Here is a 57,671-nt window from a genome sequence, read left to right as displayed (position 1 = left end):
CCGATTGTTTCGCGAGCTACTCACCCGCGAAGATGCGATCGTCGATGTGGGTGCCAGCAACATCGAGGATTTTCTGACGCACATGATGCGCTACGAAGGCGCACACGAGGAAATGAATTATTTCGTCCTGCCTGTGATCAATACCGGCAAGGCCCAGCGCGAAACCATCAAGACGGTGGCTGCCCTGGCAGAACTGGGTGTTGACCCAGAGCGGGTACGGATACTTTTCAATCGTGTCGATAGCAGCGTGCACGAAGAGTTTCCCTCGATCCTGGCCTATGCCGCCAAAACTGGTGAGGTGCAGGCCAACCCCCAGGCCGCCATTTACGAAAACGAAGTCTTTGAGCTGCTGGCCGACCAACGCACTACGATTGCTGATGTGCTGGCTGACCAGACCGACTACCGCGCCTTGCTTCGCGCTGCCGAAACTGACGACCACGTCCGAATTTCACAGCTAAGCAACCGGCACGCCCTGCGCGCCCTGGCCAAACCGGTGGACCGGCAAATGAACGCGGCATTCACCGCGCTGTTTTCCTGAGATGGCCGCGATGGAATCACACTCGAATTCCAGTGGCGCTCGTACCAAGCTGGACTTGCTCTACCACGAGGTACTGGGTGAGGTCGCTGGCCTCGTAGCTAGGCTGGAAAGCGCCACCCAAAGCCTGGATGCGGTGCAAAAGCAGATGCAGTCCATGGGCGAAGCGCAGCAAGTCCTGCCTGACCAGCTCGGCCGCCAGCTAACCGCCACGATGGAAGCGGCAGCCAAACCCATTAACCAGCAGGCTCAACACGCCATCCAGGCCATGTTGGGTGGCACCAGCAACCAGCTGAATCAGTTGTCCCGAGATGCCGCCCAGTACGCCAGCATCGCCCACCGATCCGCACGACGCATGGCCATCATCGCCCTGGCCGTAGGCGGCACGGCAGGCATTCTGGGTGGCTTGCTGGCAGGCCTGGCCCTAGGTCAGGTTTTGATCTCTTGAGGACCGGCGCTTATGTCCACCTTGATCTCACCCATTACCCGGCGGCGCATTGCCGCCTTTTCTCTAGCCCTCTTCCCGGCTGGTGCCTGGATGGCTGCCGCCACCTGGGGCAGCCATATGCACTGGCGAGACTGGAACGCCAAAACGTTCTGGCATTTTGTGATGCTGACGCCGCAGTACCCAGTGCTCTACGGCTCACTGGGCATCGGTCTGGTTCTCGCATTGGTACTTATCCTGCTTATCGGGCGCACCGCCAGAACCGAAGGGTTTGAGGGCGCTGCCTACAAACGCTTTGTGCGCGGCACACGCACCACCTCGGCAAAAAGCCTGGCTCGCCAATGCGAAGAAAGAGGCAAACAGCAAATTGACGTGGGTGGTATCCCTATGCCGACTGCCAATGAGAATCTACATTTGCTCATCAGCGGCGCTACAGGCGCCGGTAAATCGGTGTTGTTGCGCAACATGGCCGCTTCGGTACTCAAGCGCTCACAGAACGACATGAACAACCGTTGTCTCGGCCAAACGCCAGAGCGCAACGACCGGATGATCGTGATCGACCCCAATGGCGATCTGCTCAGCAAATTCTGGCAACCCAGCGATGTAATCCTGAATCCCTACGATGCCCGCAGCCAAGGCTGGTCGTTCTTCAATGAGGTTCGTGCCGATTACGACTGGAAGCGGCTGGCCCACTCTATGGTTCCCATGAGCCAAGACAAGAACGCAGAAGAGTGGAATGATTTCGGCCGCCTGCTGCTGCGCGAGACGGCCAAGAAACTGCATCAGCTGCAAGGCGAAGAAGCCAGCATCATGGACTTGTTTCGTCTATGCACCATCGAAGACCCCAAGGTCTTGAAGCAATTCCTGGAAGGCACCCTGGCAGAATCCCTTTTTGTTGGTTCCAGCGAAGCCAGCAAGGCACTTTCTTCCGCCCGCTTCGTGCTATCCAACAAGCTGTCCGAGCACACCGGCATGAAGCCGGGAAGGTTCTCCATCCGAGACTGGCTGGCCAAGCCCGATGGTGGAAACCTGTATATCAACTGGCGCGAAGACATGATGAGCTCCATGAAGCCACTGGTATCGTCATGGGCTGACGTGTTCATCACGTCCATCTTATCCATGCCTGAAGGCACCCACCGACGCTGGTGGTTGTTCATTGATGAGCTGGCTAGCCTGGAAGCCCTGCCATCACTGGAAGCAGGCCTGACCAAGGGCCGAAAAAATGGTCTGCGCATCGTGGCGGGATTGCAGAGCACATCCCAGCTGGAACACATTTATGGGCGCACCATGGCCACTACCATTCGAGCGAGTTTTCGCAACCTGGCTGTCCTGGGCGGCTCCCGCACCGACCCGCAAACGGCAAAGGACATGAGTGAAAGTTTGGGCAAGCATGAGGTTGAACGGCCCAAGTACAGCATCAGCCGCAGTGTGGATCACCGGAATACGTCGGACAACACGGATCGGACGACGGAAGACGTGGTGACGGCTGCGCAGATACAGTCGTTGCCTGCACTGGGCGGGTATGTAGCCCTGGCGGGGGATTTTCCGATTGCGAGAGTGAGCTTGCCGCTTAGAGAGTTCGCTGTGTCTACGGCGGCATTTCAGGAAAGCGCTTAATACAGCTGAAGCCACGATGACACTATCTGACCAATAGAATATTCAGATGGCCCATTGACTAGCTCCCTTAGATCGCATCACTAAAGCGCATTGATAGCTTTGATTAGCTCTCTGCCCAAAACTTGGGTGTTGTGCGGATTGCCCTGCTTGTTTGCCGTGGGGACGTTAAGCTCGCCTGCCAGGCGTCGGAGTTCGGGCGAGACAGGTTCTATGGGGAGGCCATCACGCTCTAGCTTGATAGTACCCGTGCTAAGCCGCGTGATTACATAGTCCTTGTAGGAAGCCTCTGTAGTGCCTTTGATCGCAGGTTCAAAGTCGATTTGTCGCCCGTTGGGGTTCAAGCTAGTGATGGCTTCGATTGCCTCTATGGTTCGGTCGCCCCACATTTTCGTAAGGGCGAAAGTCTTTTCATTAAGATGAAAAAGATCCTTATCGTCCGTATAGCATCGGTCAATTTGGTATTTCGGGAGCAGCTTAATAAAGCTCGACTTATCAAGCGTGCCATCAGCTTGAGCGAACATCGAGCTACTTTTCCACGGTACGACGGTCGCCATCTGTTCAGGTGTGACGCCACGGCTAATCACTTCAGCGGTGATTTCATACATCAACCGGCGCTTAGGCAAGTTGGTAAATACTTGGTCGCCTATTGTTAAGTCGTAGCGTGTCATGTCCCGATTGTTGGACCTGGCAACCACGCGTTCATTCGTCTTCTCGCGCAAGGCCACTTGGTAGCTGGTGGCCTCCGGTAACGGGATGATCTGCTGGATGTCTACAAGCACGCGCCCATCTACATCATGGGGGCGTAGCTGTACGCATCGAATATCTAGACCCTGCTCGTTAAGCCAAAGTACCGTGGTGGTGACTTCAGAGTTGAACTCTGAAGCTGCTAGGACAATTCTTACTTTTTCAGAAAAGGCTACGGGTTCGTCATCGACGCCTAGAAACTCGCGGATGGACTGCTCTGCATCATCCTCTGAGCCGATAGACTCTAAATACTTAGCATGGGCCTGGACGGCTTGATCAAAGCGCATGGTGGAAATCATGGCTGCATAGCGCAGCGCCTGGAGTTCCATGTGTGTGGCACTTTCTCGTTTAAGCTCGACCACCACCAAGTTGGCGTTTTCATCCAAACATAACAGATCAATGCGTCGGTTGGCACCTACCCAATCCCCGAATTCTTCGGCCAGAACCATAGTTTTAACGTCTGGGTCGGGCGTAATGGCATCGATTGAGGCGCGTATCGCCCGCTGTAGGTTCTGGCGTTCAGTCAGGCCAAAATCGGTGAAGGTACGGCCATTTACCGGGGACAGGTTCTCACCGGTCATTTCATAAAGAGGCATGATTTAACTTGTTTGAGTTGTGTGTCGAGAGTGTCATCAGCGTGAATGTCTTATGTCGAAGACATCTATAAGAAGGCGAGCTTCACCCGTCGGCTTAATTTCGGCATTATCCAACTGGCTGCTTTGGCTGTGACGGTGAGCCTTTGCGACTGACTGATTGATCCTTGTCGCTAAAAGTTGAGCTTCTTTCATAAAGCTTTGTATCTTCTCCCAGTTCGCCCAGTGCTCCTCCCAAACGAGCAGGCCAACTACTTCTTCAAAATCTATCTTCGTTGGCTGGCCCCATTTCTCATAGTTCCGTATTTTTTCGATCCTATATTCGAGGTCGGAAATTTTTCTTGATGCCGGTGATAAGAGCGCTGAACTCCTCATCCAAGCTTCCCACTCTTTATTCCCCTTGGACTGATTGCATTTACCGCATGAGGGAATCAAATTGTGTATTTCCGAAATATTGCCCGTCGGCCTCTTATCCTTCACTAGCGGCCTTAGATGATCCCACTCCGTTGCCTTGTCGCCACAATAGGCACAACAATAACTCTCATGATCCATACCTAAAACTTCTAGTGCTTCTTTGATTTCCTCATCGGTGGGAGGCACGACGGGGATTATCGAATTAATAAATGCATTGGTAATACTTGAAGACCTACCGGTGATCTTCATCGGAGTGGGCATTCTAAAGAGTGCTTTATATGGCATGCGTTGTTGCTCTAGCAGGTATCAGGCCGCAGGTTATGTATTGGACGGCGCCCGCGCGTTCAACAATGATATACCGCGCATCGTCCAGCCGCTAACCCGTTGAAATACCGCAATGTTAAGCTCTTTTCAGAAGAGTAGCGGTAATCACAGTGTATACAGCATGGCCCTGCTGATTGAGTATGTTGCCTTTGCCGGCCTATATCGGTTTCGGGTCGAAACCGTACGCAAACAACAAAGAACGTGGAGGACTGAAAAGTCGACAGTTCAGATCAATCGCTATTCAGCTTTCTCATACTCATGAATGGTGGATCACCCGTGAACTTGAAATATATAAGCGTCTTCACACAGCCTCGGTCCTTAGCTGCGGCACAGGTATCCACAGAACCTGTGGATAAACGTGTGTAAATCCACTCCCCCTTCCGCTCAACGCTAGCATTGGCGCGCCCAAGCGCTCACTGGCTAACCCCTCGCCATCCCATCTTCCGGAGCCACCATGATCTCGCACAGCCAGATATACCGCGCCCGTGCGGCCCTCGCTACCCATTACTATGCAGACCAGGCCGATGACTACTACCGCCGTGACGGTGGTGCCGCCACCTGGCAAGGCGAAGGCGCCCAGCGCCTTGGTGCTGTCGGCGACATCAACCCCGCACGCTTAAAAGCCATGCTGCATGGCGATTTTGGTCGTGGCATCGCAGCGGGCCGGTCAATCCGCAAGGATGCGAAAGCTCGCGCCGCCCTCGATCTCACCTTCGGTGCACCCAAAAGCATCACTTTGCAGGCCCTGATCGGTGGCGACGAACGCCTGATTCACGCCAATGATAAAGCGGTGGCTGCTGCCCTTGCTTATGTCGAGCAGCATCTGGCCATGGGCCGCCACAAGGAAAACGGCAAGTCACGGCTAGAACACACAGGCAACCTCATCATTGCCAAATTCCGCCACGAGACAGCACGCCCTACCGAAGGCGCTGCCCCGGACCCCCACCTACACGTCCACGCCCTGCTGATGAATCTGACGCAACGGGCCGATGGCAGTTGGGTGGCCTTGTCCAATGAGCAAATCTTCAAACTGCTGCGCGTGACGGATTCGATCTACCAGGCGGAGCTGGAACGCAATGTCCGGGCGCTTGGGTACGCGGTTCGCCATGAAAAGAACCATATCGAACTAGCCCACATTAGCCGCGAGCAGATTGAGTTTTTCAGTAAACGCAGCGCCGGTATCACTGCTGAACTATCTGCACGCGGCACCAGTCGTGAAGAGGCCCCTCACGCCCTGCGCCAAGGCATCACCCTGGCACACCGCCAGGCGAAGACTCAGGAACTCAGCCGCACAGAGCTGCATCGCCAATGGCGTGACGCCGCTACCGCCATCGGAATGCAGTTTGATCAAGCCAGGGAGCAAGCAAACATCCAACCGGCACGGATATTAGGGCAGCCATCTGACCTGGTCGCACAAGCCTCACTGAACTGGGCGATCCAACATCTGGCCGAAAGAGAATCCGTCATGCCTTTGGCGGATTTACTGCAAAACGCCGTTCGCCATGCCGGTGGCCATACGGACATCACAGCCATTCAAGCGGCGATCCGGAGCCGCGTGGAGTCCGGCGCACTGATCCGAGAAGCACCGCACTACCGCAGCACCCAGGACAGGCTGGCTCTTCCCATGACGCGCGAAGGCTGGGCCACAGAGGTCATACGCCTGCGCGGCCTACCCCAGGGCACAGCCCTGCAACTGGTTGACCAAGCCATTGCAGAAGGACGCCTGCTGATGGAAAGCCCACGCTATGCAACCCGAAAGGCCTATGAAGCCGAGTCCAGGATACTATCCGCTGAGCAAACAGGCCGCAGTGCCTGGCAAGCCACGATTGCCGCTACCTGTGCCGAAAGCAGCTTGGACACACGCCTGAGACCAGGCCAGCGCGAAGCTGTCATGCTAATCACGACCGGCCCCGATCAAGTCGCCGGTATCCAAGGTCTAGCTGGCACTGGCAAATCTTTCGCTCTGCAAAACGCCCAAGCCATACTGCAACAGCAGGGGTACACCATGGCGGCCCTGGCCCCTTACGGCGGAATGGTTCGCAACCTGCGCAAAGATGGAATACCGGCCAACACGATTGCATCAGTGCTTGCAGCTTCCGACAAACGCCCCTTCACCAACACCCTGGGGCCGAAAACCGTCGTAGTGATTGACGAAGCCGGAGTCGTGCCGGTGCGACAGATGGATAAGCTGCTGGCCCTCATTCAGCCGACAGGCGCAAAAGTCGTGTTGCTGGGTGACACCGCCCAGACCAAAGCCATTGAGGCAGGCCGTGCGTTTGCCATGCTGCAGGAAAACGGGATGAAAACCGTACTGATGGCAGACATCCAGCGCCAACGCTCTGAACGGCTGCGTCAGGCGGTGCAGTTGGCCGCCGAAGGCCAAGCCAGCCGATCCCTGCCGCTCCTGGATCAGGTGCTCACCGTCCCAGATCAGTTCACTGCCGACGAGCATGGCCACAAAAGCCGGAACAGTTCCGCCCGTTATGAGGCCATTGCTCAAGCCTTTGTACGGCTCCCGGCGGCAGACCAGGCAGGCACCATCGTGGTGACAGGCACCAACGCTTCTCGCGAAGCCATTAATGCACGGATCCATACCCTGCTCGGCCTTAGAGATAAAGGACGTCAATGCCAGCTACTGGCTCGCCACGACACCACCCGCGCAGAACGCAGCGTAGCGCGGTATTACACCGTGGGCGACATCGTCGTTCCCGAGCGGGACTACCAGTGCGGTTTAAAGCGCGGTGAGCTGTACCGCGTGACCGCCAGCACACGCCATGACCGCATCACCGTCGAACCCTTCCTGCCCGGTCCGTCACCCACGCAACCAGTGGAAATCATCCCGAAAACCATGAGCAAGCTATCGGTCTACCACCTGAACCGGGCAGAGCTGTCTGTAGGTGACCATGTCCGTATCACACGCAACGATGCCCATAATGACTTGGTCAACGGACAACTGGCGAAGGTCGCGGCGATTGATGCAACCAGCGTCACCATCGAATCCAATGGTCGCCACGTACAGCTGCCTACAGATCGACCGCTAAACATGGACTATGCGTACACGACCACTGCACATAGCGCCCAAGGGCTGACCTGCGACCGAGTTCTTTACAACGCCGAAAGCTTCAGCCGCACAACCGCCCAGGACACCTACTATGTCAGCATCTCGCGCGAACGACACGAGGTCGTTGTATTCACAGACGATGCGAAAAAACTGCCTGAGCGGGTGGATCGGCTGACGTACAAGGGGCTGGCACATGACCTGCAGCCGGTGGCGGCCAAAGACCCAATCCTGGTTCAGCATGGCCAGGACGTCGGCACGCCACGGGCGGAATCAGAGCTGGAGATAGGATAACTAGCCGCCCCTTGCTCTCTATTCCACATACAGTCTGGTTAACCTAACAAGCAACTGCAGCTGCGTCAAAGTCGATCTGTTGTCATGCCCGGCAGATATCGGCCAGGAGCGGACGGTCGGGTTCCAGCCCACTCAGAATGTCCTAATCTGAATGCAGACATTCCATGCCGAAACCTTGAGCCCCCACTTCCGTCAAATTTCAGAAACCCAGCCTTGTTTGACTGCGAATCCTGCAGGCAAGTGGCCGGTAGCCAAGCCAAATACGTCGAACATATGCTTTCACATCAATCACGTTGGTCCATATGCGTGGGCCAGGAATCACCAGCACGGTTCTTTCCTCGCAAGTTTAGCCGTGCTTAACCATGCGGCGGTGCCCCGTCGATGTGCACTCTCATACCTGGATAATAGGTCGTGATTGGATTGTCCACGGCGTCGGGGTCTTCCAATGCACGACGCACTTGACTAGCGATCTCGGACCTATAAGTATCAATCTTAGGCACGAATGCATGGATCCCGCTTGTGTCTATACGGACCGTTCGAATCTGATTGAGATCAAAAGGAATGCGGTCAGAAGCACGCACGAGTTGCACAACTGGCAGACGTATAGCATGGCGTAAGGCCAGCTCGTAGAAAACGTTCGGATTGTGAAATGACAGGTCTGCAATGACGAGCCGAGAGCGCAATAGGTATTCAATAATCTGGCGAGTTATTGTTCCCGGCTTATCGATCATGTCTGCACGAACAACGGTGAGACTAAATTGCTCAAGTGCCGGTTCGACTAGTGAGCCGAGGAACAAATCGGCATGTTGCCGCTGCTCGCTACCGTCCTCACCGATAGGCGTGACATAGAAGCATGTCGTGTCAAAATGCGCATGCTCAGTTGTAATGACTGCATGGCTTCGACCCTCAGATCGGGAAATCTCGCGTTCTGTCTGAATCCCTCGCCCTGTTTCATTGACTGATTTGCGCGCTGTACCTTGCGTACTCGGGAGCGAATCAAGCAAATGGTCAACCGTCACGATGCGCTCAGCTCCTGATAGAGTCTGTAAGAGCCCGATAAAACGGAGATTGACGATGAACGTATCGACGCACTCTTCGTGCATTCCATCAGGCACACCTACTTCCTTGGCGGCATCGATAAGTGCGGCCCTCGCGGGAAGCTTATTCGAGACGAAACGGCCATAAAGCGCTGCAAACGGAGGAATACTGTCAATTGCCAGCTTAGCGCGAGCCTTCGTCTGCTCACGCGGCTGTATATCCGCGTCAATTGCCTTAAGGCCGTCAGCTGTCACTTTGAGATGTTCAGCTGCGTAGCTTCCTTCGATTAGGCCGTATTTGTTAGCGTTAACGATAAGCTGTCGGCTGGGCCCGCTTTCAGGTGACTTTTGCAGATGATCGAAGATACTCAGCCTGCGAACGGGTTGGCCACTGCCGAACGTATAGATCGCTCTAGCGAACTCCAAGGTCTCTTCGAAAGGTGCCGCCGGGAAAGGGCGTTGGCTTCGCTTGCGCTTCTCTGCGACAGCTTCCTCAACCCGCTTATTTGCGGCCGCTGCCGGGTCAGCAATCGTTGCTGGGACAGCTCTCTTTCCACGCGACATAACGTTCCTTTTTCTGCAATTGCCGAGTCTATGCAAATCAGCACAGATCAGCCCTGTGACGACCCCAGGCTAACCTTCCTCGTACCGTTTGAATGCAAACGGCCACTAAATGTTACCTTGGATAGGCCGATTTGGGTCGGATCGAGACTCTGATGATAGGCCCAAAACGGCGAGGAGCAGACGTGAAGTGGTCATCGCAGCTTCAAGAAACGCATAGACACATTAAATCTCTTTTTGTGTTACTTAGAGGCATATTCACTTTTCGAGAAGGAGTAGACGATGGCGAGTCCATTTATCTGTCTTTACTGCGGCCAAGAGAAACAACAAAGCGAATCCAGTCTTGAACATGCCATTCCCCAGTTCATGGGGGGCAACTGCGCGCCAAAGATTTTTCAGCTTACTAACGTCTGCACCACCTGCAACAACAGGTTGGGCTTGTGGGTTGATGCCGCTTACGCCAAGTCCTGGTTTATCACCAACTCTCTGGCAGAAGCCGCGCGCTTGCTTTGCACTAAACCCGATGATCCAGGCCTACCACTTCGTTGTATAGGTCCGGCACAAATTCCAAACCTTGTAGTTCCCGAAGGCCACGTCGCTGAACACTGGATCGGCCCTTCGGGCGAAACTGTTACCTGGATTCGCCCGCATGACGAAAGGATGGATGGTTATACGGGCGGCAATCCCATTGATACGAAGAAAAAATCATCGGTAGCGTATATCTTTCCTGTATCGGAAAACCCTGGGAAATGGGAACTCGGGTTCCGCAGCTTTCATCGTGCTTTGGAGAAGCGAAAGGCACGCAAGATTCTGGCCGCAGCGATTCGAGAGCACAATGGTAATGAAGTGGATCCGACGATTTTGGGCTTCAATTCGCCTACGACCGAGGAGGCTGGCAATCGCGAAGCCATCCGAGCAGCCATTTACGCCGGAAATATTCCTGTCCGAGTTGCTGTGGATACAAAATTCGATTTGCGGTTCATGTGCAAGCTTGCGCTCGGCGTTGGCTATTCGCTTTTCGGCGATGTCTTTTTGACACAGCCTACGACAGCCGAAGCACGCAAAGGCGTCTGGCCTCCTGGTGATGGAACAACGTCGGCAATACGAGGAATGTCAACCTTTTCCGCAGTAGATGCTTCCTTTGCGTACTTGGCAGGCTACCCTGGAGCAGTGACTATTTTCGTTATGCGAACTGGTCCCTCATGGATGATGTCCGTATCTATTAACGAGAAACTCCCCCTCGTCATTGAGCTTGGGCCAAGTTCAATGACGAGTCACCATGTGAACGTGGAGGAGGGGTATGCACTGCTATTGTTTCCGTATCGGGATAGCTTTGTAGCGCTTACGGTGGCTGAGCTTATCGCCCACAAGTCTGGCGTCATGAGGAATGCCGCGTTAGAAAAGATTGATGCCATTCGCGCCGCTGCGAGCCAATTCGACGTCCAGCTAGCGAACGACGTCTAGGTCCGCTTTGGGTCGAGGTTGTGTGAAAACGCGGCCATAGCTCACTTTCAAGGGTGCTCTTACCAATCCCGAGTGCGAGAAAATTGAATGTCGGACGTTCTGGCGGGTCTATTTTTTCAGATCCAGTTTATTTCTGCGTTTTCACACAACCTCGGTCGTTTCCTGCCTTACAGATCTGACAATACCCGTCTGCTCAAGTATGAATCAGTACCTCTGACATCTTCCCGTACGCTTGGTGCCACAACATTGTAAGGCCCCTGCCGCCCATAGGTAATCATCACGCAGCACTCATGTTGTCGCCTTGCAATCAAAATGCAGATGGAAGGCAGTCGGCGTGTAGTCGGTACGTTGCTAGCGGCAGGTGTCCGCGCCGTCTACCAGAAACAAGGCTACAACTGTAGCCGGATATCCGTTCGATAAATCAAGGTCTTACACTGTTCTTTCGCTCTTTATGTCCTACAGCGCAGCTGACCGCTGTTCGTTTTCAACCTATTGAAAAGCAAGCGCTTTTTCTACCCCGTCAGGGGTGCGTCTTGTGTGGCACTTTTAAGGCCACAAATGAGCGACAGCGAATTTGGGGATTTGACGGTGCCTGCTAGGCCGAAGGACTAGCAACGTCACATATCAGGGACCCATCGAAGATGGGACACCAACCCTACTCAGTTGAAATCCGAGACATGGGTTCTACCGCAATAAAGCATATGCAATTGCTATGTGACACCGACCCGAGCTGAAGTTGAGAGGTTTTGGCATATTGGCAACCGGAACCAGCCTCGATGGTGGGAGGCGACCGTTCACCCTCGTGCCATAGGCCCATTTGCCCATTTACCCATTTACCCATTTACCCGAGCACACGATATCGGGTGTGGACCGGTTACGCAAGGTAGTCTTAATTTAAACCTTTAGCAATGTTATGATTCTTTAAGAAACAGTTGTGAGGACATGGGCTCTGCGCGCGTTCAGGAAATCGAAATATCAACCGCAGTGTGTTCAACAAACATTTGCAAGTCATCCGCTTTGGGTTGCCGCCTATATTAAGAAAGGCGAAAGGTAAGTTTCGACCAAAAGCGGAAGTTAGTGCAATGAAGCCGGATCACCACTCCACAGCGGGTGCAGCAATTCATTCGCTGTCTGCGAGTAGGACTTCCCGGCCAATGATGGTTAGTCGGTAAAGTCGATTTTCGGGCAGATCGACAATCATAAGGTGCCATCCAGCGCCTCCACGGGGAGATAGTAGATGGCATATTTTCAGGAAAATGCAGGCCGACTTGTCATCCGTGAAGGGCAGGCACCGAACACTGGACTGAGGAGAGGGCAAGTCGGTGCCCTTTATGCGCTCACCGCCCATTTCATTGAACGACAAGAGCCGGCCATCGTGTCTCTGCCCACCGGGTACGGCAAAACGGCGGTATTAACGGCGGCGTGTTTTCTAGCGAGGGCTCGGCGCGTGTTGGTCATCACTCCGACTAGCCCCCTTAGAACACAAGCTAGTCGAGCCTTTCGAACTTTGGAGACACTCAGGCGGCTGCAAGCACTTCCGAGCGAAGCCGATATGGCCGGTCCAAAAGTATTTGCCGTGAACGAGAGAATCGGCTCGGTGGCAGCTTGGCAGGCACTTGAAGAGTTCGATGTAGTGGTCTGTACCCCTCATTCAGCCAGCCCCGAAATAGAAGGCACACCGCCGCCGCCTGATGGGCTCTTTGACCTGATACTTGTTGATGAGGGACATCACTCACCGGCACGGACCTGGGCGGCATTCATCCGCTCCACTCCTAACGCTAAACATGTCTTGCTGTCCGCCACGCCGTTTCGTAGAGATCGGCGGCAACTTCCAGGCCGGCTTATTTTCTACTACTCATTGCGCCGTGCGGTTGACGAAAGCGCATTTGGGAAGGTGATTTTTTGCCCAGTCGTCGTTGACGCTGACGCCTTGCAAGAAACACGAAATACGGCCCTGATTACCCGTGCGGTAGAAGTCTATCGCCAGGATGCCGCAGCAGGATTGCAGCATCGTCTACTCGCACGCACTGCACGGGTGACCGATGCTGAACATTTGGCCGGACTGTATGTGGCCGCCGGCTTGCGAGTCGAAGCTGTCTCAAGCCGGAAATCGACTCTGCAGGTCGAAGACATTGAGCGTCGCCTGATTGCTGGTGAACTCGATGGTGTCGTGTGCGTCGATATGTTCGGAGAAGGTTACGACTTTCCGAAGTTCAAAATCGCCGTTCTCCACAGCGCTCATAAATCGCTGGTGCCCACGCTTCAATTCATTGGCCGCTTTGCCCGTACAAACGATGAGCAAACTGGCACAGCTACATTTCTGGCCGTACCGCGTGACATTGACTCGGAGAGTGCAGAGCTCTATCGCGATGGCGTTGATTGGGATATTTTGCTGGCCGATGTCGTTGAGGCCCGTCAGCAACTGGCCCTGCGGGAGCGAGAAACGCTGCAGTCATTTGCACTCACGGGTAATCCATCAGCTGACTACGAAGCTGTCAATCCAGGGGCGTTCCGCCTGTCGCAGCACATCGCAGCGTATAGAGTGCACCAGGCACCAGACTTCTCGGAAGCTCCTGAGACGCTTAAGTCCTTGCATGTGACCAACGCATGGCTCAGCGATGATAGTACAACGTATCTCCTGCTGGCCAAGTCTGTGCGCTCACCGGTCTGGTATCGCGATGATCACCTTATCGATGCCACGCATCAGTGCTTCTTGCTTCGATACTTCCCCACATCGCAACTACTGTTCATAACGGCCACAGATCGTTCCGAGCGGTACTACGCCGAATTGCTGGAGTTCTTCGTCGAGGGGAATGCGACACCGCTCGCGTTCGAGCAGATTCGAAAGGTGCTTAATGGCATGACCGAGCAAGAGTTCTATAGCGTCGGAATCAGAAGCAACTCGCCGACAGCCACTGCGGAGTCCTATCGAATAGTCGCAGGCAGCAATGCCGATAGAGGCGTTCGTGACACCGATGCGGCAAATTTTTCGCAGGGCCACTTCATGGGGCGGGGCCAAGTAAATGGGCAGGCTGAAATCATCGGTGCGAGCGCTGGAGGGCGGGTCTGGTCAAACGGAAAACAGTCTATTCCTGATATCATGGACTGGATGGCAGCATTGCACGGACGCGTTACTGCGGACCTGATCAACATTGGTCGTTCTGGTTTGGACTTGCTACCTTTCGGCGAAGCGCTTCAGCGCATTCCGGCATCGACATGTATGACGGACTGGCCGAAGACTGCGTATCGCGACAATCCCCAAGTGCTCATCGGCGAAGGCCACGACGCAATCCGAACTTGCGTACTTGACCTCGAAATTGCCGATATTGTAGTTAATGCTGACGGATCCTCTCTGTCATTTAGAATCGGTCAGGAAGACCATGCACTGCGTGTGCACTACCGGCTTAATCAAAGCCCCCAGTTTTATCTTTTAACGGAGGAGCCGCGAATACGCGTCGCTGCCTCAGAGGGAAATTTAATCGCTATTGACGAGTGGCTGGAGGACTGCGGCTTGGTGTTCTTCACTAAAGAATTGGACTCCTTCACACGCGGTACGCTGCAGCGGCGTAGAGCGAGCGCAGGAATTCGCCCTGACAGTCTGGTCGAACATGATTGGAGAGGATGCGAGATTGGTATTGAGTTTGACGCGACTGACCCCGCACGGTTAACGGTTCAACGTTTCCTGCAAAACCATTTGATGGACCTGCCAAATATCAGCTTCATCATCTATGACCACCGATCTGGTGAAGCCGCCGATTTCATCGTTGGACAGACCGTGCCTGGCGATCGCTTGGCGATTTCGCTTTATCACTGCAAGGGTGCTGGCGGACCGGTGTCGGGCGAGCGAGTTGACGATGTGTATGAGCTGGCAGGGCAATCCGTGAAGTCGGCAAGATTCCAAAGGAAAGATGACCTCTTGCGTCATGTTGACCGCCGCACACAAGTTCGGGCCAACCGGGGCCATTCGCCACTCCTGGTCGGCGAGCGCGACGACACGCTGAATTTGATTCGGACCTATGACCCAATATCCATCACCTTGACTGTCTACGCGGTTCAGCCCGGACTTTCGGCCAGAGGGTTGGTTGAAAACGTGCGAGCCGTGATGGCGGCGGCGAACGATAGTCTCACGTCTCAAGGCGTCGACCTTCGATGGCTTATCAGCGCCTAGAAATGCGATACTGAGCGAGCATCAGCGACCAGTCTTGATACGCTCAACCGATCATCGTCGATGAGCGCTTCATGTAGCTTTCTTTCCCGTAGCTGTGCCAATGCCTGTCAAACCAAGTCTTAATCAGTACAGATTAAGCTGACGATACAGCATTCCAAGCGATTTGGCCTAGGCAATTCTGCTTGAGTTCAGCATGAGAACGATTCCTCATAAACCATACTTTAAAAGTATGACTTTCAGTTGCTGAACAGCCTCTGGCGCCAGCCTGATGCTTTGGCTCTTTTTTCCCCGTATCTGCCTAGATGACGAGCCGTAGGTATCAAGTTGAAGGTACTTATGACCCTCAGCATCCGTAACCACATCAAACGTGCATTCCGCTTCTGTATGTTTTGAGTCCCGATCCAACGCCTGATGTGCGATATTTTTGACTATTGCCATGTGAGTCCTATCTTTGTCTAACTGAAAATAGACGACAAGCCCGACGTAGTCGCCTAAACCAATCCAACGCTTCCATTCTCACCGAGTAGTAGTTACCAATGTGTATTCTGGTAAACCTAAAGAGCTTTGGATTGGCTGGCACTCCTCTTCTGGCCGAAAGCAGCTGTTACCAGCCTCACTTTAACGTATCTAATCATATCTGCCTGGCTGTGTACTACATGCAGCTTCTTCGCTTTGCACCCGGCTCAGTAAGCGATAATGGGTCCAATGCAATTCAGAACGCACTGCGTTCCAGATTGAGATTGGAAAAGCCAAGAAGAAAGTGCGCATGTGGCGCAGGTTGCCTCGCCGGGCGGTGCCAACGTCATCACCCAGCAGGCGCTGTGGTAGCTACTCTGACATTTTTAACAATAGCTTTACGGTCTGAGACAATGTCAGCCCGTCGTTCCAGGCTGACGCCAACACGTCATTACCCTGTAATTCCTGTGCTTCTATCATCGCCTGAGCATCTGACCATGTCATGTCGCCCTGCTCACTCAACAAGTCATATACAGCGCTTTCCCAATCGTTTCGTGGTTCGGATGCCATTCTGTCTCCCGTCTTAATTGATGCCCCAGCAAAAGCTGGGGCAGACCTTCTTACATGCACAGCCAGCTGCGTCCCGCTCCTGCCAGATTGAACGGTATATCATCCGCCACGACAGCACCGCCACTCGTGGGGGCAGGAGCAGAAGCAGCCTTACGCGCTGCAGGCTTAGCTGACGACGCCTGGCCATCTGCACCACGGCCCCCGAGCATCTGCATCTGCTCTGCGACGATCTCGGTGCTGTAACGGTCAGCACCCGATTCTTTATCCTGCCATTTTCTAGTCTTCAAGCGCCCTTCTACATAGACCGCACTTCCCTGGCGCAGGTACTCGCCGGCGATTTCTGCCAAGCGGTTGTAGAACACAATCCGATGCCATTCGGTTTCTTCTCGCTTCTCGCCTGTCGCCTTGTCTTTCCAGCTTGTTGATGTGGCCACGGAAATAGTGCAGATCCCGACTCCATCCGCGCTATAGCGGATCTCTGGATCGCGGCCCAAGTTACCGATAATAATGACTTTGTTGACTGATGCCATGTTGTTGCTCCTGATAGTGGTTCGGCGTAATCTCGCCGACAAATTTCCCAGGCCGATAAAGCGGCCTGGGCTTCGGTTTAGTTATCGGTCGAGCCGTTCAAAAGCTGCATGACGGCTTTCGCCTGCCTGATAGCGGCGTTGTTCAATTGACGCACCCACGCGCCACGGGTTGGGCTCCACCGAAAACCATGGCGTTTTAGAATTTCGCGAGTGGCCTTTTCCGGTTTACCTTCGAACATAAACATCACACGGTTCTCTTCCACGTCCTCAGCGTATGCATACCCCGTCCCCTGTATGCGGATTGGCTCGCGCTCCTGGTTTGCCTGTAGTTGTTTGATCCGTTGCTGAATACGGCGAATGTTCGCGTTATTGTTGGTCAAGGCATAAGGCGGGAAGCCTACACGCCCGGCATAGTCCGGCGTGATCAGCTTCTGTGCGCTTTCTTCCGAGTACCCAAGCTCAAGCAAAGCACGCCGTTGGCCCTCTGAATCTCCCTTATGCTTACGGATCACCTGGTTGATCTTCTTCTTATGCTCCTGATTCGATGTGAGTTGCTCTACCTGGCGCATGAGTTTTGCTATTGCATCCGGGTCATCGCTGGATACTCCCCCATCGCCTACAGCAGCCGCCTTCTTCACATAATGGTCAGCCTTCTTTTGCAGATCAAAGGCTTTGCCGTACGTGTTATGGATCCGCTGCCGGTAATTGCGGTCTCGGCCTTCGCTATGGTGGCCAACTAGGATCGGCTGTCCGAACGGAATCGCTTCACCCATTTGCTTTGCGCGGTCATAGGTGGTTGCCGCCTGTGTCTCGGCCTGCACTGCCCTGGCCTCTAGCCTGGCCTTACGATCCGCCTGCTTTGCTTCGTAGTGGTTCATGTCGCTTTCCTTCAAAAAGTGCGCAGTGGCGCGGTTGTGATGTCATTGCTGACCGGGCCTGAAGATTCTTGAGCCCGTTTGTAGGTTTTTGCTGCCGGGTTGTATGTTGGTCCCATCGCGTTTTACCGCCAGTCCTGTGAGTTCCATCGCCCTTGCCGTGCTGAATCAGGCAGTGACTAGCGGAAAGGGGGAAGATTTGTAAAAGTCGCGTAGCGGGTTTTATGAACACTCCCTTGAAGCGCCGGAACGTAGTGATACAGTCGGCGTTTTAGGGCGATGGAACTCTTAGGACCAGGCATGCTGTGTCACGACGCACAACCCGGCAGCAGCCCGCGCGGCGAGCGCCACCATCACCGAGCCGGTGATCTAAATTGAAGGTAGTTACTCAAGATGTATCCAGCTTGCGCCAGCAAGCCGCTATGCCCGTCCTGGTACACCGGGACGGGCTGCTTTTGTCGAGAAGGAAGAAAACGGATAACACTTGTGCGGCAGCACAAGTCCAACTTGCGCCGCAACGCGCAGCGTCTACCTGTGCAGGCGGGCTCTCACCCGCCTTGCTCCAGGTTTACACCTGGCCTCGTTCCGCTAACGAAGTAGTGTTCTGCCCGGTCACGATGATGTGATCCAGCAAACGAACATCAATCAACGCCAAAGCATGTTTTAAGTGCCGCGTCAGTGCCAGATCGGCCTCGCTGGGCTCAGGTATGCCGCTGGGGTGGTTATGCGACATGATGATGGCCGCAGCATCTAGGCGAAGCGCCGTTTTAACGATTTCGCGGGGATATACGCTGGCCTGCGTCAGCGTGCCGTGGCTCATTTCCATGTAACGGATCACCTTAAACTGGCTGTTCAAGTACAGTACAGCGGCGACCTCGTGTCCCATGCCCGACAATTTGGCCTGAAAATACCGTTTGACGGCGTTTGGGTTCCCCATGTCAGCCCGATCACCGATCAAGCTTTCGGCTGCGATCCGCGCGGCGGCCAGTACGTGCGAGTCAGTCGCGGCACGATACCGGCCTGATGGGCTGCGCACATAAAGCGTCTGCCCTGCGTTCATGTTGTCATAGCCCAAAGCTGCATTGTGGTTAACGTGTTCCATAGTCCTGTCCCTTCAAAAGCCAGTTGGTTTTCCTGCTGACCGGGGCCGAAGATTCCGAGCCTGATCGTAGGTTTTCGGCGTTCGCAGTAATACGGTTCCTGCGGGGTTGCCGCCGTTGCCGTGAGTTCGTCGCCTTGCCGTGCTGAACTGCTGGCCGGGGCTGATGAACAGGACCGTGGAATATATGGAGGGGACCCGCCTAGCGGGGAGGACGCCGTTTATGCCGCGAAAGCCAGGGCAGCGGACACGGTTGGCGGTACAGTCGGCGTTTTGGGCGGCGCACTCATGGCAATGGAAACAACAGCCCGATATGCACTGATTGCGAATGCTGGCCCGCGCGGCGAGCGCCACCATCGCCCAGCGGGCGGTCTGACTACAAGTGAGCTTGAGGATTATCGACCAGCGCGAGCGCCTGCTTCGGATGCTTGGTCCACGCAATATCGGCTTGGCAGGCTTCAGCCAGTCCCAACAAGGGATGAGCGAGAAGCGAAACCTGGAGCAACGCAGTCTGCGGAAGCAGAGGCGCAATGGGTGAGGCGAGCATTGAATTTGGTCACAGCAACACCAATCTGTTTATTTTTGATACATTCAAAAAGGCTCAGCAGTGATCGAGGTTGGCAAGAATGCCATTTTTCAATTAGTGGAGGTGTCAGTGGAAACAGTTGACGACGGATACTTACAGCAGCTTGATGAGTTTTTGAGCAGACCAAACCAAATATGGCTGCTCGGTGCTGGAGTGAGTCATAGCGCCGGCATCCCTCTGATGAATCCACTAACCGATCGAGTCATGGAGCTGTCCGCCGCCTCCACGCATAAACCACTATTAGATGCATTATTAGCAGAACTTCCCGACAACACCCATATTGAACATCTTTTAAGCCATGTTGGTGACTACGCCACGCTAGCCAATAGAAATCGTTCTCAAAAAGTCACTATTGCCGGTATCGAATACACCATAGCGGCTCTTGAAGAAGCACATTTCGAAATTCTAAAACACATATCTGAAACAGTGCGTTGGGGTTACCGCGCTGCGTCTGCGGATAATAACGATGCTGTCATCGGTTCATACAAAGACCCCATGGTCTCCGTAAAATATCATCTGGATTTTTTGAACGCGCTTATCGGCAAACGACAGGCGGGACTAGACAGTAGACGACCACCGATTCGTTTCTTCACCACAAACTACGACACACTTCTGGAAGATGCACTGGCTCTTGGATGTTTCCCGTACTGGGATGGGTTCTCGGGCGGATCAGTTGCGTTTAGAAACCACAGGTACGGCGACAAAGAGCCAACAACAGGTTTCCGCGGGCATGTCATCAAACTGCACGGATCGATTGATTGGCATTTGGGCGATGACGGTAAAGTATGGAGGGTTCGTGACCGGGATCTCTACCCTGAGCGCGCTGGCCGGGTTTTGATTTATCCTCAGGCAACAAAATACATTGCTACGCAAAGAGATCCTTTTGCTGCCCAATTTGATATTTTCCGGCGCGCACTATCTAACGGCAGCGACAATATTCTCGCGATATGCGGATACAGCTTCGGCGACGACCATATCAATCAAGAAATTGAATTTGCATTATCAACGCCAAGCAGCAAAACAACCATTCTCGCCTTTTGCCTTGAATCTGACGCACTTCCACCTGTGCTTGAAGCATGGCGCCGATCGCCTTGGGGCAAAAGAGTATACGTCATGACTCAGCATGGTTTATATGCTGGCCAGATTGGACCGCTACATGGCAGAAGCGATGGATCATCGTTGAGTTGGTGGACTTTTGAAGGCGTTACCAACGTACTTCAAAACGGCGCTGAAGGAGCGGTGTAATGGTTAATTTTGAGCTAGTACCTGATCTTAAAATCGGTAATATTGTCGAAGTCGCTGGAACAACTATCCGCGTTGAATTGAGCGGCGAAGTCACTGAACTAACACGTAGCTATCAAGGTCGGGTTTACCCAATCGGGCAAATCGGCAGCATCGTAAAAGTCCATTTCGGACGTCGATTAGTGTTCGGATTCGTAACGTTGCTACGAATGAGATCAGAGGAGTTAATAGAAAAAGGGCAACCCATTCCCCCCGAAGCAGACCAGCGAGTCATGGAGATCGAGCTGTTCGCCGAAGGAGTTTGGCAGGGAGCTAACAGCACTCTGAAGTTCACCCGTGGTGTTTCCACCTACCCATTGCCACGCCAAGGCGTATACCTACTTACACGTGACGAATCTGTCGACCTGTACAAATCAGCCGAAGGTCAGCTTCACGACGATAAAATCGATCCATTAGTTCCATTCGCCACGTATGTTGGCGCAGATTCAGCGCGCTGTCGCGCTAACATAGACAAAATGTTCGGGATGCACTGTGCCGTCTTAGGATCCACAGGATCCGGAAAGTCGGGAGCGGTTGCCGCCTTGCTTCACAGCGTGCTTGAGCACAAACCGAACAATAAAGATTTATGTCGACCGCGCATCATTATTATTGATCCGCACGGAGAGTATGGGCAAGCATTTGGAGATCGATCAATTGTATATCGAGCCTATGACCCCATTGGCCATGAGCAGGCTGAAGGCGAGCCTGTTCAACTTCCTTACTGGCTGATGTCAGCGGATGAATTTAGATTGCTCACAATCGGAAAGACCGAGTTTGAAGCGACCTCGCAGAACAACGTTATTCATAAAGCACTCACTTATGCAAGGTTGGTCGCTGCCGGACTGGTAGAGCCATCACCCACAAGTTACGGCGGCGGCGCACCGGAAGATGGCGGCAATCCTGACGACCCACGACCCAAAGCCGGCGTTGAGGCACAAGCAATTGTCGAGTTTGATCGGGACAAACCGCGCCCTTTCTCATTAGATGAGCTGATTAATCATATAACCTACTTGCAGGGAGCGCGCATTCAAGGAAACGTCTTGGGACGTGTCACAGACGGCGACTTCGCTAAAAATTTCAAATCAATCTTGGATAAACTCGCAGTCCTGCGCCGCGACCCAAGAATTCATTTTTTAATGACCAACTGGGATGAAAACTCTCCTACGCTTTCTCAAATTCTTTCCCAGTTTATTAACGAAACCCAGGCCGATGACGAGAACAAGAAGGATATCCGCATACTGGATATATCGGGCTTGCCAAACGAAGTGGCCGGCCCGCTGACCGGAATGTTGGCGAGACTGCTGTTCCAGTACAAGATCTATCAGACATCAGACGAGAGGAAAAAAGATCCAATTTTATTGGTTTGTGAGGAAGCACACAGATATGTTCCAGACCGCGGAGAAGCTGAATATGCCACGGCACAGACTGCAATTCGAAGAATTGCACGAGAAGGTCGAAAATATGGCGTGGGGTTAATGTTGGTAAGTCAGCGCCCAGCGGACGTTGAAAGCACGGTTATATCGCAATGTGGTACTTGGCTGGTCTTACGGTTAACGAATCAAGCAGATCAACAACATGTCGCTCGCTTTCTACCGGATGGCCTTTCTGGAATGACGAAGGCTCTCCCAAATCTCGCACAGCAAGAGGCTATCTTTGTAGGTGAAGGAGCATCACTACCAGCCCGAGTAAGAATTCGCAACCTTACAGACGACAAACTTCCCAGATCACAAAGCGCAAAATTTGCCGAAGGTTGGTCGGGACCAGGGTTAAGCAACGCAGAGATAGAAGTAGTGGCTGCACGGATGACTGGTTAACAGTACGCATCCAAAGTGGTTTTAATCGACTAAAGGGCCACGATCCACCACAACCAAACAACCACACAGCCCATACAGCCCCAAGCAAACCCAACTTAACCTGATAGAATTGACCCACAATCATTCTTTCAGGTTCACATCCATGCCGAATCGCTGGCTAAGCGTCGAACAAATCGCGGAACACTTGGGTATCAGCAAAGACACGGTCTATACCTGGATTTCCACGCGCAACATGCCCGCCCACAAGGTGGGGCGTTTGTGGAAGTTTCAAATACCCGAGGTAGACGCCTGGGTAAAAGCCGGTGGGGCCAGCGAAAACACGCCCAAAGGCGACAAGGCATGAGTCCACAGCGTTACCGGCTTTCCTTCACAACGGGCGGCCTCTTCCTGCAAGAGGCGCCGGTTGTGGCCGAGCGCTATCTGGTCGTCCGCGACTGGCAAGCAACACGCGCTCAAGTTCGCAGCGAAAATCTGCTGCAGGTACGCACCAGCACGGCAGCTACTCGGATCAGCAAAGAGCTGATTTCTCGGCTAGAGCTGCTGTCGCGCGAAGAGGTCACCCTGCTTACCACCGGCACCCGACGCGAACAGGGCTATGTGTTATGGAGCGCTACGTGCCGACGCTATGCCTTCATTCATGATTTTGCCGTTGATGTGTTGCGTGAGCACTTCCTGACGCTGCGCCATCAACTGACCCCAAACGACTTTGATGCCTTCGTGAATAGCAAGGCTGTCTGGCATGCTGAACTGGACGAGCTCGCGCCATCGACACTACAAAAACTACGACAAAACCTATTTCGCATGCTGCGCGATGCCGATCTGCTGTCCGACCAGGGGCTCATCCAGCCCGCCCTGCTGACACCACATCTTGCCAAGATACTCGCCACCCATCAGCCCGATAAGCTGAATATATTCCCAGCTGCGGATATCGATATAAGAAGGTGGCTCCAATGAGCTCGAAACTACGCCAACGCCCCATTGCCGAGCGCTTTGATCACTTACTTGCCGTTATTAGCGGCGAGCGCTTTCTGCAAATGAAGGGGCTGAATAATGACCTACCTTTCTATATTTGCGATTATCAACCGTCTGAAGCAGTACAAATGCAGCGCCTGCAGCGTCAGTTGGCCAATAAGCTGGGCGGTCTGAGCATCCCCTGCCTGGGTGGTCGTGGTGTTACGGTGTTAGAGATCAACCTATACGACCTATCAATTGAGCTACTGAAGGCTCGTGAAGGCAGCGAAGAAGGCATCAGCACGTGGGAGCAAGTCATGGCTAACGAGCCGGACTTCGACAAGGACGGCCTGCTGGAGATGCTGCAAAACGTGCTGGACCCGCGCGAGCATTTGATTCCAGCCATTGGCCAGCGCCTCGCCCAAGCAGAGTTTGATGTGCTGTTTCTTTCGGGCATTGGCGAAGTTTTTCCTTATATACGTTCGCATAACGTACTGAACAATCTGCAAAGCACGGCCAAAAGCAAACCTACCATTATGTTCTTCCCAGGTGAGTATAAATACTCGCTGGAGCATGGCGCTTCGCTGGAGCTATTTGGCCGTCTGCACGACGAGAAGTACTACCGCGCATTCAATATTTTCGAGACACAGGCTTAAGGAAGCGGCAAATGAAACTCAACAACATTTTTCTGAATCCCGTCAGCCGCCCAATTGAAGGCGTTATCAAGGCCGATGACGAAAGCAGCCTGTACAGCGAGCTGGACGAATATGTACTGACCAATGAAGTCGCTAAGCGCCTTGATGCCTTCCTTGAAGCCTATAACGATTACCACGGTGCCAACGGCGTGTGGGTGTCAGGCTTTTTTGGTTCGGGTAAGTCGCACCTGCTGAAAATGCTGGCACTACTGCTGGAAAACCGTCAGGTAGATGGCACCACGGCGCTGGATCTATTTCTACCCAAAACCCCAAAAGACGACGCCCTGCTGCAAGCCAAATTGAAGAAAGCGGTCAGCATCCCCTCGAAAAGCATTTTGTTCAATATTGATCAGAAAGCCGACATCATCAGCAAGAGCCAACTAGACGCACTGCTATCGGTGTTCGTCAAAGTGTTCAACGAAATGTGCGGCTACTTTGGCAAGCAAGGCTATATTGCCCAGTTCGAGCGCGACCTGGACAGCCGCAACCAGTTTGCCGCGTTTAAAGAAGCGTATCAGCAACTGGCCAAAAAACCCTGGGAACGGGGCCGCGAGCAAGCCTTACTGGAAGCTGGCAATATCGCCAAGGCCTACGCCCAGATCACGGGCGAAGATCCAGCCCTGGCCAAAGGTATTCTGGACAAATATCGCAACCAGTACACGGTATCCATTGAAGATTTCAGCAATCAGGTCAAGGCCTGGCTGGACAAGCAGCCAGCCACCTTCCGTTTGAACTTCTTTGTCGATGAGGTCGGCCAGTACATTGCTGAAAACACCAAGCTGATGACCAACCTGCAAACGGTGGCCGAAAGCCTGGCCACCAAATGCCAGGGCCGCGCTTGGATTATTGTGACCGCACAGGAAGACATGAGCTCGGTACTGGGCGAAATGACCAAACGCGAAAGCAATGACTTTTCCAAAATTCAGGCACGCTTTGCCAACCGCCTGAAGTTGACCAGCGCCGATGTCGCCGAAGTCATCCAAAAACGCCTGCTTACCAAGAACGGACAAGGCGTTGCGCTGCTGAACACTGTATATGAACAGCAGGCCAATAACTTTAAAACCCTATTCGATTTCTCGGACGGCACCCAGCATTACAAAAACTTTCAGGATGCCGAGCACTTCGTTTACTGCTACCCCTTCATTCCCTACCAGTTCCCTTTATTTCAGTCTGCCATACGCGGGATCTCTACACATAACGGCTTCGAAGGCAAGGCCAACTCGGTCGGCGAACGCTCAATGCTGGGCGTGTTCCGTGAAGTCGCCATCGCCATTGACGACCACGAGGTCGGCCAATTGGCAACGTTTGACCGCATGTTTGAAGGCATCCGTGGCGCACTAAAAAGCGCCATCCAAAGTGCAATCAACAACGCCGAGCGCCATCTGGGCGATGACTATGCCGTACGCGTCCTTAAAACCCTGTTTTTGGTGAAATATGTAAAGGAATTTAAAGCCTCATTGCGAAACATTAGCGTGCTAATGCTGGAACGCTTTAATGACGACATGGGCGCGCACCTGAAACGCGTGCAAGCCGCCTTGAACCTGTTGGAGCAACAAACCTACATACAGCGCAATGGCGAGGTCTACGAATACCTGACCGACGAAGAAAAAGATATCGAAGAAGAGATCAAGAACACCGAGGTCGAATCGTCAGACGTGGTCGGCGAGCTGGAAAAACTGATCTTCGATGGCGTGATTCGCCAACGCAAAATTCGTTATAGCAACGGCCAGGACTATGTGTACGCCCGCAAAATGGACGATCGTCTGCTGGGCCGCGAACATGAACTGGCCATCCATGTGATCACCTCGCTTAGCGATGGCTTCGAGAACCTGATCACCCAGCGCATGCAAAGCATGGGGCACAGTGAATTGCGCGTGGTGCTGCCCGCCGACGCCCGTTTCATGCAAGACCTGACCATGCACCGACGTACGGAAAAATACATCAAACAACACATTTCCACCCAGCAAGACAGTATCAAGCGCATTCTGGAAAGTAAAAGCTTTCAGAACCGTGACCGCCTGGGTGAACTGGAAGAGCGCATCAAGCACCTGCTGGGGCACGCCACCTTAATCATCAATGCATCTGACGTTGACATCAACAGCGACGACGGCCAGACCCGCGTGCTGAAAGGTTTTTACCAGCTGATTGAAACCAGCTACCCCAACCTGCGCATGCTGCGTGATACCGCTTATACCGACACCGATATTGGCAAGTACCTAAAGCAGTCGCAAGACGCCCTGATCGGCAACGACGCCACCAGCCTGACCGAAGCCGAGCAAGAGCTGCTGGCCTTTATCCAAAGCAATGCCAAAAGTGGCGTGCGCACCACCGTTAAAAACCTGTTGGAAAAGTTTGAACGCAAGCCCTATGGCTGGTATTACGCAGCCATCTTGTGCAACCTGGCATTGCTGTTTGCGCGTGGCAAACTGGAAGCACGCCAGAACAGCAATCCGCTGGAAGGCGACGCACTGGAAAAGGCATTGCTTAACACCAACGCCCACGCCAGCCTGGTGCTGGAACCACAAGTAGCGTTCACCGCCTCGCAGGTACGTCATCTGAAGGACTTCTTTGCCGACTTTTTCAACCGTCCAGCCAGAGCCAACGATGCCAAAGCACTGGCGATGGAAACTATCGAGGCCATCAAAGCCCTGGAACTGGAGTTAACGGATCTGCATGGCCAGAAAGCTCAATATCCCTTCCTGTTTGCGCTGGAAGATGTCCTGGTAAAGCTCAAGGATTTGGGCAGCAAAAACCCCAACTGGTTCCTGACCGATCTATCGCGTACCAGCGACGACCTGCTAGACACGAAAGAACAGATCATCGAGCCGCTGACCAAGTTCATGCAAAGCGCGCAAAAGGCCATTTACGACGCCGCCCGCAAGCTGGTGCTGGAACAGGAAGACAACTTTGCCTACTTGCCGGCGGCTGAGGTCGAGCCCATCAAGGCAATCTTGACCGACCCAGCGCCGTACAAAGGCAATCGCCTGCAGCAAGTTAAACCGCTGCTTGACGAACTGCAGCTTGGGATTACCGCCCAGCTGGCCACTGAGAACGCCACAGCAAATATCAAGCTTGAGGATCTGGAACAGCGCCTGCGCGGCACCGATGAGTTCGCCAGACTTACGGCCGAACAGCAATCGTCACTGACTGCATCCTTTGCGCAAACGCGTCAAACACTGCAAAGCCAACAACGCATCGCCATGATCCGCGATCAGTTGCGCAGTTTTGAAGATACCCATTACGCGCAATTGCTGCTCAAACTGCAAGAGCTGGCCAGGCCGCCCGTCGTGGCGGCACCCACTGTATCGGACGTATCACCTCGCCCCGCTACCGACCCCGACACGGCGATCCCAACAGTACCTACTGCGGCAGCGACTCGTGTTGTTCCGGCTCGATCAATAAGCATAAGTTTCAATAAGCCCTGGCTATCCAATGAAAACGAACTGAACGATTACTTGGAAAAACTTCGGGAGGCATGGCTGAAGGAAATCCGGGCGGGTCACCGGGTTCAAATCTAAAATCATGAAAATTCATATCGGTCGCGTGACGACAGCAGACCATTTTCGTGGTGCCACAAAAATGATCCTTTTAAGCCCGTGGATGAAAGCCTAATGGACACAAGAGCATTAAAACAATTTGCCCAGCTCGCTCGCCGCAACTTGATCGAACAAGTCGCCGCCAAGCTTGAGCAGGTGTTGTCCGCTGCCAGCGCGGCCCGTCGGGAAAATGGGCCGGCCGTCACGCAACTGGAAAAACAAATTACTGATACCAGCCGCGAACAGCTCATTGAAAAAGTTGCCTACACCTGGTTCAACCGCTTTTGCGCTATCCGTTACATGGACGTTAACGGCTACACCCGCATAAGCGTGGTGTCGCCCGCTGACGAATCCCAGGTTCAGCCAGAAATTCTGGCTGAAGCAAAAATGGGCCATATGGACGAAGACCGTATCCCAGAAAAAACCCGCGACCAGGTTGCGGCGCTATTAAACAGCACCTTGCCCAGCCGCGACCCACAGCAAGAAGCCTACCGCCTGTTGCTAGTGGCAGAATGCAACAGCTTTTACCGGGCCATGCCCTATTTATTTGAGCATATTGCCGACTACACCGAGCTGCTGATGCCCGACGACCTGCTCTCGGCCAACTCTATTCTGGCTGCCACCTGCGAAGCCATGACGCCTCAAAATTGTTCGGACGTAGAGGTCATTGGCTGGCTGTATCAGTTCTACATCTCGGAAAAGAAAGATGACATCTTCGTTGGGCTGAAGAAGAACGAGAAGATCACGCCAGAAAACATCCCCGCCGCAACCCAGCTATTTACTCCACACTGGATCGTGCGCTACCTGGTTGAAAACTCCCTGGGTCGCCTGTGGATGTTGAATCATCCCAGCTCACCCCTGGCCACACAGATGTCGTATTACATTAAGCCCGAAGCGCCAGAAACCGATTTTCTGAAGATACAAAAGCCCGAAGACCTCAAAGTGTGCGACCCGGCCTGCGGTTCTGGCCACATGCTGACCTACGCCTTTGACCTGCTTTACGCCATCTACGAAGAAGTCGGCACTGACCCCAGCGAGATTCCTGAAAAAATCCTGATGCACAACCTGTACGGCATAGAACTGGACGAACGCGCGGGCAACCTGGCCGCCTTCGCGCTGACCATGAAGGCCCGCGCTAAACAGCGCCGATTCTTCAACAAAGGTGTCGAACCCAATATCTGCATACTGGAAAAAATCGAATTCAGTGACGATGAGCTGACCGAGTACATGACTGCTGCTGGCGACGACCTGTTTACACAAGACCTGCGCGAAACACTCAAACAGTTCGAAGAAGCCGACAACTTCGGCTCACTAATCCGCCCCAAACTCACCAACGTACAAGATATATTGGTGGCGCTGCAATTCGAAAGCATGAATGGCAACATATTCCTCGCTGACACCGGTATTCGCTTGCAGCGGCTTCTGCAGATGTCTGCGTACCTTGGGCGAAAATACTCTGTCGTTATTGCGAACCCACCATATATGGGCGAGAAGGGGATGACCCAGCGGACGAAAGAATTTGCGGCAGCCCATTATCGGCCTTACAAGTCAAATCTGTTTTCTATGTTTATGACACGCCTAGTCGAAATGGTTTCCAAGGGTGGGAGCATTGGATTGATGACGCCCATTTCTTGGATGTCGTTGAGTTCATTCGAATCAGTAAGGCGATTAATTTTAGAAAACACAACTATCACAACCTTTGTTCAGCCTGAATACAATTCCTTTTGGGATTCAGCTCACGTTGCTATTTGTGCATTCACGCTGCTTTCTGGAGGGAATGAAAATCAGAAGGGTGATTATATAAACTTGGCAAGCTTTTTCGGTGGCAATATTCAATCAGATAAAGTACTAAATGCCATCAAAAATTCCAACTGTGGTTATCGCTACAAAGCATCCAAGAAAGATTTTTTAAAAATACCAGGAATTCCGCTCGCCTATTGGATTAAAGGTCTAGAAAATTTTGAAAACCAAAAAATTGGTGAACGATTTATTTCTGGGGGAAGAAACAAGACGCATAATAATGAGAAGTACTTGAGATATGCATGGGAATTCAATAAAGGGGACTCAAAATGGATTCCATATGCTAATGGTGGAGATTTTAGAAAGTACTCAGGCAATAGCCTTGAGTTTATTGACTGGTCGCTTGATGCGCGCGGATTCTATGACTCTCATGGTGGACTGACCAATCGAAAATATTGGGGCAAAGAAGGCATAACTTGGTCTTTAATTACATCTGCCATCAATGGGTTCAGAATAAAAAGGGCTGCTCAACAGTATAGTAGTGGATCGCCAACCTTATTCAATGATGATTATGTTTGTGATCACCTTTTACTCGGTTTTCTAAACAGCCATGTCGCCTTGTATTTTTTGAAAGCAATAAGCCCCACTGTCAACACAACCATCAATGATATCTTCTCGTTGCCGTACCCGATTACCGCGGGTAAAGAACTAATTGCTGAAAGAGTTGGGAGGTGCATTGAGATAAGTGATAGAGACTGGGGATTTTATGAAATTTCGGAAAGTTTCGAGACACACAGCTTGATTAATGGGACGTACTCTAGTTCATTAATTCATGATCGATATGTCCTCGCTCGAAAGCATTGGGATCAACTAACGGAGCAAATGAGGCTTTTGGAGAGCCAGAACAATTTTCAATTTGTCGAGGCATATGGCTTAGTAAATGAAATCGAACCAAATATTCCGCTTGACCAAGTCACACTTACCTGCAATCCGCACTACCGCTACGGCGGCGATAAAACGGAAGATGAGCTAGAGGTTCTGCTGCTGACAGACAGCATGCGCGAGTTCATCTCTTACGCGGTGGGCTGCATGTTTGGCCGCTACAGCCTGGACAAACCCGGCCTGGTGCTAGCCAATCAAGGCGAATCCCTGGCCGACTACCTGCAACAGATACCCGAACCGCGCTTTACCCCGGACAAAGATAACGTCATCCCTCTGCTGGACGGCGACTGGTTCGCCGACGACATCACCGAACGCTTCCGCCAGTTCCTGCGCACCACCTTCGGCGAAGAGCATTACGAAGAAAACCTGACCTTCATTGAAGACGCCATAGGCAAGGACATTCGCAAGTTTTTTCTGCGTGATTTCTACACCGACCACGTCAAGCGCTACAAAAAGCGCCCCATATACTGGCTGTTCTCCAGCCCCAAGGGTACGTTCAATGCTCTGATCTACCTGCATCGCTATCGGCCGGATACAGCCAGCGTCGTGTTGCAATACCTGCGCGAATTCCGCAACAAGCTTGCCGCACAGCTGGATCACCTGCAACAAGTCAGCATCAGTCCCAGCGCTAGCCAGGTTGAAAAGACCCGCGCCTTGAAAGAGATCGACGTGCTGAAAAAACAGCTACTGGAACTGGATGACTACGAGCGCGATACGCTTTATCCGCTGGCCACTAAACAAATCACCATCGACCTAGATGATGGCGTCAAGGTCAACTACCTGAAATTCGGCTCGGCGCTGAAGAAAATTGTCGGGCTTGATGCCAAAGGCGAGGATTGATACCTTGACTAACCCCAAAATCGCCCAGGCCCTGACTAATCTGTTTGGCAAGCAGCGCATCGTGTTCTGGTACGACCTACGTCACGAATTCCGTGCCGACTTCGAAACGCTAGAACTGCTTGACGTCCAAAAAATTGAACTGGCCAACAACGAGTTCACGGTCAAATACCGCGTGCTGCGCGAACAGCCTGAACAGAAGTTCCTGCTGTATCGCGACGGTGCACAGCCAGCGGATCTGGATAACTGGCTGCTTGACGTACAGTTGGCCAGTGGCAGTGACTTCCGCACCGATCAGGTGGCCTTGTGGCTAGCCGAACTAGAACTTGCGCCCGACCTATACCCAGTTCTGCAGGAGCACAGCGGATTCTTTGACGCTGCCAAGCGCCGCGAGGCCTTGCAAAGCAAGCTCGACAAAAACGAAACACCCACCTCACTTCGCCGGAAAATACTGGCAGCATGTATCAGTGCCAGCACCGAACCACGCCTGGATGTGATTCTGGAGCAGTTACTGGCCGAGCTGGCCGACGGCCGCGATGAAAAGCTGAAACTCATCAACCGTAGCGGCCTAGGCGACTTTCTATGGCAACAGGCTGGGCGTATTTATGGCTACGAGTCCAGTTCGCCAGGCTTGCGAGACTTTGTCATTGAGCTGTTCAAGTCCTGCTTCCAGATGGAAACCGATCCGGAACAAAAGCCCAAGCTATCGTCAGAAGCCCTGGTGTTCCTGAAGCGCTGGAAAGACAGCCGCACGCATGAAACCGCTTTTGAGGCGTTGTCAGAAGAATGTGCCGATGTACTGCAAATCGCCGACACCCTGCATAAGCACGATTTCCGCAACCTGCTGGAGCTGGATTATTTCGAGCTGATCGACCGTAAGATCCTTAGTGATCTGGTGCATGCGGTGGCCGAACGCACAGCCTCTGTCGCCGACGTTATCCAATGGGCCCGACAACGCAGGCTAAGCCACTGGTTCAGCCGCTACAAGCACGAATATGGCGCCGTGGAAGTGGCCGCCGAATTTTTCCAGACGCTAGAAGCGACTCAGTTGGAAATTAGCTCACTTGCCGATGGCGTCAAAAAATATGCCAACCATTGGTACCGGCTGGATCAGTTGTACCGGAAGTTCATCTACCACCTGCGCGAATCCGGCCAGGCGTCCCTGCTAGGTGAGCTGAACACCCTGCTGGAAAACCAATACACCAACAACTACCTGACCAAACTGAACAACGGCTGGCAACGGTTTGTGGACGATACCCAGCAGTGGCAAGCGCCATCGATCGTCCTGCAGCGCGACTTCTTCCAGCATTACGTACAGCCCTTCCTGGATCGCAAGGCCAAGGTCTGCGTCCTCATTTCCGACGCCTTCCGCTACGAGATCGGTGAAGAGCTCCAAAGCCTGATTCGGCAGGAAGACCGCTTTGACGCCGAACTGCATGCAGCACTATCCTTGCTGCCCAGCTATACGCAGTTGGGCATGGCCGCCCTACTACCCAACCAGTCGCTCTCTTTGGCTGACAATGACACCGGCGCGGCCTTGGTCAACGGCCTGAGCGCACAAGGAACAGAGAACCGCAGCAAAATTCTGACTTCGCATGTACCGGCCTCGGCCGTGGTGCAGGCCAAAGACCTGATGACCATGGGACGCGATGAATCGCGTGCTTTGGTACGCGACAACGAAGTGGTCTATGTTTATCACAACCTGATCGACAAAACGGGCGACACCCGCGACACCGAAGAACGAGTCTTCGCAGCGGCGCACGAGACCTTGCAGGAACTGATACGCCTGATTAAAAAGCTGACGAATGCCAACGCCAGCAACCTGTTGATCACGGCTGATCATGGCTTTATCTATCAGAACCGACCACTGGATGAAAGCGAGTTCCTGACCAGTGAACCGCAAGGCGAACAGATCCAGTATCGAGATCGACGCTTTGTTCTAGGCAAAGGCTTGCGTGAAAATGATGGCTTCAAACACTTTACGTCTGAACAGCTGGGCCTGACTGGTGCACTTGAAGTGCAGATCCCAAAATCCATCAAACGCCTGCGCCTGAAAGGTTCGGGTAGCCGCTTCGTGCATGGCGGGGCCACCCTACAAGAAGTGGTGATCCCGGTTATTCGCGTGAACAAGAAACGCCAGAGCGACGTATCGCGCGTAGACGTTGAGTTCATTGGCGGCGGTAACAAAACCATCACAACCGGCCAGCTCGCTGTCGTGCTGTATCAAAGCCAGGCAGTCACCGATAAACTGCAGGCTCGCACCCTGCGCATCGGGCTATACACCGTGGATGGCGAACTGATTTCCGATCAACACGAGCTGAATTTTGACTATGCGTCTGACAACCCTCGCGAACGTGAATTGCCGGTACGCTTGATTCTTGGCCGGAAGGCCGATGAAGCCAATAATCAGCAGGTTGTGTTGAAACTGGAAGAACAGATCGACGACACCACCCACTACCGCGAATACAAGTCGCAGCGCTACACCATACGCCGGTCATTCACCAGCGAATTCGATTTTTAGACCAGCCTTTTGAAGGACAACGCATGACCCAGCTTGATGACAAGATCAATGAACACTTTGCCGGCCTGGTCGTCCGCAAGGATCTGGTCAAAATCGTAAAAGGCAATGCCATTGTGCCGTCCTACGTGCTGGAATACCTGCTGGGCCAGTATTGCGCCACCAATGACGAAGCCACCATCCAGAGCGGCATCGAGACCGTTAAAGAGATTTTGCGTCAGCACTACGTACATCGCAACGAGGCTGGCCTGATACGTTCAACCATCCGCGAAAAGGGCCGGCACAAAGTCATCGACCGGATCAGCGTGTCGCTTAACGATAAGTCCGACAATTACGAAGCCGAATTTGCCAATCTAGGTATAAAACAGGTCTTGATTGACTCGGCCACCGTCAAAGCCCACCCCAAGCTACTAGTGGGCGGCGTGTGGTGCCTGGCCGATATGGAGTACGAATTCACCGAAGACAAGAACGCCTCGCCCTGGATACTGGCTTCGTTAAAGCCCATCCAGTTGTCGCGCTTTGATTTTGAGGGCTATGTGCAGGCTCGCAAGCAATTCAGCACTGACGAATGGATAGATTTGCTGATTCAAAGCATAGGCTTTAATCCGCAGATGTTTGGCAAACGCAATAAGCTTAGCCAGTTGGTACGCCTAATCCCCTTTTGTGAGCGCAACTACAACCTAATTGAACTGGGCCCCAAAGGCACGGGCAAATCGCACATCTACTCCGAATTCTCGCCCCACGGCATGTTGATCTCGGGGGGTGAGGTCACCGTGCCCAAGCTATTTGTTCACAACAGCACCGGCAAGCTGGGCCTAGTGGGCTATTGGGATGTCGTGGCCTTTGATGAGTTCGCCGGTAAGCAAAAGCGCGTGGACAAGGCGCTGGTGGACATCATGAAAAACTACATGGCCAATAAGTCGTTTTCGCGCGGCGTCGAAACCCTGGGTGCCGAGGCTTCCATGGTGTTTGTGGGCAATACCGACCACACCGTGCCCTACATGCTCAAGCATTCCGACCTGTTCGACCCCTTGCCCGAAAAATTCCACGACTCCGCTTTCCTAGACCGTGTCCACAGCTATATACCCGGCTGGGAAGTGGACGTCATCCGTGGAGAAATGTTCTCGGACGGCTACGGGTTTGTGGTGGACTACCTGGCTGAAATCTTGCGTTCACTGCGTAGCCATGACTATTCCGACCGCTACAAGCATCTGTTTACGCTGTCATCCGAGATCTCCACCCGAGACCGGGATGGCATCAATAAGACCTTTTCCGGCCTGATGAAGATCTTGTTCCCCGACGGCGACGCAACAGATGCAGAAATCGAAGAAGTTCTGCGCTACGCTATTGAAGGTCGCAAGCGAGTCAAAGACCAGTTACTGCGTATCGACGCCACCTACCCTGCCGTGCATTTTGCCTATACGACGGCCGACGGCACAGAAAAAGCCGTCCAAACACTGGAACAACTGGAATACCCGAATTACTACCATCGCACGGTCAGTGGTGATGCCGGCATGCCATCGCCAGGGCCAACTGACACTGACCCAGCAGCGGCAAACCTTACCGCGACAACACAACCAGGCGCTGCACATGCCGGAGGTACACAGCAAACGACCACTTCGGCAGCAAAGAGTGAGCATGTAGAAGCATTAGTGCCCGCTACCGTCGAGCAAGTATTAAAGGACGGCCATATTGCCTTTGTAGAGAATCAGCGCGGCGTCAGTTTTGACAAACTATTTGGCCCTTACCTGAAAGGCGCAAGCAAGATCACCATCACCGACCCCTATATTCGCCTGTTTCATCAACTACGCAACCTGATGGAACTGATGGAAACCATCGCCCGCAACAAAGCCACCGATGACGAAATCAAGGTGCACCTGATAACGGTTGAGGATGAGTACAAAGGTGAACAACAAGCCGAGTATCTTGGCCGCATCGTCGAGTCTTGCGCAGGTATCGGCATACAGTTCACCTGGGAATACGACACTACAGGAACCCGCCATGACCGCGACATCACAACAGACCACGGCTGGAAAATCGTACTTAGTCGTGGCCTGGATGTATTCCAAAGATTTGAGATGAATGATGCGTTCAGCTTTTCCAATCGTATGCAGCAGCTACGGCCATGCAAAGAATTTAATGTGACGTTTGTAAGGATTTGACTGGACGGTTTTCAGGCTCACCCGTTAGGAAACAGTGATGACTAAGCCAGACATAACCAGTGCTGAGACAGACCGTACAAAGTTGGCGTTACAAGGCCGTGTTAGAAGCCGGAAATTCATAAAAATATTTCATCTCTATAGCCATAGATTTCTCCCAAAATTACAATTGTGGGGCACGTTTGCTAACTTGTCGGAACACGACATTTACTTCAGCCTTGACGACGCGCGTAATGCAGCAGAGACAAAACGCAGTCATGGTGCGAACTTTAGGATTGAAGAGCTTCCTGCGGTGTGGGTCGAAGGCCTGACACATGCCGTAGTTATTTCGGAACTGTTTTCAGCAAAGCCCTGCCGTTCGCTGGTGGATGCGAACATACATATCCTCCAATCCTCCATTGGAAAAGTTATGAATCTTCGGGAGCAACTTCCAACCCAGAAATGGATGCTATGGGATCTGCTGAGTATGGGGCCACGAGTATCGCCATCAGACCGGAACTACACGATCTATCGTTCCCACCTCACCGGGGCTTCGATGCCGATTCAATGGTCAATGAAATCCTTAGACGTTGACGATACCTTTGTAGCGCGCCTTGCACGTTAGTCAGTCGGGCACAGGTTTGCGCTTGTGTACGTGATGGCTGTCTGGACTCACTTCTACTTATCCCGCCGTCGTCCAGTCCTGCTCTTAACAATTTTTTCCTCTCACACCGTCCCATAAAATGCCAGAATGGCGCACTATAATTACTTAACCATTAGCGATCTCCATAATTGCTAATCGTTAAGCAATGTTCTATAAGTACAAATACACTTACAACTTACTCATGACGTATCCACCAATTGAAAAATCCCATGACGCCGAGTCCCATAAACAGCATTGGCGCACGCTTACTTATTGCACGTAGAAATCGCGGCCTGTCCCAAGAAGCGCTAGCCAACCTGCTTGACCCGCCGCTTAGCCAAAGCGCTATTGCTCATATTGAAAATGGCCGCAACGAATCCTCACGGCATCTCGTGTGGATCGCGGCCGCCCTTCATGTCCGTGCAGAATGGCTGGTTACTGGAGAAGGTGAAATGTTCGAAACGGAATGGCCGTGGCCTGAAACCCCTAGGTATACCCTGACTGAGTTGCCTGCTCCCGTTTTAGAAGACATCGGCGACTACATAAAAATGAAGATGGCCCAACAAGCCAGAAAGAGTAAAGACGACGATGAAGCACCCAACTAATTCCGTGAGCTAAATCACCACCAATCGCCACAGACACAAAATAAAACAATAAAAATCCGCAATGCGCCCTGAGTTCCACAGTGAATCAGGGCGTTTCTTTTTGGTTCAAATCAGCCGCCAATATTAGTTTTCTACCAGCTTTTACTCCTATAGATGCATTTTTCGAACTACTTACTTATTGACTACAAACAGTAGATACGTAATGATCACTACAAATTTGCTCTTTAAAAACACAACACCGATAAATACCGCGCCCTGCCCGGCAACGGGCGGTGTGAGTGCGCGGCTACCCGTTCCGCCAGCATTAAGCGGGGCGACAAGCACCTGGGTAGGAGTAAAGCAGGTGAAAAATCATTGCTCTCTTGGGCCGGTAGCGACTGGCATATACCGAGGGAAGTAAATGACGTTCCGTGACAACGGACGCCGGTACTGCCAAAGGCAGGCCAAGCTCGATGGATGGCGCGTAATCCATTGATGACAGCGGCAAAGACCGCAGTTTTCAGCATCCCGACGAACCACAATAGTGGGCCAGCGGCGGGCTCTACCGAAAATGATCCAAGCAACTGGTCCCCATCGTGGCATCTTGGCGGACCAGTCACGAAGGCGCTGACCGCGCCTGCTTTGGCAAGCATCTTGGGCCATGCCCTCAGGGTGCTTACCAAGGTTTTTTATGGAGGAAACAATGCAACAACAGTCCCAGCAACGACCTTCTGACCACGCAGTAGGTAGATTCGAAGTCTCACAGTCGTCCGACCAAGCTCTTCTTTACCGAATACATATTGCCGAAGCCAAACTTGGGGTTTCAAGATCCACAATTTATCGACTGGTAAACGAAGGCCAGCTGGTACTGATCAAGATCGGGAAAAGATCCAGTGGCATCACTGCCGCAAGCGTTCATGCCCTCATCGAACGTAATAAGACGCTCCCCTACTGCGCCTAGCACCCAGATCCCTCCGGGATAGCCATGACCCACCGGCGCACCGCGCTCGCGGGTCGTTTTCTTGCACTGAGCTGCCAAGCAGCGAAACACTCCCGACGAGTATTGCGTATCAGGGAGAACCAACCAGGAGTCATTCGATGACAACCGAAGAACAACTGATTGAACGGTATGGACCGTTATTGTCTTTGATCGATTTGTCCGAGCTGCTAAAGCGTAGCCCTGATGGGCTGCGGATCTCCTTACGAAGCCAATCCGAATTCGCCGAGCAATGGAATGCCGCACGGCGGAAAGTTGGCCGACGAGTGTACTTTCGTGCAAGCGTTGTCGCCGATTTGATTGACGCTGCGTAGCGTTTATTTCGTTGTATCGAGCGCGAATGCCAAGGCACGGTGCGAAGGCTTACTGCAAAAACAAGTCTAGCCAAAAAAACCCAAATTAGGCATGATAGAACCTAATATGGGTATAAAAAGCACTGCCTGATCGCCGAGCATAAGTTTGTTGATGCGCTCTTTTCTAGCACCACGCAACGGGCGCTCTGGATTCTATACGACCAGCCAGGGCGTTAATAGAAACGGATTGGAACAAAACTCAGTTGTCCGGAAGCTTCGGATAATTAGAGGCATCAACGCCAACAACGCGAACTGCTCGTATGACTATCGCCGCGTAGCCTGTCTGTGAAAACTCAACAAAACGATTGAATTTTGTGCTATTTTTCACCTATGGATAGAAATTCAAGGCACAATCTAATCAAACGACTACAGTCCGATCTTCCGCGTGGTGCGCCATTTGACTTGACCACCCTGGCCGCGCTTGGGGTGTCGCCCAAGCTCGCCGCAGCCTATGCAAAAAATGGCTGGCTCGTGCGCCTGGCTCAAGGCGTCTACGCCTTCCCCAATGACAACTTCAACGTCTATGGCGCATTGCAGTTTCTCCAACAACACGTGCCCGGCCTGCATGTCGGCGGAAAAAGCGCCCTGGCTTTGCATGGCGTGAGGCACAACGTGGGTATTCGCGACACGCTGGTGCTGTGGGGTAATGTCCGCCACACACTGCCCGCCTGGTTCACCGAGCGCTTTCCGGCACGCTACGTCCACGCCAATCTTTTCGACTGGACCGACAACACACTGCCTGCCAAGACCTTGGGCACGCCGCCTGGCCAACCCGAAGGCCTATGCGTATCGGTTGCCGAACGCGCCGTACTAGAAATGCTGTACGACGCTGGTACCAGGCAAAGCCTGGAAGAAGCACGCAATCTCTTTGACAGCCTGCGCTCACCACGTAAGGAACTGCTCGGCCAGTTACTAGCTTGTTGCACGAGTGTGAAGACCGTTCGCCTGTTCCTCACCTGGGCGCGAGAAACCGAGGTGGTAAACGCTGATGATCTCCTGGCTCGTTATTCCCTGCGCACGGGCAGCAATAAGCGCTGGATGAGCCAACTCGCCGACGGCACACTATTAAGCCTGAATCCACATGGATAAAACCTACGCTGATACGGTTCGCCTGCTGCTGGCCGTTACCCCTGCCGTTTTCGACAGCGATATTTTCGCAATGAAAGGCGGCACGGCAATCAATCTTTTCAAACAAGACATGCCCCGTCTATCCGTCGATATCGACCTGGTGTATCGGCCTTGGCAAACACAACGAGATGAAGCCCTGAAAGCCATCAACGATGAACTGGCCGCCATCGCCCAGCGGGTCGAACCGCTTGGAGTACAGACACGCCTGATTCGCAGCAAGGATTTGAGTGACACCAAGTTGATCGTCGAGAATGACACCAGCCAGGTCAAAATCGAAGTAAACATTGTTTTCCGGGGTACGGTACTGCCGGTCGAGCATCGCCCCTTGAGCGCCAGAGCCAGCAACCTGTTCGGTGTCGAGTTCGAGGCACCTATCCTCGCTCGTGATGAACTGTACGCCGGCAAACTGGTTGCCGCCTTGGACCGACAACATCCACGCGACTTGTTCGATGTGTGGCAACTGTATGAGTCGGGTGGCCTCAGTGACGGCATGGCTGAATGCTTCGTGATCTACCTGGCTGGACACAATCGCCCACCGCATGAGGTGCTGTTTGGCTACGACAAAGACATTGCGGCAGAGTACGAACGTGCTTTTTTAGGTATGACAGAAGTGGACTGTTCGCTGGAGGTGCTACTTGAAGCACGCGCCCGGTTACGGCAAGACCTTCTACAAAGGTTGACTGACAAACACAAGCAGTTCCTGGCCGGGTTGGTGCGTGCAGAACCTGATTGGTCTTTACTGCAATGCACCCATGCTGCAGACCTTCCCGCCTTGCGCTGGAAGCTCGCCAACCTCGAAGCCTTCCGTAAACGCCGACCAGCTGACTTTTCGGCACAAGCCGATGCTCTGGTCACCGGCTTAAAACAGGCTGACTAAAATCTGGCTTTCCACGCGGGGCCCAGTCGGAAGTCATTTTGCGATTGTTATTGGTGCGACAAACCAAGGTTCGTCTAAACCGAGAATGGCAGAAATTCCGATCAGCGTGCGCCTGGCTGGGCAGGCCATCACCATCGGCGCAGAAGCCTGCTATCAGCACCCAGCCAGGGGCGGGGCTAGAGTCACGGCTAGAGTCACGGCTAGAGTCACGGCTAGAGTCACGGCTAGAGTCACGGCCAGAGTCACGGCCAGAGTCGAAGCTAATTGTTCCATCTGAAATTAAACGACAAACTTCAGACAAATTTGCCTTGTCCGAAAAAAACACACAAATATCGGACAGAGGTGCTCTATGAATGATATAAAAAAACTCAGAGATTGATCCCGTTCGAACCCTTAGGAAATTCCGTATAGTTCAAAAACAATAAATGCGCCATCATCTTCTGTCGCACTGGGCACACACTCACAAGCGGCTGCCGTCTCGCAAGTTGACGGCAAAACAAAAATACACCACAATCGCCGCATGAATTACGGTGAATATATTTGGCAATCACCGCATTGGCCTAATTGGCAATACGACCTCACTGCCCTGGCCGAGCCCTTGGCAGCGGTTAGCCGTGCCCAAGGACTACTCCTCGGTCGCTTGGCGGACGTGGGTATGGCCTTGCGTGACGAAGCCAGCCTCTCGGCACTAACCGAAGATGTCGTCCAGACCAGTGCCATCGAAGGCGAAACATTAAATGTAGCCTCAGTGCGATCCTCGGTCGCTCGTCGCCTGGGCGTAGACATCGGCGCTCTGGCCCCTGTGGATCGTCACATAGAGGGCGTAGTAGATATGGTACTGGACGCAACCGGAAATGCGGTTGCCCCTCTGACGATCAAGCGGCTGTTCGGCTGGCACGCCGCATTGTTTCCCACTGGCTACTCTGGCATGAGCCACATTCACGTGGGCACCTGGCGTGACGACTCCACCGGTCCCATGCAAGTAATTTCTGGCTCCATTGGTCGTGAGAAAGTTCATTTTGAAGCGCCACCGGCCAAACACCTGCCTGTAGAGATGGATCGCTTCCTGGCTTGGCTGAATAACACCAACGTCAAAGAACCCACCCTACTGCGTGCCGCCTTGGGGCACTTATGGTTCGTCACGCTGCATCCGTTTGATGACGGCAATGGCCGGGTTGCCCGTGCGATAGGCGACCTACTCCTGGCAAGGGCTGATGGAAGCACACAGCGGTTCTACAGTCTCTCTGCGCAAATTCAGCGGGAGCGCAAAGCCTATTACGACATTCTTGAACGCACGCAAAAGGGCGACATGGATGTGACTGGCTGGCTGGAGTGGTTCCTGGCAACTTTGCTAAAAGCTGTCGAACACGCACATGGCACCTTGGATCAAGTTCTGGCCAAGGCGAAGTTCTGGCAACAGGCCGCAACGGTCCCCATGAATGAGCGCCAGATCAAGGTGCTGAATCGGCTGCTGGACGGATTTGAAGGGAATCTAACAACGAGCAAATGGGCTGCGATTGCCAAGTGTTCGCAAGACACGGCACTTCGCGACATTACTGAGTTGGTACAGTACGAAGTGCTTCAGAGAACTGCAGCCGGTGGTCGAAGCACGAACTACGAAGTACGTCATTACGGTTTTAAGCGATGAAAAAGCAGCCAAAGGGAACAGGGCATGAGTGAATTGATTCTGTACACCAGCGACGACGGCCAAACCCGGCTTCACCTTCGGGTGGAGACTGAGACGATCTGGCTGAGTCAGTTGGAAATCGCTGAACTGTTTCAGACCACCAAGCAGAATGTCTCCCTGCATGCAAAAAACATATTTGAGGACAATGAGTTGCGCCAGGATGCAGTTGTCAAGGAATCCTTGACAACTGCCGCTGACGGCAAGAGCTACCGCACCAAGCTCTACAACCTGGATCTGATCCTGGCTATTGGCTATCGCGTCCGTTCCCCTCGTGGCGTGCAGTTCCGTCAGTGGGCCAGCACGCACCTTAAGGAGTTTTTGCGTAAGGGTTTCGTGATGGACGACGAGCGCCTGAAAAACCCCGGTGGCTGGGATTACTTCAATGAGTTGCTGGAACGCATTCGCGACATACGGGCCTCGGAGAAGCGCTTTTACCAGAAGGTTCGTGAACTATTCTCACTCAGTTCTGACTACCAAGCTCGTGAGCGGGAAACTGCATTGTTCTTTGCCGAGGTACAGAACAAGCTGCTCTATGCCACCACTGCTCACACCGCCGCCGAGCTGATTCTGAAACGCTCTGATCCCAGTCTACCCAATATGGCATTGACCAGTTGGAGCGGTTCGCGGGTGCGAAAGCAAGATGTCATCATCGCCAAGAACTACCTTACAGCTGACGAGATCGACACGCTTAATCGGCTGGTGGTGATCTTCCTTGAGCAAGCCGAGTTGCGAATCAAGCAGCAGAAGGAACTGACCTTGGACTTCTGGCGTAACAACATCGACAGGATGCTGGCTTTCAACGACCAGGCCGTCCTTGACGGTGCCGGCTCAGCCAGCCGCGAGAACATGGAAAAGATTGCTCGTGAGCGTTATGAGGTCTTCGATCAGCAGCGGCGTATTGCCGAAGGCAAGGCAGCGGACGCTATGGATTTGAAGGAAATCGAACAGCTGGAAGAAGACCTTAAACACAAGGGTAAAAAGCACTGACAGGTATCATCCATCAGCGCTTGAAGGCCGCCGCGATTGTCGCGCAGGAGTTGGAAAATGAATAAACGTATTGTTGAAGGAGTTGAAGTCGAGGTCAGTTCAGGCAATGTGTTCGCCGACCTGGGCCTGCCCGATGCCCACAAGCTTCAGATCAAATCAGGGCTGACCGTCGAAATCGCCAAGGCTATTCGTCAGCGACGATTCACACAGGCCGAAGCAGCAGAGCGCATGGGCCTCACCCAACCCACAGTTTCAAGTCTACTGCGTGGTGAGTTCTCGAACTTCTCCGAACGTAAGCTTATGGATTGCCTGAATCGTTTAGGCTAGGACATTGAGATCCGTATGCGAAAAACGCCGGAACCAGTCGGCCATTTGCTGCTGATGCACGCCTAAGACGAAATCGAGCTGGCTGTGTCTAAAGCTACTCTCGCTGTACCGAACTGTACCGCTGCACCTTATTTCGGTACAGTACAGGTACACACATCAGTTCTTTCGGTTTTTCAAAAATTACGCTAACCTACTGATTTATAACTAGTTTTATCTATTTTTATTTGCACTCGTTTTCGCACCGCTTCCCTATGAAAGCACCGTAAATCGCCAACTCAAAATCCCCCGCCGCAAGGCGTGCCGGTTCGATTCGGGCCGCGGCACCAACGGCTTGTTCCACACAAGTCCAAATAGCCCCAAATATCGTTGAAACTCATGATGTTCCACATAGTTTCAGCAAATCCCAACGTTGCGCGTACCCCAAGGTGTACCCTAGACTAGGTGTACCTTAAGTTTTTTTTCTGGGGGTACACCGATGGGATTCCTGACTGACTTACAAATCCGCACCGCTACGCCACAAGGTAAGCGCTCGGGGAACACACATTGACACGGTCGCGTTAGCGGCCGTTATCTTTGGTCAGTGGTTTGGGGCGACCAGTTGTGCGGCAGTAGCTCACCAATCCGGCTGGCCGGTTGCGTAGGCAAGCGGGTGAGTACGTCTTTCAGGTACGCATACGGATCATGACCGTTCAGCTTGGCCGATTGGACGAGCGTCATGATGGCAGCAGCCCGTTTACCGGCGCGCAGCGAGCCGGCGAATAGCCAATTGTTGCGACCAATGGCGATCGGCCGAATCTTCTGTTCGATGTGGTTATTATCGATCGGCAATTGCCCATCGTCCAGGTAACGCGTCAGTGCCGCCCAGCGTTTCAAGCTGTAGTCCAACGCTTTGGCCGTGGCCGAGCCATCGGGCACACGCCCTCGCTGTGCGAGCATCCAGGTGTGCAGTGCCTTGGCCAGCGGTCTGGCCTGCTCCTGGCGTAGCCGCCTTCGCTCTTCGCTTGGCAGGTCTTTGGCCTGACGCTCGATCTCATAGAGCTGGCCGATATAGTGCAGTGCCTGTTCGGCCAGTTGGCTCTTGTTGGAGGCGTGCAGTTCGAAGAATTTGCGACGTGCATGCGCCATGCAACCAATCTCGGTCATCCCTTGCGTAAAGCAGGCCTTGTAACCCGAGTAGTCGTCGCAGACCAGGCTACCTTTCCAGTTGCCCAGGAAGGCGCGGGCATGTTCGCCGGCCCGTCCCTCGGTAAAGTCATAGACCACGGCACGCAGATCCTCGAAGGCCCCTGGCGCATACGCCCAGAGATAGGCCCGGTGCGTCTTTTTGGTGCCAGGCTTGAGCATCTGTACCGGTGTCTCATCGGCATGCACCACGCGATGCGCAAGTATCGCTTGGCGCAAGGCATCTGCCAGTGGTTGCAAGTGCACACCGCTCGTGCCTACCCAGTCGGCCAGTGTGGAACGCGCCAGCTTCATCCCCGCGCGCTCGAAGATCTTCTCTTGTCGATATAGCGGAAGGTGGTCGGCGTACTTGGCCACCAGCACATGGGCGAGCAACCCGGTAGAAGGCAGGCCCTTATCAATCACATGCGCGGGCACGGGAGCCTGGGTCAGTGTCTGGCACTGTTTGCACGCCCACTTGCCGCGAACGTGGCGCTCAACACGCAAGACGCCAGGGATGAAGTCCAGCTTTTCGCTGACGTCTTCACCAATGCGCTGCAACTGGCAACCGCATTGGCACATCGTGCTCTCTGGCTCGTGGTGGTACTCAATACGTGGCAGATGCTCGGGCATCGGCCTGCGCTTGGGCTGACGCCTGGCACGGGCGACCGAAGGCACGCCGGCCAGCAACTCCAGCTCCGTTTCGATGGCCGCAATGTCTTCGTCAACAGCCTCTTCGAGGAGGGTGCCTTGCACGCCGGACAGCTGCTCACCTTTCTTGCCGAAGCGGTAGCGCTTCAGTGTGGCAATCTCATGGGTCAGTTGCGCGATCTTGGTGTCTTTGAAGCGAATCTCATCTTGTTGGCAGGCCAACATCTGATCGCGGCGCACCAGGATCTGTTCGGTGGCCGCCACCTCGTGCTCAAGCTCCTCGCGCTCGGCACGCAGTTCTTCCAGTTCAGCCACCGCCTGCTCGTGCTCAACCCGCATCTGTTGACGCTCGGCCTCCATCTCTTGAAGCAATTGCTTCAAGGCGGGCGCATCCATCTGGTCGAGGTCGGGCACGGGTAATTGCATGCGGTCAGTGTGCCATGACGGCACGCGACGCGCCATTGGCGCATGCCCCGATTGCAAGCCTCAACTCATGGCGTGCCAAGTAAAAAGTGAGCAGCCGTCGGAGTAAAACTGACCCATCCACCTAAATGGATTTACAGCAGGTCGATCACACCCGCCGGGCCAATCCGGTGCCAAGGCAAGCCGATGACCAGCGCCTGCAATTGCTCTGCGCTTAGCTTTTGATCTGCGCCGTCCGATCGTGGCCAGGTAAAGCCGCCTTGGTGCAGCCGCCTGGCAGCCAGCCACACGCCCATGCCATCATGCACCAGCACCTTCAGACGATTGGCTCGGCGATTGGCGAACAGATACGCGTGATGCGGCTGCACCGCCCCGAATACCTTGACCACCCGAGCCAGGGCTGTCTCGGTGCCGGCGCGCATATCCATCGGCTCGACCGCCAACCATATCTGATCGATACGAATCATCGCATCACTTCGCGCAGCCAAACGGCACACTGCTGGGCTTGCGATAAAGGCCAGCGGATTGAGGCCTTCAGGCCGTTGTGTTCCAACTCGATCGCGATGCCTTGAACCATCTCGGCCGCAGCGCCGGGCGCTTCAGGCTGAGCCAGTTGCAGAGGGATGAATTGCGCGGCCACGTCACGGCGTACGGTTGGCACGGACACAGGCTCATGACTGCCGAAGCGCTCGTGCTCTTGGACCCACTTGCGTAGCAAGTTAGGATGTAGATCGTGTGCCCGGGCCACGGCCGCTACCGATACGCCACGCTGCTGACAGCTTGCGACCACCTCGGCCTTGTACTCGTTGCTGAACTGGCGACGATGGCGCCGACCGTCTTGTGCGACAAGCTCGCTAGGATGCATTACTCCACCTACTGGGATGAATTACTCCACCAAGAATTCTAGTGGAGCCGACATCCTCTACGATCTGCCGCCTGGACTCAAGATGGTTTTATCGGACGCATACGCCACAAGCCAAGGAATACTTGATTGTCGACGGCGATGGCCTCTATCTGCGTGTCCGCGCCGCTGGCAAGGGCTGACTCTACCGATATAAAACGACAAAAAACAGTTCAAGATCGGTTTTGGCTCTTACCCCCTTGTCATGTTGGCCATGGCGCGCGACAAAGCCAGGGAAGCGAACACGCTGCGAGCCCAGGGCATCAATCTTCAGGATCTCCGCGGAGAACAACAGGAGCAGGTCCAGCTCGCCAAGATCAATACCTTCGAGCTGATGTCCCGCGCCTGGCTCAAAAGTGCGATCCCAAACAACTCGGCCAACTCCTGCGCGACATCCGTGGCTACAACGGCAACTTCATCACCATTGCCGCATTACGCCTGGCACCGTTGGTCTTCCAGCGTCCTGGGCAGCTGCGTCTGGCCCATTGGGAAGGTATCGATCTCAAGAAAAAGCTATGGCAGTGCCCGCCTGAGAATATGAAGCTACGTGAATGGCAAAAGCGCGATAATCGCACCCCCGCCCAAATCGTGCCCCTGTCACGCCAGGCACGCCGCGTTCTGGAAAACCTCCTTCCGATCACCGGCCCTTCTGGTCCCGTGTTTCCCAATATGGCCCGGCGATCCGACAAGTAGCGCTACATCAGTGCAAACACCATTAATTCGGGCTTACGCACCTTGGGCTATGACACCCAGGAACAATTCACCGGCCACGGCTTTCGGGCCACGGCGCGCACGATAATCCGGGAATACCTGGGCTGGGATCCTGATGTCATCGAGCGCCATCTGGTGCACGTGTCCAAGGAGGAACAAGGCGCCAGCTATGATCGCGCTACGGGCGCAAGTACTGGCGTTCCTCTTGCTCGAAGTGTTCCCGTGGCACGCGCCCCGTCGTTCCATGCACCCGCGCATTGGCCACCGTCTCCAGCCATTGCTGCACGTGTTGGCGTAGTTCCTGTTGGCTGACAAACTCCTCACCGTATAGGCAATCCTGCTTGACGTATTTGACGTCGGCCTCCACTTTGCCTTTGCTCTCTGGATCGTAGCCTTCGCAGGCATAGAGCCGCAAGCCCGCCGTGGTCGCAAATTCGTGGAAACGCTGGTTGACGGTTAGTTCCCGATATTGTTCGCTTAGCACCACCAGCTTGGTCTGGTCGTACACGCATTCCTCAGGCGTGCCGCCGAAGTAACGCAAGGCCTCGTCGCGCAATTGAATGAAGGCTGCGGTATCCAGCGGCTTGAACGCGACCCCCACGCTTATCGTCCCATAAGAAGCACTGTGAGTCACATCTGCGTTTACTTAAAACTGACTTGTACCATTTTTTCAAAATGACGGGTTTTTGGTTCATGGCGGTTTCCTTTTGGAAAGTTCTGCGTCCATCCAGCACGTTTTATGATAAGCTAGTAATAGATTACTTTCTCTCGGAAATACAAGCAATGAGCAGACATTCTAAACATCTTCCTGCTGACGAACGACGCGCAGCCACCGTCGAGGCGGTGGTCAACCTGGCGGCCGAGCAGATCCCGAGCGATATCACCACCACCGCCATCGCAGAGCGTATGGGCTTGACCCAGGGCGCGCTCTTTCGTCACTTCTCAAGCAAGGACGCCATCCTGCAGACGGTGATGACTTGGGTCACAGAACGCCTGCTCGCCCGAGTGGACAAGGCCGCAAAAAGCGTCATATCGCCAATCGCCGCTCTTGAGGCGGTCTTCATGACACACGTCGATTTCGTGTCCGAACACCCCGGCGTGCCAAGGATGCTCTTCGGCGAATTACAGCGTCCAGGTGAGACGCTACCCAAGCGGATGGCGCAGACCTTGACCCATCATTATGGCGAGCGGCTGCGCCGCCTGCTCGAAGCTGGCAAGGCGCAGGGCGAGCTGGATGTGGGGCTGGATGTGGATGCCGCCGCCGTCCTGTTCATCGGCACCATTCAGGGCTTGGTGATGCAATCCCTGTTAGTCGGCGACGTGGCCGGCATCCGACGTAACGCGCCGGGGGTATTTGCCATCTACCGTCGCGGCATCAAAAGCAGCACATGAGGCACCTACCTGCTTCGCAAGCGCCACGACGATCCGCAAACTTTTCGAAAGAACCGGGAGCAATGACTATGACAGCACACAGTCAACGCCATATATGGATGCGTGTAATTTCCCTGATTGCCATGGGCTTCGGCCTGCTGACCATCAAAGAAGGCGGCGCTGTCTTGTTTTTTGACGGCGCAGCGCGTGCCGCAGCCGGAAACTATGTGCCGTTCGTACTCTGGTTTAATTTTCTGGCGGGATTTGCCTACGTCATCGCCGGGGTCGGGCTGTGGCTGCGCCGACGTTGGGCGCCAGTGCTGACCACCGTCATTGCCATAGCAACCGCGCTGACATTTGCGGCGTTTGGCGTATTTGTGTATTTCGGCGGTGCCTGGGAGCAACGCACGCTCATCGCAATGAGCGTACGCACCCTCGTGTGGGCAGGTATTGCGTTTGCGGTATGGCGCCTGTCAGCTCCCCCTGTTTCCGATAGCCCCGCGCAATGAACCTCAGTTCACTCGATTCGGCCCGCGTAGCGGCCCAGGAACATCGAAACCCCAACCATACCGAACCAGCCTTTCGACTCGGAATTCACCCATGAGCCCCCAAAGACTTCCCACCCGCAAGGTCCGCTGGATCGTGATGAGCCTCGCCGTACTCGCGGCGGGCACCGCATGGTTGTGGACGCAGCGTACGTCGCCTGACCATGACCTGTTGCGTCTGTACGGCAACGTCGACATCCGCGAAGTACAACTGGCATTTCGCCAGCCCGGACGCGTAGCACAGATGACATTCGATGAAGGCGATGCTGTCAGCGTCGGCGCTCGCATGGCGTTGCTGGAGGCACAGCCCTATCGGGACGCGCTGGCGATCACCGAAGCCTCGGTGCAGGTAGCGCAGGCGGAACTGAACAAGCTGCGTCGTGGTCTGCGCCCGCAAGAAATCGCCCAGGCGCAGGAGGCAGTCAACCAGGCATTGGCTGCCGCCCGTGACACCGAGCGCAATTATCGGCGCCAAAGCGGTCTGCTCGCATCCGGCGCCAGCAGCCAACGAACGGTCGATGCCGCGCGCGCTGCCAAAGATCAAGCGATTGCCGTGGTCAAGGCGGCCGAGGCGGCGCTGTCGCAAGCCAGGGAAGGCTTTCGTAGCGAAGACATCGCCGCAGGCGAAGCCAAACTGGCTGCGGCGAACGCATCGCGGGCACAGGCCGCCACCGCCCTGGCCGATACCGAATTGCTGGCGCCAAGCAACGGCACCGTGATTGCGCGTGTGCGCGAACCCGGCAGCATGATCGCCAACCAAAGCACGGTCTATAGCCTGAGCCTTGACGCGCCAGTATACGTGCGCGCTTATGTCGAAGAGCCGGATCTGGGTCGCATCGCTCCCGGGACGCGTGTGCGCGTGCGCAACGATTCTTCCGACAAAGTCTATCAAGGCCAGATCGGCTTCATCTCGCCGCGCGCCGAGTTCACGCCCAAGACAGTAGAGACCACGGATCTTCGCACCGACCTGGTTTACCGCTTGCGGATCGTGATTGACAACGCCGATGCCGACACTGGGCTGCGCCAAGGCATGCCTGTGACCATTGAGGTCGATACCGGGACTGCCGCCGATATGCACGCAAAGGGTTCTTGATATGCTCACCAGCACCCCTACGTCACCTGCAAACAGCGATGTTGCTGTCGTGATCGACAATGTGGACAAGCATTTTGGCAGCGTACACGCCTTGCGATCCGTGAGCGCCCACATCCACTACGGGCGCCTGACCGGGCTGGTCGGACCGGATGGGGCCGGCAAGACGACCCTGATGCGCATCCTGACCGGCCTGCTGGCACCAAACGTTGGTCGCGTCACCCTGGCCGGTTTCGACGTCGTGGACGACAACGACGCCATTCACGTTGCGAGCGGCTACATGCCGCAGCGGTTTGGCCTGTACGAAGATTTGTCGGTGATGGAAAACATGCGTCTGTATGCACGGTTGCGCGGCATGGATGCCAACCAGCACGCTGACCTGTTCGCCGAGCTGCTCGATTTCACCCGCCTTGGTCCCTTTACCAATCGCCTGGCCGGAAAGCTGTCCGGCGGCATGAAACAAAAGCTGGGCCTAGCCTGCGCCCTGATGGCGCGCCCGAAAGTGCTGTTGCTAGACGAGCCCAGCGTCGGTGTCGATCCGGTCAGCCGCCAGGATCTGTGGCGCATGGTGCAGGCGCTGACCGACGAGGGCATGGCTGTGGTCTGGTCCACCGCGTATCTTGACGAGGCCGAGCGCTGCGACAGTGTGCTGTTGCTCAATGAGGGGCAGCTTGCCTACGACGGTCCGCCTGCGGGGTTGACCGGGCGTCTCCAGAATCGCAGCTTTCGCCTGGAGGACGTTGGCGAGCAGCGCCGTGCCGTGCTGGCCGAAGCGCTGAATCTCGACAGCATCGGCGATGGCGTGATCCAGGGTGCCGGCGTGCGCGTGGTGTTGCGCGCCGGGTCCAACGCCGAACAGATCCAGACGCTGGCCGACCGGGTCGATGCACGCCTGGCTGCGGTGCCGCCCCGCTTCGAGGATGCCTTCATCGATCTGCTGGGTGGCGGCCCCGGCGGCACGTCGGCACTGGCCGAGCGCCTGCCGCCGGTGGAGCTTGATTCGGACATTGCCGTTTCCTGCCGCAACTTGACCAAACGCTTCGGTGATTTCACCGCCACCGACAACGTCAGCTTCGAGGTGCGCAAAGGCGAAATCTTCGGCCTGCTCGGCCCCAATGGCGCAGGCAAATCGACCACCTTCAAGATGTTGTGTGGCCTCCTAAAGCCTACCCATGGTGAGGCGCACGTGGTTGGTTTGGACCTGCGTCGGGCCACCGGCGCGGCCAAAGCCCAGCTTGGCTATATGGCGCAGAAGTTCTCGCTCTATGGCTTGCTCTCGGTGCGACAAAACCTGGAGTTCTCTGCGGGCGTGTACGGACTGGAAGGCGCCACGCGGCGTGCGCGCATCGACGAGATGATAGCTACTTTCGATCTTGAATCTTGGTTGTCCGCTGCCCCCGACTCGCTGCCATTGGGCTTCAAACAACGCCTGGCACTGGCCTGCGCGGTCATGCATCGCCCTCCCGTGCTGTTTCTGGACGAGCCGACCTCGGGGGTTGACCCGATCACGCGGCGCGAATTCTGGACCCACATCAATGGTCTCGCCCGCAAGGGCGTGACGATAATGGTCACCACCCACTTCATGGACGAGGCCGAGTACTGCGACCGGGTGGCGATGCTATACCGCGCCCGGTTAATTGCCTTGGACACACCCGATGCGCTCAAGCGCGATACGGTCAGCGAGGCCCGGCCCGATCCGACCATGGAAGATGCGTTCATCCATTTGGTCGAGTCCGCCGATCTGGCCGACGAAGCCCGAAGCGAGGCGGCGGCATGAGCGACGTGAACAACCCACGCCGCGCCGACCAGGTGTCTGCCGCCGCCATGCGGCGCTTCGATCCGCAGCGCCTGTGGGCTCTGGTACGCAAGGAAAGTCTGCAGGCGATCCGTGATCCGTCCACGCTGCTGATTGCCTTCGTGTTGCCGGTGGTATTGCTGTTCCTGTTTGCCTACGCGGTGTCGCTGGACGTGCGCGATGTGCGCATCGGCGTGGTGCTAGAGTCGCCATCAGCGCCTGCCCAGGAGCTCGCTGCCGCTTTTGCCGGCACCCGCTATCTGGATGTAACGTTTGCACATGATCGACGCGAAGTGTCCGAGCAGGTCGTATCGGGCAAGCTGCGCGGATTCGTGGTGATCCCGCAGGACTTTGAGCAAAGGCTGGCCAGGCGCGACGGCCAGCCGCTGATCCAGGTCATCACCGATGGTTCGCAACCCAATACCGCGAACTACGTTGCCAACTACGCACAAGGGGTTGTCCAAACCTGGCGCGCCGGGCTCGGTGCCGAAGCACCTTCCGCCGCCGTGGTGCTGGAGCCGCGCTACTGGTTCAACGCCGAGCTGGAAAGCCGCCGCTCGCTCGTGCCCGGTGCTATCGCCATCGTCATGACTATCATCGGCACCATGCTCACCGCGCTGGTGGTGGCGCGCGAATGGGAACGCGGTACCATGGAGGCGGTGTTGTCCACCCCCGCTTCGGTGGTGGAAATCCTGATCGGCAAGCTGCTGCCTTACTTCGTGCTAGGCATGCTGTCCACCCTGGGCGCCGCTGCACTGGCGGTGTTTGTGTTCGACGTGCCGCTGCGCGGATCGCTGGGCGCGCTGCTGCTGCTCTCGGCCGTGTTCATGGTGCCCGCACTGGGCCAGGGCTTGCTGATTTCCTCGATCACGCGCAACCAGTTCCTGGCGGCGCAAATTGCCCTGTTTTCCGGCTTTTTACCCGCTTTCATGCTGTCGGGGTTCCTGTACGAAATCGACGCCATGCCAGCGCCGATCCAGATCCTCACCTGGTTCGTTCCAGCGCGTTATTTCGTCTCTTCCCTGAAAACGGTGTTTCTGGCGGGCGACATCTGGGCGGTGTTCCTGCCGAATCTGCTGGCCATGACCGCAATGGGCATGTTCTTTTTCCTGCTAGCCAAGCGCGCCACGCGCAAGAATCTGGAATAAACGCCATGTCGCACGTATCCAGCACCGTCTCCTTCACCCGGCTGCGCGCCCAGTTCATCAAGGAAGTGCTCAGCATCCTGCGCGATCCGCGCAGCCGGATGGTGGTATTCGTGCCACCCCTGCTGCAGCTGTTGGTGTTCGCCTTCGCCGCCACGCTGGAAGTGCGCAATGTCGATATTGCCGTACACAACCAGGATGCGGGCCGTTGGTCGCACGAACTGGTGACACGCCTGGACCGCGCCGAATTCATCAACCAGATCTACCACGTGGCCAACAACCAGGAACTGCGCAGCTTGATCGACCAAGGCAAAGTAATTGCCGCGCTCAATATCCCTATGGATTTCTCCCGTGTCATTGCTGCTGGCGACAGCGGTCAGGTACAGGTGCTGGTCGACGGCCGACGCAGCAATTCAGGCCAGATCACGGTCGGCTATCTGTCGGCTATTGCGGCTGAGGTCGGTGCCCAGGTCAACCCCGACGCAGCGTCTGCGGCGCCGGTAGTGGTACGCAACTGGTTCAATCCCAACCTGATTTACCGCTGGTTTATCGTGCCCGGCCTCTCCGGTATTCTGGCACTTTTCAGCGCCTTGCTCATTACGTCACTGTCGATTGCCCGTGAACGCGAGCTGGGCACCTTCGACCAGCTATTGGTCTCACCCACCTCGATGCCGGAAATCATCATTTCCAAATCACTGCCGGCACTGGCCATCGGCACGCTACTTGGCTTGATGATGATCGCCGCGGCCATCGTGCTGTTCCAGATCCCTTTCAGCGGTTCGTTCTGGCTGCTCTTATTCAGCCTGGTGCTGTTCATCCTTTCCGTGGTGGGCATCGGCCTGATGATTTCCGCCGTCAGCGCGACCCAGCAGCAAGCCATTCTCGGCGCCTTCGCCTTCGGCGTGCCGGCCGTGCTGATGTCGGGCTTCGCTACACCGGTGGAAAACATGCCGACGCTGTTGCAATGGCTGGCGCAGGCCATCCCACTCACGCATTTCCTGGTCATCGTACAGGGCAGCTTTCTCAAGGCCCTACCGCTCAGCGACATCCTCGCCAGCCTCTGGCCGCTGACAATTATCGCTTTGGTGTCGCTCACGATGGCCACCGTTTTCGTTCGAAGGCGTCTGCAATGACACATACCGATCACACTGACCCAACCGCCATGACTCCTGCATTGCGTCGAGCGACCCGGCGGTTGCGCCCCGTCGCGCTGCTGCTGGGTAGCCTATTTCTGACGGCCTGTGCGGTCGGCCCCGAGTATCACGCACCGCCACCAGTCGCCACCGGCGATGCCTGGAGCCAGACCGTCGCAGCCACATCGGCACCGATCGATTTGGCACGTTGGTGGTCAACGCTAGGTGATCCGGTGCTCGAACGCCTGATCGAAACCGCGTTGGCCGCCAATCTCGATCTACGCGTGGCCGCAGCGCGCATCGACGAAGCACGCGCACTACGCGATCGGGTCGCCGGTGAGCAGCTCCCCGTAGCTGGCGCGGCCGCCAGTGTTAACCGACGTCGGCAAAGCGAGAACGGCCCCTTGCCAGTTGGCTCCTTGCCCGGCCTTGAGGCCACGCAGACGATTTACGACGCAGGCTTCGATGCGGCCTGGGAAGCCGACCTGTTTGGTGCCAAACAGCGCTCTCTGGAGGGTGCGGGCGCCCGGCTGCAGGCAGCCGAAGCCGATGCGCAGGGAGTGCGCATGCGTATCGTGGCCGAGGTCGCCCGTGCCTGGTTCACCGCCGCCGGTGCCGGACAGGAATTACACACCCAGCAAGCAATGCTGGAAACCCTGGAGCACACTCTCAAACTGGTGCGTAAGCGCCAGGCGCTGGGCGATGCGTCCACTTCGGACGTGGACGCGGCCTACGCGCAGTGGGCCGCCGCCCATGCCACGCTGCCGGGCATCAAGGCCCGCCAGCGCGCTGCCGTGCTAAGCCTTGGCGTGCTGTTGGGCGCGCCGCCGGAGCGTGAACTGGCCCTACTGAATGCCGCCACAGCGCCGCTTACTTTATTGGCCTTGCCGGTGGGTGAACGCGCCGATGTGCTGCGCCGCAGGCCGGATATACTGGCCGCCGAACGACGTCTCGCAGCCAGCACGGCTGACATTGGTGTTGCCACCGCTGAGCTGTTTCCGAAGCTGTCGATCGGCGTCGGCGGTGGTTTCCAGGCACTAGCTACCGGCGATTGGTTCAATTCCTCCAGTACGCGATTCTCCATCCTTCCCCTGATTTCCTGGCGGCTTTTTGACGGCGGCCGGGTACGCGCCGAGATCCGTGCCCGCGAAGCGACCGGGCAACAAGCCGCACTGGCCTATGAACAGGCCGTACTGACGGCGCTTGGCGAGGCTGAACGCGCACTGAGCGACTATCACGCCGGCCTGGATACGCTGAGCCGTCGCCAAGCAACGCTGGAGGCCACCCGCCGCAGCCACAATCACGCCAAGGTGCGCTATGCGGCCGGCGACATCGCGCTAGTTGAACTGCTGGCTGCCGAACGCGTGCTGCGTGAAGCCGAAACCGCGAACGCGCATGCTCACACGACCGCCGCCGTGCAACTGGTCGCGCTCTACAAGGCGCTTGGCGGCGGTTGGGACGCGCCCGTAGTCTGATTTTCTTACCCAGTGAAGGAGATATCATCATGCGAATCAACGTAGGAAAACTCGACCGTATTGCACGTATCATCATCGGATTAACGCTGCTCAGCCTACCGTTCTGGCTCGACACGCCATGGCGCTGGTTGGGGCTCATTGGCCTGATGCCCTTGACTACGGGCTTAGCTGGCCGCTGCCCAGGCTACCGCCTGTTCGGCCGGAACACCTGCTCTTTGCGCAAGCCAGAGTGAACACATCATGCAACTGAGCTTTCTCGGCACTACACGCGAGGCCACGGGCTCCTGTGTTTTGGTGGAAGCTGCGGGAATACGCTTTCTAGTGAACTGCGGCATGGTTCGGGGTGGACGCGAGGCGACAGCGCACAATCACCAACCTTTCGCGTTTGATCCGTCACAGATCGACTTTGTCCTGCTCTCCCAAGCCCACATCGACCATAGCGGGCTGCTGCCCAAACTCACTCACGCGGGCTTCAAAGGTCCCATTTACACTACCGAGGCTACAGTTGAACTGCTGGGCGTAATGCTACTCAACAGCGCCGACACTCAAGAATGTGACGCCAAATACCAGACTGAGTATCCAGTGAGGCAGCCTCCGCTGCCAATGCGCTACGCATGGCCGGATGCACATCAAAGCCTGACGCAGGTACGGGGCGTTCCTTACAACCACGAGTTCGAGCCCCACAAAGCCGTCCGCTGCCGTTTTCGCGATGCCGGCCATACCCTGGGTTCGGCCATCATCGAAATCTGGGTCAGTGAGTACGGTCTTGCGACTAAGCTTGTTTTCAGTGGCGATCTGGGCCAACCTGGGCGCACCGTCTTATGTCAGCCAACGCCCATTGACAAGGCCGATATACTCGTCATTGCGTCCACATACGGCAATCGTCGGCACAAGGAGCTAGCAGCGACCGAGGACGAGATAATCGCAATTATCGAGCAGACTCTTTTCAAGCGCGGTGGGAACGTTATCATCCCGGCTTTCGCGGTCGGCCACACACAAGAATTGATCTATCTCCTGCAACGCCTGACACGTGAAGGACGCCTACTGCGACCGGAGATTTTCGTCGACTCGCCGATGGCCACCGACGTTATGCGCATCACGCGCAAATCCATAGAGAGATTCGACGACCAGCGCCAGCACCTCACGGGTCGTCTCGCATGGGACAAGGGCTGGCCACATTTGCATTTTACCGAAAGTATTGAAGAGTCCAAGACACTGAACCAGATCCATTCGGGGGCCATCATCATCTCCGCCAGCGACATGTGCAATGCGGGGCGTATCCAGCATCATCTGCGACACAACCTGCCGCGCTCTGAGTGCAGTGTGCTGATGGTCAGCCCTCAAGCCCAGGGAACTCTCGGTCGGAGTCTGGTCGATGGCGCCAAGCAAGTGCGGGTACTTGGTGAGGATATCCCGGTGCGCGCAGCCATCCACACCATCGATAGACTGTCAGCGCATGCAGATCAGGCTTCGCTGCTGGCCTGGGCGCGATCATTTCACAAGCCACCGACGCAAACCTTTGTTGTACATGGAGAACCTGCTGCAACGCAGGCATTGGCCAACGCACTGCGACAAGGGCGAGGATGGCGTGTAACCGTACCGAAGAATGGCAAAACGCAAGAGTGGCTTAATTTTCTCACAGAACCACAGTGAGTTCGCAGGCAGATATTGCTCATCAACTGCACTTTATTCTGAAGTCTTCCGTCTTTCACCTGCTTATAAAAATACAACTCATGAAGTAAGCGATCCATGAAGCACAGGGTTTTCAGGCAGCAAGATCCATGGCAACCTGTTGGCTATCCACATTCCATGGGAGTAATGCCTCGATGTCTTCAACCGTTTTTGCCAGCGGCAACCGTTCCAGC

The 57,671-nt window shown here is 54.8% G+C and carries 45 protein-coding genes and 2 pseudogenes (1 of these 47 running past the window's edge); 34 read left to right on the top strand and 13 right to left on the bottom strand.

The window, feature by feature from the left end; genetic code table 11:
• The 3 genes in view from stbB to CR155_RS15595 are tightly spaced (at most 12 nt apart) and all read left to right on the top strand, a layout consistent with a single transcriptional unit that may run on beyond the window.
• On the top strand, positions 1-538 hold the 3' portion of the coding sequence (gene stbB, locus CR155_RS15605) for a StbB family protein (protein ID WP_102070969.1). The gene continues 170 nt to the left of window position 1, outside the view; the window shows 538 of its 708 coding nt (coding positions 171-708); its start codon lies off the left edge, out of view; the stop codon is at positions 536-538.
• Between the two features lie 10 nt (positions 539-548).
• The gene (locus CR155_RS15600) at positions 549-983 is read left to right on the top strand and encodes a hypothetical protein (protein ID WP_102071106.1); all 435 of its coding nucleotides are present in this window, start codon (positions 549-551) and stop codon (positions 981-983) included.
• Between the two features lie 12 nt (positions 984-995).
• Positions 996-2,597 carry a type IV secretion system DNA-binding domain-containing protein gene (locus tag CR155_RS15595; protein ID WP_102070968.1) on the top strand — a complete coding sequence of 534 codons (1,602 nt, stop codon included), beginning with the start codon at positions 996-998 and terminating at the stop codon, positions 2,595-2,597.
• Between the two features lie 80 nt (positions 2,598-2,677).
• On the opposite strand, the gene CR155_RS15590 is transcribed toward CR155_RS15595, so the two are convergent.
• Both CR155_RS15590 and CR155_RS15585 read right to left on the bottom strand, forming a co-directional pair.
• Positions 2,678-3,937 carry a PDDEXK family nuclease gene (locus tag CR155_RS15590; RefSeq protein ID WP_102070967.1) on the bottom strand — a complete coding sequence of 420 codons (1,260 nt, stop codon included), beginning with the start codon at positions 3,935-3,937 and terminating at the stop codon, positions 2,678-2,680.
• 36 nt (positions 3,938-3,973) lie between these two features.
• A complete protein-coding gene (locus tag CR155_RS15585) occupies positions 3,974-4,633 on the bottom strand; it encodes an HNH endonuclease (RefSeq protein ID WP_199171784.1) in 660 nt (219 codons plus the stop codon).
• A gap of 493 nt (positions 4,634-5,126) precedes the next feature.
• Here CR155_RS15585 and mobF point away from each other — a divergent pair, with 493 nt between their 5' ends.
• Positions 5,127-8,024: a MobF family relaxase gene (gene mobF / locus CR155_RS15580; RefSeq protein ID WP_102070966.1), complete on the top strand. Its 2,898-nt coding sequence runs from the start codon at positions 5,127-5,129 to the stop codon at positions 8,022-8,024.
• Between the two features lie 356 nt (positions 8,025-8,380).
• On the opposite strand, the gene CR155_RS15575 is transcribed toward mobF, so the two are convergent.
• Positions 8,381-9,625, bottom strand: coding sequence for a hypothetical protein (locus tag CR155_RS15575; RefSeq protein WP_102070965.1), 1,245 nt, complete (start codon positions 9,623-9,625; stop codon positions 8,381-8,383).
• 279 nt (positions 9,626-9,904) lie between these two features.
• On the opposite strand from CR155_RS15575, the gene CR155_RS15570 reads away from it, so the two are divergent.
• Both CR155_RS15570 and CR155_RS15560 read left to right on the top strand, forming a co-directional pair.
• Positions 9,905-11,086, top strand: a complete 1,182-nt coding sequence (locus tag CR155_RS15570) for an HNH endonuclease (protein WP_102070964.1) — start codon at positions 9,905-9,907, stop codon at positions 11,084-11,086.
• Positions 11,087-12,323: 1,237 nt separating this feature from the next.
• Positions 12,324-15,254 carry a DEAD/DEAH box helicase gene (locus CR155_RS15560; RefSeq protein WP_102070963.1) on the top strand — a complete coding sequence of 977 codons (2,931 nt, stop codon included), beginning with the start codon at positions 12,324-12,326 and terminating at the stop codon, positions 15,252-15,254.
• Between the two features lie 207 nt (positions 15,255-15,461).
• Here the strand turns inward: CR155_RS15560 and CR155_RS15555 are convergent, their stop codons facing one another.
• From CR155_RS15555 to CR155_RS20820, 6 genes are all read right to left on the bottom strand, one after another.
• Positions 15,462-15,692 carry a hypothetical protein gene (locus CR155_RS15555; protein WP_102070962.1) on the bottom strand — a complete coding sequence of 77 codons (231 nt, stop codon included), beginning with the start codon at positions 15,690-15,692 and terminating at the stop codon, positions 15,462-15,464.
• A 390-nt stretch (positions 15,693-16,082) separates the two neighbouring features.
• A complete protein-coding gene (locus CR155_RS15550; RefSeq protein WP_102070961.1) occupies positions 16,083-16,280 on the bottom strand; it encodes a hypothetical protein in 198 nt (65 codons plus the stop codon).
• Positions 16,281-16,330: 50 nt separating this feature from the next.
• Complete coding sequence (gene ssb / locus CR155_RS15545; protein ID WP_102070960.1) at positions 16,331-16,810, bottom strand: single-stranded DNA-binding protein; 480 nt, start codon at positions 16,808-16,810, stop codon at positions 16,331-16,333.
• Positions 16,811-16,887: 77 nt separating this feature from the next.
• Positions 16,888-17,688: a DUF3560 domain-containing protein gene (locus CR155_RS15540; RefSeq protein ID WP_102070959.1), complete on the bottom strand. Its 801-nt coding sequence runs from the start codon at positions 17,686-17,688 to the stop codon at positions 16,888-16,890.
• Positions 17,689-18,253: 565 nt separating this feature from the next.
• Positions 18,254-18,787, bottom strand: a complete 534-nt coding sequence (locus CR155_RS15535; protein WP_102070958.1) for a JAB domain-containing protein — start codon at positions 18,785-18,787, stop codon at positions 18,254-18,256.
• Positions 18,788-19,160: 373 nt separating this feature from the next.
• Positions 19,161-19,331 (bottom strand): hypothetical protein, encoded by a 171-nt coding sequence (locus tag CR155_RS20820; protein WP_158238285.1) that lies wholly within the window; start codon positions 19,329-19,331, stop codon positions 19,161-19,163.
• Between the two features lie 60 nt (positions 19,332-19,391).
• On the opposite strand from CR155_RS20820, the gene CR155_RS15530 reads away from it, so the two are divergent.
• From CR155_RS15530 to CR155_RS15440, 17 genes and pseudogenes are all read left to right on the top strand, one after another.
• A complete protein-coding gene (locus CR155_RS15530) occupies positions 19,392-20,615 on the top strand; it encodes an SIR2 family protein (RefSeq protein WP_233214372.1) in 1,224 nt (407 codons plus the stop codon).
• Positions 20,615-22,465: an ATP-binding protein gene (locus CR155_RS15525; RefSeq protein ID WP_102070957.1), complete on the top strand. Its 1,851-nt coding sequence runs from the start codon at positions 20,615-20,617 to the stop codon at positions 22,463-22,465. The genes CR155_RS15530 and CR155_RS15525 overlap by 1 nt, the downstream gene beginning before the upstream one ends.
• Before the next feature lie 142 nt (positions 22,466-22,607).
• Positions 22,608-22,808 carry a helix-turn-helix domain-containing protein gene (locus CR155_RS15520; RefSeq protein WP_102070956.1) on the top strand — a complete coding sequence of 67 codons (201 nt, stop codon included), beginning with the start codon at positions 22,608-22,610 and terminating at the stop codon, positions 22,806-22,808.
• Complete coding sequence (locus tag CR155_RS15515) at positions 22,805-23,419, top strand: DUF1819 family protein (RefSeq protein ID WP_102070955.1); 615 nt, start codon at positions 22,805-22,807, stop codon at positions 23,417-23,419. The genes CR155_RS15520 and CR155_RS15515 overlap by 4 nt, the downstream gene beginning before the upstream one ends.
• Complete coding sequence (locus CR155_RS15510; RefSeq protein ID WP_102070954.1) at positions 23,416-24,072, top strand: DUF1788 domain-containing protein; 657 nt, start codon at positions 23,416-23,418, stop codon at positions 24,070-24,072. Before CR155_RS15515 ends, CR155_RS15510 begins: the two co-directional genes overlap by 4 nt.
• Before the next feature lie 11 nt (positions 24,073-24,083).
• The gene (gene brxC / locus CR155_RS15505) at positions 24,084-27,629 is read left to right on the top strand and encodes a BREX system P-loop protein BrxC (RefSeq protein ID WP_102070953.1); all 3,546 of its coding nucleotides are present in this window, start codon (positions 24,084-24,086) and stop codon (positions 27,627-27,629) included.
• A gap of 93 nt (positions 27,630-27,722) precedes the next feature.
• Positions 27,723-31,169, top strand: a complete 3,447-nt coding sequence (gene pglX / locus CR155_RS15500) for a BREX-1 system adenine-specific DNA-methyltransferase PglX (RefSeq protein WP_102070952.1) — start codon at positions 27,723-27,725, stop codon at positions 31,167-31,169.
• A gap of 4 nt (positions 31,170-31,173) precedes the next feature.
• The gene (gene pglZ / locus CR155_RS15495; RefSeq protein ID WP_233214369.1) at positions 31,174-33,687 is read left to right on the top strand and encodes a BREX-1 system phosphatase PglZ type A; all 2,514 of its coding nucleotides are present in this window, start codon (positions 31,174-31,176) and stop codon (positions 33,685-33,687) included.
• Positions 33,688-33,710: 23 nt separating this feature from the next.
• Positions 33,711-35,846 carry a BREX system Lon protease-like protein BrxL gene (gene brxL, locus CR155_RS15490; RefSeq protein WP_102070950.1) on the top strand — a complete coding sequence of 712 codons (2,136 nt, stop codon included), beginning with the start codon at positions 33,711-33,713 and terminating at the stop codon, positions 35,844-35,846.
• A gap of 37 nt (positions 35,847-35,883) precedes the next feature.
• Positions 35,884-36,447 carry a hypothetical protein gene (locus CR155_RS15485; protein WP_102070949.1) on the top strand — a complete coding sequence of 188 codons (564 nt, stop codon included), beginning with the start codon at positions 35,884-35,886 and terminating at the stop codon, positions 36,445-36,447.
• A 248-nt stretch (positions 36,448-36,695) separates the two neighbouring features.
• Complete coding sequence (locus tag CR155_RS15480; protein ID WP_102070948.1) at positions 36,696-37,070, top strand: helix-turn-helix domain-containing protein; 375 nt, start codon at positions 36,696-36,698, stop codon at positions 37,068-37,070.
• A gap of 1,077 nt (positions 37,071-38,147) precedes the next feature.
• On the top strand, positions 38,148-38,360 hold the full coding sequence (locus tag CR155_RS15470) for a plasmid-related protein (protein ID WP_102070947.1): 213 nt from the start codon (positions 38,148-38,150) through the stop codon (positions 38,358-38,360).
• 369 nt (positions 38,361-38,729) lie between these two features.
• On the top strand, positions 38,730-39,488 hold the full coding sequence (locus CR155_RS15465; protein WP_102070946.1) for a type IV toxin-antitoxin system AbiEi family antitoxin domain-containing protein: 759 nt from the start codon (positions 38,730-38,732) through the stop codon (positions 39,486-39,488).
• Positions 39,481-40,404 carry a nucleotidyl transferase AbiEii/AbiGii toxin family protein gene (locus CR155_RS15460; protein ID WP_102070945.1) on the top strand — a complete coding sequence of 308 codons (924 nt, stop codon included), beginning with the start codon at positions 39,481-39,483 and terminating at the stop codon, positions 40,402-40,404. Before CR155_RS15465 ends, CR155_RS15460 begins: the two co-directional genes overlap by 8 nt.
• A 520-nt stretch (positions 40,405-40,924) precedes the next feature.
• On the top strand, positions 40,925-42,052 hold the full coding sequence (locus tag CR155_RS15450; RefSeq protein WP_102070943.1) for a Fic family protein: 1,128 nt from the start codon (positions 40,925-40,927) through the stop codon (positions 42,050-42,052).
• A 24-nt stretch (positions 42,053-42,076) separates the two neighbouring features.
• Positions 42,077-43,078: a virulence RhuM family protein gene (locus CR155_RS15445; protein WP_102070942.1), complete on the top strand. Its 1,002-nt coding sequence runs from the start codon at positions 42,077-42,079 to the stop codon at positions 43,076-43,078.
• Between the two features lie 57 nt (positions 43,079-43,135).
• Positions 43,136-43,471 (top strand): annotated as a pseudogene (locus CR155_RS15440) (helix-turn-helix domain-containing protein).
• A gap of 501 nt (positions 43,472-43,972) precedes the next feature.
• On the opposite strand, the gene tnpC reads toward CR155_RS15440, so the two are convergent.
• The 3 genes from tnpC to CR155_RS15425 all read right to left on the bottom strand — a co-directional run bounded on the left by tnpC (position 43,973) and on the right by CR155_RS15425 (position 46,505).
• Positions 43,973-45,556: an IS66 family transposase gene (gene tnpC / locus CR155_RS15435; protein WP_102071102.1), complete on the bottom strand. Its 1,584-nt coding sequence runs from the start codon at positions 45,554-45,556 to the stop codon at positions 43,973-43,975.
• Between the two features lie 218 nt (positions 45,557-45,774).
• Entirely contained in the window at positions 45,775-46,107 is a 333-nt protein-coding gene (tnpB, locus tag CR155_RS15430) for an IS66 family insertion sequence element accessory protein TnpB (RefSeq protein ID WP_102070941.1), read from the bottom strand.
• Positions 46,104-46,505, bottom strand: a complete 402-nt coding sequence (locus tag CR155_RS15425) for a transposase (RefSeq protein ID WP_102070940.1) — start codon at positions 46,503-46,505, stop codon at positions 46,104-46,106. Before CR155_RS15425 ends, tnpB begins: the two co-directional genes overlap by 4 nt.
• A 250-nt stretch (positions 46,506-46,755) precedes the next feature.
• On the opposite strand from CR155_RS15425, the gene CR155_RS15420 reads away from it, so the two are divergent.
• Both CR155_RS15420 and CR155_RS20815 read left to right on the top strand, forming a co-directional pair.
• Positions 46,756-47,082, top strand: a complete 327-nt coding sequence (locus CR155_RS15420; protein WP_143705207.1) for a hypothetical protein — start codon at positions 46,756-46,758, stop codon at positions 47,080-47,082.
• A complete protein-coding gene (locus CR155_RS20815; protein ID WP_158238284.1) occupies positions 47,079-47,234 on the top strand; it encodes a hypothetical protein in 156 nt (51 codons plus the stop codon). The genes CR155_RS15420 and CR155_RS20815 overlap by 4 nt, the downstream gene beginning before the upstream one ends.
• Before the next feature lie 199 nt (positions 47,235-47,433).
• On the opposite strand, the pseudogene CR155_RS15415 reads toward CR155_RS20815, so the two are convergent.
• Positions 47,434-47,853, bottom strand: a pseudogene (locus tag CR155_RS15415) (integrase core domain-containing protein); the annotation flags it as partial.
• A 182-nt stretch (positions 47,854-48,035) separates the two neighbouring features.
• Here CR155_RS15415 and CR155_RS15410 point away from each other — a divergent pair.
• The 9 genes from CR155_RS15410 (at position 48,036) to CR155_RS15370 (ending at position 57,459) form a co-directional block, all read left to right on the top strand.
• Positions 48,036-48,644 carry a TetR/AcrR family transcriptional regulator gene (locus CR155_RS15410; RefSeq protein ID WP_102070938.1) on the top strand — a complete coding sequence of 203 codons (609 nt, stop codon included), beginning with the start codon at positions 48,036-48,038 and terminating at the stop codon, positions 48,642-48,644.
• Between the two features lie 68 nt (positions 48,645-48,712).
• Positions 48,713-49,132 (top strand): hypothetical protein, encoded by a 420-nt coding sequence (locus CR155_RS15405; protein ID WP_102070937.1) that lies wholly within the window; start codon positions 48,713-48,715, stop codon positions 49,130-49,132.
• Positions 49,133-49,223: 91 nt separating this feature from the next.
• Positions 49,224-50,261, top strand: a complete 1,038-nt coding sequence (hlyD, locus tag CR155_RS15400) for a secretion protein HlyD (RefSeq protein ID WP_102070936.1) — start codon at positions 49,224-49,226, stop codon at positions 50,259-50,261.
• Position 50,262: 1 nt separating this feature from the next.
• Complete coding sequence (locus CR155_RS15395; protein WP_102070935.1) at positions 50,263-52,035, top strand: ATP-binding cassette domain-containing protein; 1,773 nt, start codon at positions 50,263-50,265, stop codon at positions 52,033-52,035.
• The gene (locus CR155_RS15390; protein ID WP_102070934.1) at positions 52,032-53,201 is read left to right on the top strand and encodes an ABC transporter permease; all 1,170 of its coding nucleotides are present in this window, start codon (positions 52,032-52,034) and stop codon (positions 53,199-53,201) included. Before CR155_RS15395 ends, CR155_RS15390 begins: the two co-directional genes overlap by 4 nt.
• A 5-nt stretch (positions 53,202-53,206) precedes the next feature.
• Entirely contained in the window at positions 53,207-54,331 is a 1,125-nt protein-coding gene (locus CR155_RS15385; RefSeq protein WP_102070933.1) for an ABC transporter permease, read from the top strand.
• 29 nt (positions 54,332-54,360) lie between these two features.
• The gene (locus tag CR155_RS15380) at positions 54,361-55,806 is read left to right on the top strand and encodes an efflux transporter outer membrane subunit (protein ID WP_102071101.1); all 1,446 of its coding nucleotides are present in this window, start codon (positions 54,361-54,363) and stop codon (positions 55,804-55,806) included.
• 29 nt (positions 55,807-55,835) lie between these two features.
• Complete coding sequence (locus CR155_RS15375; protein ID WP_102070932.1) at positions 55,836-56,039, top strand: YgaP family membrane protein; 204 nt, start codon at positions 55,836-55,838, stop codon at positions 56,037-56,039.
• Between the two features lie 7 nt (positions 56,040-56,046).
• The gene (locus CR155_RS15370) at positions 56,047-57,459 is read left to right on the top strand and encodes an MBL fold metallo-hydrolase RNA specificity domain-containing protein (RefSeq protein WP_102070931.1); all 1,413 of its coding nucleotides are present in this window, start codon (positions 56,047-56,049) and stop codon (positions 57,457-57,459) included.
• Positions 57,460-57,671: the final 212 nt, after the last annotated feature.

The organism is Pollutimonas nitritireducens, assembly GCF_002849615.1.
In the GTDB taxonomy this organism is placed as follows: domain Bacteria; phylum Pseudomonadota; class Gammaproteobacteria; order Burkholderiales; family Burkholderiaceae_B; genus Pollutimonas; species Pollutimonas nitritireducens.
The sequence above is the reverse complement of the archived record's forward strand: the minus strand, read 5'-3'. Positions and strand labels throughout refer to the sequence as shown.

Coding starts and splice junctions, on each gene's coding strand:
- CR155_RS15410 (WP_102070938.1), top strand. CDS start 48,036: ATGAGCAGACATTCTAAACATCTTCCTGCTGACGAACGACGCGCAGCC.
- tnpB (WP_102070941.1), bottom strand. CDS start 46,107: ATGATTCGTATCGATCAGATATGGTTGGCGGTCGAGCCGATGGATATG.
- CR155_RS15510 (WP_102070954.1), top strand. CDS start 23,416: ATGAGCTCGAAACTACGCCAACGCCCCATTGCCGAGCGCTTTGATCAC.
- CR155_RS15450 (WP_102070943.1), top strand. CDS start 40,925: ATGAATTACGGTGAATATATTTGGCAATCACCGCATTGGCCTAATTGG.
- hlyD (WP_102070936.1), top strand. CDS start 49,224: ATGAGCCCCCAAAGACTTCCCACCCGCAAGGTCCGCTGGATCGTGATG.
- mobF (WP_102070966.1), top strand. CDS start 5,127: ATGATCTCGCACAGCCAGATATACCGCGCCCGTGCGGCCCTCGCTACC.
- CR155_RS15560 (WP_102070963.1), top strand. CDS start 12,324: ATGGCATATTTTCAGGAAAATGCAGGCCGACTTGTCATCCGTGAAGGG.
- CR155_RS15395 (WP_102070935.1), top strand. CDS start 50,263: ATGCTCACCAGCACCCCTACGTCACCTGCAAACAGCGATGTTGCTGTC.
- CR155_RS15590 (WP_102070967.1), bottom strand. CDS start 3,937: ATGCCTCTTTATGAAATGACCGGTGAGAACCTGTCCCCGGTAAATGGC.
- CR155_RS15380 (WP_102071101.1), top strand. CDS start 54,361: ATGACTCCTGCATTGCGTCGAGCGACCCGGCGGTTGCGCCCCGTCGCG.
- CR155_RS15515 (WP_102070955.1), top strand. CDS start 22,805: ATGAGTCCACAGCGTTACCGGCTTTCCTTCACAACGGGCGGCCTCTTC.
- CR155_RS15575 (WP_102070965.1), bottom strand. CDS start 9,625: ATGTCGCGTGGAAAGAGAGCTGTCCCAGCAACGATTGCTGACCCGGCA.
- CR155_RS15485 (WP_102070949.1), top strand. CDS start 35,884: ATGACTAAGCCAGACATAACCAGTGCTGAGACAGACCGTACAAAGTTG.
- CR155_RS20815 (WP_158238284.1), top strand. CDS start 47,079: ATGAAGCTACGTGAATGGCAAAAGCGCGATAATCGCACCCCCGCCCAA.
- CR155_RS15535 (WP_102070958.1), bottom strand. CDS start 18,787: ATGGAACACGTTAACCACAATGCAGCTTTGGGCTATGACAACATGAAC.
- pglX (WP_102070952.1), top strand. CDS start 27,723: ATGGACACAAGAGCATTAAAACAATTTGCCCAGCTCGCTCGCCGCAAC.
- CR155_RS15595 (WP_102070968.1), top strand. CDS start 996: ATGTCCACCTTGATCTCACCCATTACCCGGCGGCGCATTGCCGCCTTT.
- CR155_RS15570 (WP_102070964.1), top strand. CDS start 9,905: ATGGCGAGTCCATTTATCTGTCTTTACTGCGGCCAAGAGAAACAACAA.
- CR155_RS15370 (WP_102070931.1), top strand. CDS start 56,047: ATGCAACTGAGCTTTCTCGGCACTACACGCGAGGCCACGGGCTCCTGT.
- CR155_RS15525 (WP_102070957.1), top strand. CDS start 20,615: ATGGTTAATTTTGAGCTAGTACCTGATCTTAAAATCGGTAATATTGTC.
- CR155_RS15445 (WP_102070942.1), top strand. CDS start 42,077: ATGAGTGAATTGATTCTGTACACCAGCGACGACGGCCAAACCCGGCTT.
- ssb (WP_102070960.1), bottom strand. CDS start 16,810: ATGGCATCAGTCAACAAAGTCATTATTATCGGTAACTTGGGCCGCGAT.
- CR155_RS15470 (WP_102070947.1), top strand. CDS start 38,148: ATGACAACCGAAGAACAACTGATTGAACGGTATGGACCGTTATTGTCT.
- CR155_RS15420 (WP_143705207.1), top strand. CDS start 46,756: ATGGCGCGCGACAAAGCCAGGGAAGCGAACACGCTGCGAGCCCAGGGC.
- CR155_RS15405 (WP_102070937.1), top strand. CDS start 48,713: ATGACAGCACACAGTCAACGCCATATATGGATGCGTGTAATTTCCCTG.
- CR155_RS15480 (WP_102070948.1), top strand. CDS start 36,696: ATGACGCCGAGTCCCATAAACAGCATTGGCGCACGCTTACTTATTGCA.
- CR155_RS15600 (WP_102071106.1), top strand. CDS start 549: ATGGAATCACACTCGAATTCCAGTGGCGCTCGTACCAAGCTGGACTTG.
- brxL (WP_102070950.1), top strand. CDS start 33,711: ATGACCCAGCTTGATGACAAGATCAATGAACACTTTGCCGGCCTGGTC.
- brxC (WP_102070953.1), top strand. CDS start 24,084: ATGAAACTCAACAACATTTTTCTGAATCCCGTCAGCCGCCCAATTGAA.
- CR155_RS15550 (WP_102070961.1), bottom strand. CDS start 16,280: ATGGCATCCGAACCACGAAACGATTGGGAAAGCGCTGTATATGACTTG.
- tnpC (WP_102071102.1), bottom strand. CDS start 45,556: ATGCGGGTTGAGCACGAGCAGGCGGTGGCTGAACTGGAAGAACTGCGT.
- CR155_RS15390 (WP_102070934.1), top strand. CDS start 52,032: ATGAGCGACGTGAACAACCCACGCCGCGCCGACCAGGTGTCTGCCGCC.
- CR155_RS15425 (WP_102070940.1), bottom strand. CDS start 46,505: ATGCATCCTAGCGAGCTTGTCGCACAAGACGGTCGGCGCCATCGTCGC.
- CR155_RS15520 (WP_102070956.1), top strand. CDS start 22,608: ATGCCGAATCGCTGGCTAAGCGTCGAACAAATCGCGGAACACTTGGGT.
- CR155_RS20820 (WP_158238285.1), bottom strand. CDS start 19,331: ATGCTCGCCTCACCCATTGCGCCTCTGCTTCCGCAGACTGCGTTGCTC.
- CR155_RS15465 (WP_102070946.1), top strand. CDS start 38,730: ATGGATAGAAATTCAAGGCACAATCTAATCAAACGACTACAGTCCGAT.
- CR155_RS15540 (WP_102070959.1), bottom strand. CDS start 17,688: ATGAACCACTACGAAGCAAAGCAGGCGGATCGTAAGGCCAGGCTAGAG.
- CR155_RS15460 (WP_102070945.1), top strand. CDS start 39,481: ATGGATAAAACCTACGCTGATACGGTTCGCCTGCTGCTGGCCGTTACC.
- CR155_RS15585 (WP_199171784.1), bottom strand. CDS start 4,633: ATGCCATATAAAGCACTCTTTAGAATGCCCACTCCGATGAAGATCACC.
- CR155_RS15555 (WP_102070962.1), bottom strand. CDS start 15,692: ATGGCAATAGTCAAAAATATCGCACATCAGGCGTTGGATCGGGACTCA.
- CR155_RS15385 (WP_102070933.1), top strand. CDS start 53,207: ATGTCGCACGTATCCAGCACCGTCTCCTTCACCCGGCTGCGCGCCCAG.
- CR155_RS15375 (WP_102070932.1), top strand. CDS start 55,836: ATGCGAATCAACGTAGGAAAACTCGACCGTATTGCACGTATCATCATC.